55 protein-coding genes (2 of these 55 running past the window's edge) are annotated in these 56348 nt (G+C 68.0%); 20 read left to right on the forward strand and 35 right to left on the reverse strand.

Annotated features, from left to right (window positions below; all coding sequences use genetic code 11):
* A protein-coding gene (treY, locus tag ACT89H_RS14215) for a malto-oligosyltrehalose synthase (RefSeq protein WP_445109328.1) crosses the window boundary here: on the forward strand, positions 1-1552 show its 3' portion. Its footprint begins 857 nt before the window's first position; 1552 of the gene's 2409 nt are visible here — the last part of the coding sequence; its start codon lies beyond the left edge, outside the window; it ends in the stop codon at positions 1550-1552.
* Here the strand turns inward: treY and ACT89H_RS14220 are convergent.
* Both ACT89H_RS14220 and ACT89H_RS14225 read right to left on the reverse strand, forming a co-directional pair.
* Positions 1445-2743 (reverse strand): T6SS phospholipase effector Tle1-like catalytic domain-containing protein, encoded by a 1299-nt coding sequence (locus ACT89H_RS14220; RefSeq protein ID WP_445109060.1) that lies wholly within the window; start codon positions 2741-2743, stop codon positions 1445-1447. The two genes, treY and ACT89H_RS14220, sit on opposite strands and share 108 nt — an antisense overlap.
* A gap of 80 nt (positions 2744-2823) precedes the next feature.
* Positions 2824-3057, reverse strand: a complete 234-nt coding sequence (locus ACT89H_RS14225; RefSeq protein ID WP_445109061.1) for a hypothetical protein — start codon at positions 3055-3057, stop codon at positions 2824-2826.
* Between the two features lie 88 nt (positions 3058-3145).
* On the opposite strand from ACT89H_RS14225, the gene ACT89H_RS14230 reads away from it, so the two are divergent.
* Positions 3146-3580 (forward strand): nitroreductase family deazaflavin-dependent oxidoreductase, encoded by a 435-nt coding sequence (locus ACT89H_RS14230; RefSeq protein ID WP_445109062.1) that lies wholly within the window; start codon positions 3146-3148, stop codon positions 3578-3580.
* Positions 3581-3655: 75 nt separating this feature from the next.
* Positions 3656-5011 carry a threonine ammonia-lyase IlvA gene (gene ilvA, locus ACT89H_RS14235; protein WP_445109063.1) on the forward strand — a complete coding sequence of 452 codons (1356 nt, stop codon included), beginning with the start codon at positions 3656-3658 and terminating at the stop codon, positions 5009-5011.
* 15 nt (positions 5012-5026) lie between these two features.
* On the opposite strand, the gene ACT89H_RS14240 is transcribed toward ilvA, so the two are convergent.
* A complete protein-coding gene (locus tag ACT89H_RS14240; RefSeq protein ID WP_445109064.1) occupies positions 5027-6280 on the reverse strand; it encodes a serine hydrolase domain-containing protein in 1254 nt (417 codons plus the stop codon).
* Between the two features lie 111 nt (positions 6281-6391).
* A complete protein-coding gene (treZ, locus tag ACT89H_RS14245) occupies positions 6392-8131 on the reverse strand; it encodes a malto-oligosyltrehalose trehalohydrolase (protein ID WP_445109065.1) in 1740 nt (579 codons plus the stop codon).
* Between the two features lie 221 nt (positions 8132-8352).
* Here treZ and ACT89H_RS14250 point away from each other — a divergent pair, with 221 nt between their 5' ends.
* On the forward strand, positions 8353-8970 hold the full coding sequence (locus tag ACT89H_RS14250) for a class I SAM-dependent methyltransferase (protein WP_445109066.1): 618 nt from the start codon (positions 8353-8355) through the stop codon (positions 8968-8970).
* Positions 8971-8973: 3 nt separating this feature from the next.
* Here ACT89H_RS14250 and ACT89H_RS14255 read toward each other — a convergent pair whose 3' ends face one another.
* Positions 8974-9375 (reverse strand): PPC domain-containing protein, encoded by a 402-nt coding sequence (locus ACT89H_RS14255; RefSeq protein ID WP_445109067.1) that lies wholly within the window; start codon positions 9373-9375, stop codon positions 8974-8976.
* Here ACT89H_RS14255 and ACT89H_RS14260 point away from each other — a divergent pair.
* Positions 9374-9841: a hypothetical protein gene (locus ACT89H_RS14260; protein ID WP_445109068.1), complete on the forward strand. Its 468-nt coding sequence runs from the start codon at positions 9374-9376 to the stop codon at positions 9839-9841. The genes ACT89H_RS14255 and ACT89H_RS14260 overlap by 2 nt on opposite strands.
* Positions 9842-9924: 83 nt before the next feature.
* Here ACT89H_RS14260 and dnaE read toward each other — a convergent pair whose 3' ends face one another.
* Positions 9925-13473 (reverse strand): DNA polymerase III subunit alpha, encoded by a 3549-nt coding sequence (dnaE, locus tag ACT89H_RS14265; protein WP_445109069.1) that lies wholly within the window; start codon positions 13471-13473, stop codon positions 9925-9927.
* A gap of 111 nt (positions 13474-13584) precedes the next feature.
* On the opposite strand from dnaE, the gene ACT89H_RS14270 reads away from it, so the two are divergent.
* Positions 13585-13725 carry a hypothetical protein gene (locus ACT89H_RS14270; RefSeq protein ID WP_445109070.1) on the forward strand — a complete coding sequence of 47 codons (141 nt, stop codon included), beginning with the start codon at positions 13585-13587 and terminating at the stop codon, positions 13723-13725.
* A gap of 78 nt (positions 13726-13803) precedes the next feature.
* Positions 13804-14292 carry a QcrA and Rieske domain-containing protein gene (locus ACT89H_RS14275; protein ID WP_445109071.1) on the forward strand — a complete coding sequence of 163 codons (489 nt, stop codon included), beginning with the start codon at positions 13804-13806 and terminating at the stop codon, positions 14290-14292.
* Between the two features lie 15 nt (positions 14293-14307).
* Here ACT89H_RS14275 and ACT89H_RS14280 read toward each other — a convergent pair whose 3' ends face one another.
* From ACT89H_RS14280 to ACT89H_RS14290, 3 genes are all read right to left on the reverse strand, one after another.
* Entirely contained in the window at positions 14308-14775 is a 468-nt protein-coding gene (locus ACT89H_RS14280; RefSeq protein ID WP_445109072.1) for a VOC family protein, read from the reverse strand.
* An 83-nt stretch (positions 14776-14858) separates the two neighbouring features.
* The gene (locus ACT89H_RS14285) at positions 14859-15578 is read right to left on the reverse strand and encodes a hypothetical protein (protein ID WP_445109329.1); all 720 of its coding nucleotides are present in this window, start codon (positions 15576-15578) and stop codon (positions 14859-14861) included.
* Positions 15575-16465 carry a hypothetical protein gene (locus tag ACT89H_RS14290; protein WP_445109330.1) on the reverse strand — a complete coding sequence of 297 codons (891 nt, stop codon included), beginning with the start codon at positions 16463-16465 and terminating at the stop codon, positions 15575-15577. The genes ACT89H_RS14285 and ACT89H_RS14290 overlap by 4 nt, the downstream gene beginning before the upstream one ends.
* Before the next feature lie 211 nt (positions 16466-16676).
* Here ACT89H_RS14290 and lspA point away from each other — a divergent pair, with 211 nt between their 5' ends.
* The 3 genes from lspA to ACT89H_RS14305 are packed head-to-tail and all read left to right on the forward strand — an operon-like array spanning position 16677 to position 18851.
* Entirely contained in the window at positions 16677-17273 is a 597-nt protein-coding gene (lspA, locus tag ACT89H_RS14295) for a signal peptidase II (RefSeq protein ID WP_445109073.1), read from the forward strand.
* Positions 17270-18196: an RluA family pseudouridine synthase gene (locus ACT89H_RS14300; protein ID WP_445109074.1), complete on the forward strand. Its 927-nt coding sequence runs from the start codon at positions 17270-17272 to the stop codon at positions 18194-18196. Before lspA ends, ACT89H_RS14300 begins: the two co-directional genes overlap by 4 nt.
* Positions 18189-18851 carry a hypothetical protein gene (locus ACT89H_RS14305; RefSeq protein WP_445109075.1) on the forward strand — a complete coding sequence of 221 codons (663 nt, stop codon included), beginning with the start codon at positions 18189-18191 and terminating at the stop codon, positions 18849-18851. Before ACT89H_RS14300 ends, ACT89H_RS14305 begins: the two co-directional genes overlap by 8 nt.
* Positions 18852-18967: 116 nt before the next feature.
* On the opposite strand, the gene ACT89H_RS14310 is transcribed toward ACT89H_RS14305, so the two are convergent.
* The 4 genes from ACT89H_RS14310 to ACT89H_RS14325 form a co-directional block, all read right to left on the reverse strand.
* Positions 18968-19741 (reverse strand): SDR family NAD(P)-dependent oxidoreductase, encoded by a 774-nt coding sequence (locus ACT89H_RS14310; protein WP_445109076.1) that lies wholly within the window; start codon positions 19739-19741, stop codon positions 18968-18970.
* A complete protein-coding gene (gene hisD, locus ACT89H_RS14315; protein ID WP_445109077.1) occupies positions 19738-21102 on the reverse strand; it encodes a histidinol dehydrogenase in 1365 nt (454 codons plus the stop codon). Before hisD ends, ACT89H_RS14310 begins: the two co-directional genes overlap by 4 nt.
* Positions 21103-21196: 94 nt before the next feature.
* The gene (locus ACT89H_RS14320) at positions 21197-22120 is read right to left on the reverse strand and encodes a VOC family protein (RefSeq protein ID WP_445109078.1); all 924 of its coding nucleotides are present in this window, start codon (positions 22118-22120) and stop codon (positions 21197-21199) included.
* A 15-nt stretch (positions 22121-22135) separates the two neighbouring features.
* Positions 22136-22975 carry a fumarylacetoacetate hydrolase family protein gene (locus ACT89H_RS14325; protein ID WP_445109079.1) on the reverse strand — a complete coding sequence of 280 codons (840 nt, stop codon included), beginning with the start codon at positions 22973-22975 and terminating at the stop codon, positions 22136-22138.
* A gap of 132 nt (positions 22976-23107) precedes the next feature.
* On the opposite strand from ACT89H_RS14325, the gene ACT89H_RS14330 reads away from it, so the two are divergent.
* Entirely contained in the window at positions 23108-23833 is a 726-nt protein-coding gene (locus tag ACT89H_RS14330; protein ID WP_445109080.1) for a GntR family transcriptional regulator, read from the forward strand.
* Positions 23834-24022: 189 nt separating this feature from the next.
* On the opposite strand, the gene ACT89H_RS14335 is transcribed toward ACT89H_RS14330, so the two are convergent.
* The 3 genes from ACT89H_RS14335 to ACT89H_RS14345 form a co-directional block, all read right to left on the reverse strand.
* Positions 24023-24817, reverse strand: coding sequence for an alpha/beta fold hydrolase (locus ACT89H_RS14335; protein WP_445109081.1), 795 nt, complete (start codon positions 24815-24817; stop codon positions 24023-24025).
* Positions 24818-24975: 158 nt separating this feature from the next.
* The gene (locus ACT89H_RS14340) at positions 24976-25809 is read right to left on the reverse strand and encodes an SGNH/GDSL hydrolase family protein (RefSeq protein ID WP_445109082.1); all 834 of its coding nucleotides are present in this window, start codon (positions 25807-25809) and stop codon (positions 24976-24978) included.
* 44 nt (positions 25810-25853) lie between these two features.
* A complete protein-coding gene (locus ACT89H_RS14345; RefSeq protein ID WP_445109083.1) occupies positions 25854-26564 on the reverse strand; it encodes a GntR family transcriptional regulator in 711 nt (236 codons plus the stop codon).
* Positions 26565-26724: 160 nt separating this feature from the next.
* On the opposite strand from ACT89H_RS14345, the gene ACT89H_RS14350 reads away from it, so the two are divergent.
* From ACT89H_RS14350 to ACT89H_RS14370, 5 genes are read left to right on the forward strand one after another with little or no spacing between them, the layout of a single operon-like run.
* Complete coding sequence (locus ACT89H_RS14350) at positions 26725-27777, forward strand: ABC transporter permease (protein ID WP_445109084.1); 1053 nt, start codon at positions 26725-26727, stop codon at positions 27775-27777.
* A gap of 52 nt (positions 27778-27829) precedes the next feature.
* Complete coding sequence (locus ACT89H_RS14355; protein WP_445109085.1) at positions 27830-28846, forward strand: sugar ABC transporter substrate-binding protein; 1017 nt, start codon at positions 27830-27832, stop codon at positions 28844-28846.
* Positions 28847-28849: 3 nt separating this feature from the next.
* Positions 28850-30412: a sugar ABC transporter ATP-binding protein gene (locus ACT89H_RS14360; RefSeq protein ID WP_445109086.1), complete on the forward strand. Its 1563-nt coding sequence runs from the start codon at positions 28850-28852 to the stop codon at positions 30410-30412.
* Positions 30405-30722 carry a Dabb family protein gene (locus ACT89H_RS14365; protein ID WP_445109087.1) on the forward strand — a complete coding sequence of 106 codons (318 nt, stop codon included), beginning with the start codon at positions 30405-30407 and terminating at the stop codon, positions 30720-30722. The genes ACT89H_RS14360 and ACT89H_RS14365 overlap by 8 nt, the downstream gene beginning before the upstream one ends.
* Positions 30719-31582 carry a TIM barrel protein gene (locus tag ACT89H_RS14370; RefSeq protein WP_445109088.1) on the forward strand — a complete coding sequence of 288 codons (864 nt, stop codon included), beginning with the start codon at positions 30719-30721 and terminating at the stop codon, positions 31580-31582. The genes ACT89H_RS14365 and ACT89H_RS14370 overlap by 4 nt, the downstream gene beginning before the upstream one ends.
* Positions 31583-31590: 8 nt before the next feature.
* On the opposite strand, the gene ACT89H_RS14375 is transcribed toward ACT89H_RS14370, so the two are convergent.
* From ACT89H_RS14375 to ACT89H_RS14385, 3 genes are all read right to left on the reverse strand, one after another.
* Positions 31591-31755, reverse strand: a complete 165-nt coding sequence (locus tag ACT89H_RS14375; protein ID WP_445109089.1) for a hypothetical protein — start codon at positions 31753-31755, stop codon at positions 31591-31593.
* Between the two features lie 8 nt (positions 31756-31763).
* Positions 31764-31916 carry a hypothetical protein gene (locus tag ACT89H_RS14380; protein ID WP_445109090.1) on the reverse strand — a complete coding sequence of 51 codons (153 nt, stop codon included), beginning with the start codon at positions 31914-31916 and terminating at the stop codon, positions 31764-31766.
* Between the two features lie 81 nt (positions 31917-31997).
* Positions 31998-34421, reverse strand: coding sequence for an HAD-IC family P-type ATPase (locus tag ACT89H_RS14385; RefSeq protein ID WP_445109091.1), 2424 nt, complete (start codon positions 34419-34421; stop codon positions 31998-32000).
* Positions 34422-34454: 33 nt separating this feature from the next.
* Between ACT89H_RS14385 and rarD the strand changes: the two genes are divergently transcribed.
* The 3 genes from rarD (at position 34455) to ACT89H_RS14400 (ending at position 36253) form a co-directional block, all read left to right on the forward strand.
* Entirely contained in the window at positions 34455-35405 is a 951-nt protein-coding gene (rarD, locus tag ACT89H_RS14390; protein ID WP_445109331.1) for an EamA family transporter RarD, read from the forward strand.
* Positions 35339-35683 carry a type II toxin-antitoxin system VapC family toxin gene (locus ACT89H_RS14395; protein WP_445109332.1) on the forward strand — a complete coding sequence of 115 codons (345 nt, stop codon included), beginning with the start codon at positions 35339-35341 and terminating at the stop codon, positions 35681-35683. Before rarD ends, ACT89H_RS14395 begins: the two co-directional genes overlap by 67 nt.
* 75 nt (positions 35684-35758) lie before the next feature.
* Entirely contained in the window at positions 35759-36253 is a 495-nt protein-coding gene (locus tag ACT89H_RS14400) for a PaaI family thioesterase (protein ID WP_445109092.1), read from the forward strand.
* A gap of 74 nt (positions 36254-36327) precedes the next feature.
* Here ACT89H_RS14400 and ACT89H_RS14405 read toward each other — a convergent pair whose 3' ends face one another.
* Complete coding sequence (locus ACT89H_RS14405) at positions 36328-36873, reverse strand: WKL family lipoprotein (protein WP_445109093.1); 546 nt, start codon at positions 36871-36873, stop codon at positions 36328-36330.
* 148 nt (positions 36874-37021) lie between these two features.
* Entirely contained in the window at positions 37022-38353 is a 1332-nt protein-coding gene (locus ACT89H_RS14410) for a DNA polymerase IV (RefSeq protein WP_445109333.1), read from the reverse strand.
* 398 nt (positions 38354-38751) lie between these two features.
* Here ACT89H_RS14410 and ACT89H_RS14415 point away from each other — a divergent pair, with 398 nt between their 5' ends.
* Positions 38752-39639 carry a UTP--glucose-1-phosphate uridylyltransferase gene (locus tag ACT89H_RS14415; RefSeq protein WP_445109094.1) on the forward strand — a complete coding sequence of 296 codons (888 nt, stop codon included), beginning with the start codon at positions 38752-38754 and terminating at the stop codon, positions 39637-39639.
* A gap of 71 nt (positions 39640-39710) precedes the next feature.
* On the opposite strand, the gene ACT89H_RS14420 is transcribed toward ACT89H_RS14415, so the two are convergent.
* The 14 genes from ACT89H_RS14420 to murD form a co-directional block, all read right to left on the reverse strand.
* On the reverse strand, positions 39711-40238 hold the full coding sequence (locus ACT89H_RS14420; RefSeq protein WP_445109334.1) for a C40 family peptidase: 528 nt from the start codon (positions 40236-40238) through the stop codon (positions 39711-39713).
* Positions 40239-40684: 446 nt separating this feature from the next.
* Complete coding sequence (gene ileS, locus ACT89H_RS14425; protein WP_445109095.1) at positions 40685-43819, reverse strand: isoleucine--tRNA ligase; 3135 nt, start codon at positions 43817-43819, stop codon at positions 40685-40687.
* Between the two features lie 271 nt (positions 43820-44090).
* Positions 44091-44291 carry a hypothetical protein gene (locus tag ACT89H_RS14430; RefSeq protein WP_445109096.1) on the reverse strand — a complete coding sequence of 67 codons (201 nt, stop codon included), beginning with the start codon at positions 44289-44291 and terminating at the stop codon, positions 44091-44093.
* Between the two features lie 78 nt (positions 44292-44369).
* Complete coding sequence (gene wag31, locus ACT89H_RS14435) at positions 44370-45227, reverse strand: DivIVA-like cell division protein Wag31 (protein ID WP_445109097.1); 858 nt, start codon at positions 45225-45227, stop codon at positions 44370-44372.
* A gap of 69 nt (positions 45228-45296) precedes the next feature.
* Positions 45297-45599, reverse strand: a complete 303-nt coding sequence (locus tag ACT89H_RS14440; protein ID WP_039797136.1) for a YggT family protein — start codon at positions 45597-45599, stop codon at positions 45297-45299.
* 89 nt (positions 45600-45688) lie between these two features.
* Positions 45689-46465, reverse strand: a complete 777-nt coding sequence (locus ACT89H_RS14445; RefSeq protein ID WP_445109098.1) for a cell division protein SepF — start codon at positions 46463-46465, stop codon at positions 45689-45691.
* A 105-nt stretch (positions 46466-46570) separates the two neighbouring features.
* The gene (locus tag ACT89H_RS14450) at positions 46571-47332 is read right to left on the reverse strand and encodes a YggS family pyridoxal phosphate-dependent enzyme (RefSeq protein ID WP_445109099.1); all 762 of its coding nucleotides are present in this window, start codon (positions 47330-47332) and stop codon (positions 46571-46573) included.
* A 55-nt stretch (positions 47333-47387) separates the two neighbouring features.
* Positions 47388-48116, reverse strand: a complete 729-nt coding sequence (gene pgeF / locus ACT89H_RS14455; protein WP_445109100.1) for a peptidoglycan editing factor PgeF — start codon at positions 48114-48116, stop codon at positions 47388-47390.
* A gap of 612 nt (positions 48117-48728) precedes the next feature.
* Entirely contained in the window at positions 48729-49973 is a 1245-nt protein-coding gene (ftsZ, locus tag ACT89H_RS14460; RefSeq protein WP_445109101.1) for a cell division protein FtsZ, read from the reverse strand.
* Positions 49974-50326: 353 nt separating this feature from the next.
* Positions 50327-51049 carry a cell division protein FtsQ/DivIB gene (locus tag ACT89H_RS14465; RefSeq protein WP_445109102.1) on the reverse strand — a complete coding sequence of 241 codons (723 nt, stop codon included), beginning with the start codon at positions 51047-51049 and terminating at the stop codon, positions 50327-50329.
* Positions 51050-51055: 6 nt separating this feature from the next.
* The gene (gene murC, locus ACT89H_RS14470) at positions 51056-52579 is read right to left on the reverse strand and encodes a UDP-N-acetylmuramate--L-alanine ligase (RefSeq protein WP_445109103.1); all 1524 of its coding nucleotides are present in this window, start codon (positions 52577-52579) and stop codon (positions 51056-51058) included.
* Complete coding sequence (gene murG, locus ACT89H_RS14475; RefSeq protein ID WP_445109104.1) at positions 52576-53679, reverse strand: undecaprenyldiphospho-muramoylpentapeptide beta-N-acetylglucosaminyltransferase; 1104 nt, start codon at positions 53677-53679, stop codon at positions 52576-52578. The genes murC and murG overlap by 4 nt, the downstream gene beginning before the upstream one ends.
* Complete coding sequence (gene ftsW / locus ACT89H_RS14480; protein WP_445109105.1) at positions 53676-55163, reverse strand: putative lipid II flippase FtsW; 1488 nt, start codon at positions 55161-55163, stop codon at positions 53676-53678. The genes murG and ftsW overlap by 4 nt, the downstream gene beginning before the upstream one ends.
* A gap of 136 nt (positions 55164-55299) precedes the next feature.
* Positions 55300-56348, reverse strand: partial view of a UDP-N-acetylmuramoyl-L-alanine--D-glutamate ligase gene (gene murD, locus ACT89H_RS14485; protein WP_445109335.1) — the 3' portion only. 409 nt of this gene lie beyond the right edge of the window; only the last 1049 of its 1458 coding nucleotides appear in the window; its start codon lies beyond the right edge, outside the window; it ends in the stop codon at positions 55300-55302.

The raw sequence follows: 56348 nt of genomic DNA on the forward strand, positions 1-56348 counted from the left end.
CCTGGCCAACCGCGAGCCGCTGGACGCGACGCTGCCGATCGACGGCACCACCGGCTACGAGGCGCTGGCCGACTTCGGCGGCGTGCTGATCGATCCGCGCGGCGAACCCGCGCTCACCGAACTCTCGCGCCGGGTCGCCGGGCACGGCAGCGACCGGGCCTGGATCGGCGAGACCGAGCACCGGATCAAGCGCGCGGTCGCCGAGACCATTCTGACGCCGGAGGTGCGGCGGCTGGTGGCCGCGATCAAGCAGGACGCGAACGCCGAGAGTTTCGACACCATGGCGCTGACCAACGCCACCATCGAGGTGCTGGCGTTCATGCCGGTCTACCGGGCCGACTACGCGCCGCTGACCGGGATGACGGGCGCGGTGATCGCCGAGGTGGAGAAGCGCAACAGCGAACTCACCGCGCCGCTGGCGGTGCTGGTCGCGGCGCTGGCCGTCGACGGGGCCGCGGCGATGCGCTTCAGTCAGGTCTGCGGCGCGGTGACCGCGAAGGCGGTCGAGGACACCATGTTCTATCAGGCCGCGCGGCTGGTCTCGTTGCAGGAGGTCGGCGGCAACCCGGCGCGCTTCGGCCACTCGCTCAACGAGTTCCACCTGTCCAACAGTCAGCGCGCGCAACGCTGGCCCGCGACCCTGACGACCCTGTCCACGCACGACACCAAGCGCGGCGAGGACGTACGCGCCCGCATCGGCGTGCTGTCGCAGGCCGCCGAGACCTGGGCGCGCAACGTCGACTCCTGGCTGGAGACCACCCCGGCGCCGGACGGGGCGACGGCGCTGTTTCTGCTACAGAACATGTTCGGGGTGTGGCCCGCGGACGGGCGACCGGCCGCGTCGGTGCCCGGCCTGCGCGAACGCGTGCACGCTTTCGCCGAGAAAGCGATGCGGGAGGCCAACACCAAAACCTCCTGGGAGGAACCGGACGCCGAGTTCGAGGCCGCGGTGCACGCCTGGCTGGACGCGGTGATCGATGGACCGGTAGGCTCCGAACTCGGCGACCTGGTGCACGAGCTGGCCCCGCACGCCTGGTCGGACGCGTTGTCGCAGAAGCTTTTGCAGCTGTGCGGGCCGGGTATCCCGGACGTCTACCAGGGCTGCGAGCTGTGGGAGGATGCCCTCGTCGACCCGGACAACCGCAGGCCGGTGGACTTCGCCGCCCGCGCGGGCATGTTGCACTCGCTCACCGGCACGCCCGCGCTGGACACCACCGGCGCGGCGAAGATGTGGATCGTCGCCTACGCGCTGTGGTTGCGCCGCGAGCGTCCCGAGTGCTTCGTCGGCGGCACGTACCGGCCGCTGTTCGCCACCGGCGACCACGCGCCCAAGGTGGTGTCCTACGCCCGCGGCCGCGCGGGCGAGGCCCCGGAGGTCATCGTCGCCGCCACCCGCCACAGCGTGAGCCTGGCCGAGACCGGGTGGGGCGACACGTTCCTCGACCTACCCGCGGGCAGCTGGACCGACCGGCTGACCGGCCACGCCTTCCAGGGCCGGGCCAGGCTGGAGAAGATGTTCGCCAGGCTGCCCGTCGCGCTGCTGGTGCGCTGACAGCCCGGGCGCGGCGGCCCCCGCGCAAGCCTGCTCGAGCTGCTTGGCGAACACACCGCGGACCTGCTCGAACGTCGTCTCCGGGATTACACCGCCCAGTTCTTCGCGCCAGCGGCGCAAGTTGGCGGGATGGTAGTCCAGCGCGTCCCGAGCGCTGGCGGACAGCCGCACGCCCTGATCGGTGGGCATGGACAGCCGGCGCCAGGAATCCCAGTGGAACCGGCGACTGCGCGGATTGCGCAGCGTCCGTACCACGTTCAGGATGCGGTAGCCGATGCTCAGGGAATCGTGCAGCCGCATGTGGTCGCCGTTGACGTGCTCGCAGCGCTTCGACAGCGCGGCCAGCCGGTCCCGGTCGAAGGCCAGCCCGACCGACTCCGCCTCGCGGACCATCCACCGCAGCGTCATGTCGGACAGGCCGCATTCGGCGTAGCCGCCGCCGATGTCGCTGTGCACGCCGGGGAACCACACCTGCTTGACCCGCTCGAAGCCGCGCCGGTACTTCACCGTCGGTTCGACCGGCACCTCCCACACGCACGGTTCGAAGTTGCGCCGCCGTTCGTCGATGGCCAGCGCCTGGCGGGCGCAGTGCACGTGACGGGAGAGCTTGACGTCGTGGAAGCGATGCCGCAGCGAGGTGATGCCCGGTACCCCCAACGCGCCCACGGTGTCGAATACGCCGAGGAAATCGATCTTCGCTCTGCGGCAATACCTCCGGCGGAATTCCCGCCACTGCGCGGGCTCGGCCGGATCGGGGTTGTCCGGCGTCGGCGCGGGCGGTCGTTGCCGGTAGATGCGCAGGGCTTCCGGGTACTGGCCGTCGATCATCGCTTCGGGAGTCATGATCCCGATACGGTTGATCAAGCCGGCCAGGCTGCGGGCGGTGAAGGCGCCGCGGCTGAAGCCGAAGATGTAGATCTCGTCGCCCATCTCCCAGTTCAAAGCCAGATGCCAGTACGCGGACGACAAGTTCGCTTCGAGTCCGAGTCCGAAAGCGCCGCCCATCAGGCGATCGCTGAGGAACCCGCGGGCGCCCGGGCCGGAGACATACGTGACCCACTGCTGGATCGTCTCCCCCGTCGGTCCCGGTGCGTCGAACCGGATCGTCTGCGCGATTTTCACAATGTTGGAAACCGTGCTGCTCGACTCGGCCTTCCACGTGCCATCGCAACACACGATGAGTCGTTTCATGCGTTGATCCTCCCGCCGGCATCCCACCGAAACCCGCGTATTCGACTACTCGAATCATCGCCTGCGGCGGGGAAATGTCACTACGGGGTGTCTCCGGGCCGCTCGCCGAGACCGGCGACCGCCATGCCGATCAGCCACCGGGCCGCGCCGAGCGCCGCCGCGGCGAGTACCGCGATCTGCAGCGATCCGGTGATCACGGCCAGGACGAGGCAGGCCACCAAGCCGACGACCACCGCGTCGAGCTTGTACACCGGCCACGGGCTACCCGCGATGTCGATCGTGGTGCCGCGTGTCGAAGAGGGAACGACCGCCATCTCCTCAGGGTAGTCACAATCGGAATTTCGGTCCAGCGAACTTTTTGTGGACGGGAACACAGTGACTCGCGGCGGTGTTGCCGCAGACATGCCACTGACCGGCGAATACGAACCGAGCACATCCGACTGGGCCCGCGAGCAGGCCGAGAAGTACGAGAACTCCGGCGGGACCGAGGCCACGACCCTGCAAGGCGTGCCGATCATCCTGCTCACCACCAAGGGCGCGAAGACCGGCAAGCTGCGCAAGACGCCACTGATGCGGGTGGAGCACGACGGCGAGTACGCCGTGGTGGCCTCGCTGGGCGGCGCGCCCAAGCACCCCGTCTGGTACTACAACATCAAGGCCGAACCGCACGTCGAGCTGCGCGACGGCACCGTCAGCAAGGACTACACCGCGCGCGAGGTCTTCGACGAGGAGAAGGCGCGGTGGTGGGAGCGCGCCGTCGAGGTGTGGCCGGATTACGCGAACTACCAGACCAGGACCGATCGCCGGATTCCCGTCTTCGTCCTCACGCCCAGGTAGCTTCCTCGCAGGTAGTCAGCGTGTCACCGCCACCCGCCGCAGCTCGCCGCCGCGGCGGGTGGCAGCATATTCGGGGTGTCCGATCCGCTTGATCTCCTCGACGCACTGTCCGCTTCTCGTCCCGCGCTCACCGCGGACGAGATCGATGCTGCCGCCAAGCGAATTGCCGACGTCATCGATCCGACCCCGCTGCAGCGCAGTGAGCGACTGTCCAGGCTGACCGGGGCGAACGTCTATCTGAAGCGCGAAGACCTCAGCGCGGTCCGCTCCTACAAGCTGCGCGGCGCCTACAACCTCGTGGTCCAGCTGACCGAGGAGGAACGCGCCGTGGGTGTGGTCGCGGCCAGCGCGGGCAACCACGCGCAGGGCGTGGCGTTCGCCTGCCAGGCGATGGGGATCAAGGGCCGCATCTACGTGCCGACCACGACGCCGAAGCAGAAGCGTGATCGCATCCGGGTGCACGGCGGGGAATTCGTCGAGCTGATCGCGGTCGGCGAGACCTACGACGCCGCCGCCGCGGCCGCCGCCGCCGATGTGGAGCGCACCGGCGCGACCATGGTGCCGCCGTTCGACGACACCCGCACCGCGGCCGGTCAGGGCACCATCGCCGCGGAGATCCTGGAGCAACTCCCCACCACGCCCGACCTGGTGATCGTGCCCGTGGGCGGCGGCGGTTGCCTGGCGGGCATCGGCACCTATCTGCGCGCGCGCTCTCCGCGCACCGCCATCCTCGGCGTGGAGCCCGCGGGCGCGGCCTCGATGACCGCGGCGCTCGTGGCTGGTGGCCCGGTCACGCTGCCGGAGATCGATCCGTTCGTCGACGGCGCTGCGGTGCGCCGGGTGGGCGCCGTGCCGTACGCCGCGGTGTCCGGATTCGGCGGGCGGGTGGTCTCGCACGCCTCGCTGCCGTTGCTGACCACCACCGAATCCCCCAGGGGCGCAGGCGCTTTCCAGATGATGCAGGTCGACGAAGGCGCGATCTGCACGACCATGCTCGACCTGTATCAGAACGAGGGCATCATCGCCGAGCCGGCGGGCGCGCTCACCGCGACGGCGCTGGCGGAGATCACCGTCGACCCCGATTCGACGGTGGTCTGTCTGGTGTCCGGCGGCAACAACGACGTGTCCCGCTACGGCGAGATCATCGAACGCTCGCTGGTGCACCGCGGGCTCAAGCACTACTTCCTGGTGGACTTCCCGCAGGAGCCCGGCGCGCTGCGCCGTTTCCTCAACGAGGTGCTCGGCCCGGAAGACGACATCACGCTGTTCGAGTACGTCAAGCGCAACAACCGGGAGACGGGCGCGGCACTGGTCGGCATCGAACTCGGCGCGCCGGACGGGCTTGCCCCCCTGCTGGAACGGATGCACCACTCCCCGATCCAGTGCGAGCGCCTCGAGCCCGATTCACCGGCCTACCGCTACCTGACCTGAGCCGGAATCCGGCGCTCAGGCGGCCTTCGGCGTCTGCGCCGCCGGTATCCGGCGCCGGGAAGCGCGCAGGCAGTTCAGCATGAGCGGCAGCAGCCAGAACGCCGCGGTCTGGTCGTAGCTCAGTTGCGCGACGGACAGGCGGTTGTGCACGAAGCCGACCGACAGGCCCAGCCGGGGTTCGGCCCAGCCGAAGGAGCCCCCGAGGCCGATGTGCCCGAACCCGGCGTGAGCGCCCGGCATCGGCAGGGAGTGGTATCCCAGACGCCACATCATCGGCAGGTAGAACAGCGCGCGATCGGGTTGGTAGGTCTCGACGCGGCGCAGTGCCCTCATGGTGCGGCGGCCGAGGTACCTGCTGCGGTCGGCCGCGATGCCGTCGTTCGCGAGCACGCCGTACAGCTCGGCCAGCGCGGGCGCGGTGGACACCCCGTTGCCCGCACCGAGTTCCGTATCCAGAATCGGCGGGCTGACGCCCTCGAGAATGGCTTCCAGACCGGGCAGGAAAAGGCAGCGGGTGGCGGCGCCGAGCGCGCCGGGAATCCGGTGACTGCGGCCGAGAACCGCCGCACCCAACGGCTTTCCGAGCGCACTGAGCTGGGTGCCCGCCAGCGGGGCGTAGGTGATCGGGGCGCCGGCGGGCGGCCTGCCCAGATGCAGGCCGCCGATGCCGAGCGGCTCGGCGACCTCGGTGCGGATCAGTTCGCCCAGGCCGGTGCCGGTGATCGCGCGCGTCAAGCCGCCGACCAGCCAGCCGAAGGTGAGCGCGTGGTAGGTGGGCACGCCGAGCGACCGGTCGGGCTTGGCCGCGGCCAAGCGCTGTTCCATGAGCTCGTGGTCCAGCACGTCGGCCAGGCCGCCGGTGGCGATCGGAGCCAGCGCGGACAGTCCCGCCCGGTGGGTGAGCAGATGGCGAACGGTGATCTTGCGCTTGCCGTTGGCGCCGAACTCCGGCCAGTACTCCGCGACGGGGGCGGAATAGTCGAGCAACCCACGGTCGGCGAGGCGGTGCACGACGGTGGCGGCGATTCCCTTGGTGGCCGAGAAGATGATCGTGCCGGTGTCCCTGGTCCACGGAACGTCACCGGCGGAGCCGACCCAGATGTCCACCAGCGCCTCTCCGTGCCGGTGCAGCGTGAACGCCGCTCCCGCACCCCGGCGGTTGCCGTACGCCCGTGCGAAAGCGCGCACGAACGGTGCGAATTCGGCGGCAGCGCTGCCACCCATCCCCGGGGGAAGAACCGCGAGGTCCCCGGAAGCGACGTTGCTCATCTCTCCACGGTAATGGCATGGGACGATTCCGGCAAAGCGCCTGTCTCGGACAGTTGTACGGCCGTTACCGGACACCCCCGAAAGCCTGCCGCGAGCTGGGGTTCCACCCGCTCAGCGGGGGCCGAGAGGCGCGGTGTCCAGCAAGGTGAAACAGTGGCCGGGAACGGTTGTGGCGGAAGGCCCGATCGTCGGGGATTCCCAGGACAGCAGCGGGATGCCCGCGATCGGCACCGCGACCTGGTCCTCGCCGAGGTTGCACACCAGCGCCAGCGTGCCCCGGTGCACCACGATCCAGCGCGCGGCCTCGTCGTAGTCCACCGAAACATGGGTCAGCCAGGGGTCGCTGAGCTCCGCCCGCTCGCGGCGCAGTGCGAGCAGAGCGCGATAGCAGGACAGCAGCCGGGCATGCTCCGGCTCGTCCACTTCCGTCCAGTCGAGTTTGGAGCGCAGGAAGGTTTTCAGATCCTGCGGGTCCGGCACCTCGCCCGCCGGCCAGGCGTGCTCGGCGAACTCCTTCTTGCGCCCGGATGCGGTGGCGGCGGCGACTTCCGGGTCGGTGTGCGAAGTGAAGAACTGGAACGGCGTGTGGGCGCCCCACTCCTCTCCCATGAACAGCATGGGCGTGAACGGCCCGCACAACACCAGGGCGGCCTTGATCGCGAGCTGGCCGCCGGTCAGGTAGGCGCTCGGGCGGTCACCGAGCGCCCGGTTGCCGACCTGGTCGTGATCGCAGGTGTAGGCCAGCAGCGCGCTGCCTGGGAGCAGGCTGCGATCGATCGGGCGGCCGTGCGTGCGGCCCCGGAAACTGGAATACGTTGCGGCGTGGAAGAAGCCGTGCTTCAGCGTGCGGGCCAGGCAGCGCAGGGAACCGAAGTCGGCGTAGTAGCCCTGCCGTTCACCCGAGACGGCGGTGTGCACGGCATGGTGCAGGTCGTCATTCCACTGCGCGGTCAGGCCGTAGCCGCCGGCCGAGCGCGGGGTGATCAGCTTCGGGTCGTTGAGATCGCTCTCGGCGATCAGCGTCAGCGGTCTGCGCACGTGGGTGGCCAGCCGCTCGGTCGCGACGGCCAGTTCGGCCAGCAGATGCGTGGCCGTGTGGTCGACCAGGGCGTGCACCGCGTCCAGGCGCAGCGCGTCGATGTGGAAATCGCGCAGCCAGCGCACCGCGTTGCCGACGATGTACCGGCGCACGTGATCGGACTGCGGACCGTCGAGATTGAGGCTCTGTCCCCAGGTGTTGCGTCCCTCGGTCAGGTAGGGCGCGAAGCGCGGCAGGTAGTTGCCGGACGGTCCCAGATGGTTGTAGACGACGTCCAAGCAGACCGCGAGCCCGCGGGCGTGGCAGGCGTTCACGAACCGTTGCAGACCGTCGGGCCCGCCGTAGCTTTCCTGCACCGCGTACCAGAGCACGCCGTCGTAGCCCCAGTTGTGGGTGCCGTCGAAGGCGTTCACCGGCATCAGTTCGACCACCGTCACGCCCAGCCCGACGAGGTGGTCGAGCCGTTCGATCGCGGCGTCGAAGGTGCCGTCGGGGGTGAAGGTCCCGATGTGCAGTTCGTAGTAGACCGCCCCGGCGTGCGGCCGGCCGGTCCACCCCGCATCGGTCCACCCGGCCGGATCGAGGGTGTGCAGGGCCGAGCGGGCGTGCACGCCGTCGGGCTGGCGGGGCGAGCGCGGATCGGGCAGCACGGTCGGGTCGTCGTCGAGCAGGAAGCCGTACCTGGCGCCGTTCGCGGCGGGTACGTCGGTGCGCCACCAGCCGTTCGGCGACCGCGTCATCGAATGGACGACACCCTCCAGATCCAGTCGCACCGACTCCGGCCGCGGTGCCCACACCTCGAACACAGTCACCGGGCCAGCATCCCACGGGCACGTCCGGTCCGCCCGATACGGACACCGGCCTCGGGCGCAGCGGCGCGTGTGGTCCCGGCTTCCCGGCCGACCGGCCGGAGTCGCTTCACTCGGTCCGTGCGGCCACTGAGGCCGAATGGAGGGCAGGACCGAAGAGGCGCGGAAATCCATCGGGCCGTACAGCCCTGGCCGCGACGGGCGATGCCTGTCAGAGTGAAGGCGTGGGTGTCTACGCCGAGCATGTGCTGCCGCGGATCGTCGATCTGTCCTGCGGATTGCGGGAGTTGGCTCCGCTGCGCGAGCGGGTGTGCGCCGGACTGCACGGACAGGTCGTGGAACTCGGTTTCGGTTCGGGACTGAACGTGCCGTTCTACCCGGCGACGGTCGTGTCGGTGCGTGCGGTCGAGCCCGCCGATCTCGGCTGGCGGCTGGCGAGCGAACGCGTCGCCGCCGCCACCGTGCCGGTCGAGCGGGCCGGGCTCGACGGGCAGGCGCTGCCCTTCCCGGACGACGCCTTCGACTGCGCGCTGTCGACCTGGACGATGTGCACCATCCCCGACATCGCCGCCGCGCTCGCCGAGGTGCGCCGGGTGCTCGTCCCGGGCGGAACCCTGCATTTCATCGAACACGGGCTGGCGCCGGACGAGAAGGTGCGGGTGTGGCAGAACCGGATGAACCCGGTCCAGAAACGACTGTTCGGTGGCTGCCACCTGAACCGCGACATACGCGGCCTGGTGGCAGACGCCGGTTTCGACATCCGCGACGCCGAGTCGTTCTACAGCGCGAATGGTCCCCGATTCCTGGTGGCCCAGACGCTCGGCGTCGCGGTGTCGCCCTGACGATCAGACGATGCGCACCGACAGGGTGTAGGTCGCGTTGCCGCGGCTCGGCGCCACCGAGATGGTGTAGTAGCCGCTCTTCGGCAGCGTGATCCGGCTCCAGGTCTCCTCCGCGCACAAGACGCGTCCGTCCGGGCCGCTGGTGGTGAACCGCGCATTGTCCTCGATCGAGGTGAGCTCGAGGGTCAAGGTCTGCCCCGCCCGCGCCTCGAACGCGAAGGTGTCGGCGTCGCCGCGGACGACCGCTCCGTCGATCGACGTGTGATCGCTTCCTGGCGCGAACTTGATCTCGTAGACCGAGCCCGCGTTCGCCGCGCCGGCCCCGACCGTCGCGACGGCGAACGCGGGGACGAACAGCGTGACGCCGAGTACGAGCAGACGCAGGGTGCGCAGGATGGCTTGCATGGTGATCCTCGTTTTCTGGAGTGAACGACTTACCCCAGAACTATCCGCGATCCCGCCTATCGGATGCTTAACAGCCGCTTGGACCTCGATCATCATCGGGTTATCGGCCGACACCGTGAGCGGACAGCAACTGGGTTGGGGCGGCCTGGCCTTCAGCGCGGGCCTCGGTCCGAGTTCTGGGCGGATGGCCGACTTCATCGGACCGTCCGCTTTCGCCATTCGAATGCTGTTCGTGTGCAGCAACATAGCCGCATGGCCCAGCAACATGGAAGCCTCTCCGTCGCACAAGTCCGAATCCTGCGGGTGTTCAGCTACGGAGGGATGGCCGCGGCCGGGTGCCACTCGCGACATCACCGAGGAAGGAGACAAAGGTTTGCGTGACAAGAGGAGTAGCGGCGTCGTGGTCGCGCCGCCGAGTATCTGCGGCTCTGCCGATGTCGAGTTGGCGCACCGGCTCATGCGGTGACACCGTGCGCACCAGCCATCACCGAACACGGCGAAGGCGGTGACCATCCGCCAGGACATGGCCGCTGTTGCCTCCCGCGCCGATCAGCCGGCCAGGCAGCCCGGGCCGAGCAGCGCCTTGAGGTCGCCCATCAGTGCCGACGATGGTGAGACGCGCAGGCGTTCATCGAGTTTCAGCAGCGTGGTCTTGTCCCGGGCGCCGACGTGCCGGATATGGACATCCGACGTGCCGGGGTGCCTGGACAAGACCCGCTTGAGTTCGCCGATCTTGTCCGGGGTGCACATGCGGGTGGTGACGGTGACCGCGAGCGGCTTGGCCACGCCGACCGCGGACAGGTCGGGTACGGCGAGATCGTTGGCGATCAGCGAGATCCGGTCGTCGCGGACCGAGACACGCGCCTTGACCAGCACCACGGCGTCCTCGACGACATCCATGCCGTACACCGAGTACGCCTGCGGGAAGAACAGCACCTCGATACCACCGGTGAGGTCTTCCAGCTGCGCCGAGGCCCAGGCCAGGCCGTTCTTGTTGATGCGCCGGTTCACCGAGGCCAGGATGCCGCCGACGGTGACCTGGGTGCCGTCCTTGATATCGCCGTCCAGGATGGCGGGGATCTGCGTGTCGGCCTGCGCGGCGAGCACGTGCTCGACGCCGTTGAGCGGATGCCCGGACACGTACAGGCCGAGCATCTCCCGCTCCAGCGCGAGCCGGTGCTTGGTCTCCCACTCGTCGTCGGGCACCTTGACGTTGAACACCGAGGTCACCGACTCGTCCGCGTCCATGCCGCCGAACAGGTCGAATTGACCCATCGCCTCGGCCTTCTTGGTGGCCATCACGGCATCGATGGCGTCGGAGTGGATCAGCATCAGGCCCTTGCGCGGGTGCCCGAGGGAGTCGAAAGCGCCTGCCTTGATGAGTGATTCGGTGACCTTCTTGCTGGCGGCGATCGCGTCGATCTTGTTCAGGTAGTCGGAGAAGTCGGTGAACTTCGACTTCTCCTTGCGCGCCTGGATGATCGAGGCGACGACGTTCGCGCCGACGTTGCGCACCGCGCCGAGCCCGAAGCGGATGTCCTTGCCGACCGAGGCGAAGTTCTGCTCGGACTCGTTGACATCCGGCGGGAGCACGGTGATGCCGAGGCGGCGGCAGTCGGACAGGTAGACCGCGGCCTTGTCCTTGTCGTCACCGACGGAGGTGAGCAGGCCCGCCATGTACTCGGCCGGATAGTTGGCCTTGAGGTATGCGGTCCAATAGGAAATCAGGCCGTAGGCGGCCGCGTGCGATTTGTTGAACGCGTAACCGGCGAACGGAAGGATCGTGTCCCACAGCGCCTTGATCGCGGCCTTGGAGTAGCCGTTGGCCTGCATGCCCTCCTCGAAGCCCTCGAACTCCGCGGCCAGCACCTCGGCCTTCTTCTTACCCATCGCGCGACGCAAGATATCGGCTCGGCCGAGCGAGTACCCGGCCACCTTCTGCGCTACGTGCATGATCTGCTCTTGATAGACGATCAGACCGTAGGTCTCACCGAGGATGTCCTTCAACGGCTCGGCCAGCTCCGGATGGATCGGCTTGACCTCTTGCCGGTTGTTCTTTCGATCGGCGTAGTCGTTGTGTGCGTTCATCCCCATCGGGCCGGGCCGGTACAGCGCACCGACGGCGACGATGTCCTCGAACGCGGTTGGCTGCATGCGGCGCAGCAGATCGCGCATGGGACCACCGTCGAGCTGGAAGACACCGAGAGTGTCACCGCGGGAAAGCAATTCATAGGTCGCGCGGTCATCGAGCGGCAAGGTGTCCATGTCCAGCTCGATGCCGCGATTGGCCTTGATGTTCTCCAGCGCGTCACCGATGACGGTGAGGTTGCGCAGACCGAGGAAGTCCATCTTCAGCAGGCCGATGGCCTCGCAGGACGGATAATCCCAGCCGGTGATCAGGGCGCCGTCCTGTGGCCGCTTCCACAGCGGGATCGCGTCCACCAGCGGATCACAGGACATGATCACCGCGCAGGCGTGCACACCCGCGTTGCGGATCAGGCCCTCGAGACCACGCGCGGTCTCGTAGATCTTGGCGATATCCGGATTGTTGTTGATGAGTTCGCGGACCTCGGCGGCTTCCTTGTACCGCTCGTGGTCCGGGTCGGTGATGCCGGAAACCGAGATGTCCTTGGCCATGATCGGCGGCGGCAGCGCCTTCGTGATCTGGTCGGCGATGGCGAAACCGGGCTGGCCGAACAGAACTCGCGCCGAGTCCTTGATGGCCGCCTTGGTCTTGATGGTGCCGAAGGTGATGACCTGGGCGACCCGATCGGTGCCCCACTTCTCGCTCGCGTAGCGCACCATTTCACCGCGGCGGCGATCGTCGAAGTCGATATCGATATCGGGCATCGAGACGCGCTCGGGATTGAGGAACCGCTCGAAGAGCAGACCGTGCGGGAGCGGGTCGATATTGGTGATGCCGAGCGCGTAGGCGACCAGGGAACCTGCCGCGGACCCGCGGCCGGGACCGACTCGGATGCCGACCTCGCGAGCGTGGTTGATCAGGTCGCCGACCACCAGGAAGTAGGCGGGGAATCCCATCTCCAGGATGACGCCGATCTCGTAGGCGGCGCGGTCGAGGTATTCCCTGGGTACGCCGTCGGGGAATCGGCGCCGCAGCCCGAGGTCGACCTCCCTGCGTAGCCAGCTGGCCTGGTCGTGGCCGTCGGGCACCGGGAATACCGGCATGCGGTCCTTGAAGTCCCACACCGCGTCGTAGGACTGGACCCGCTCGCCGATCAGTACCGTGTTGTCGCACGCGCTGGGCACCTCCGCATCCCAGAGCGCGCGCATCTCCTCGGCGGACTTCAGGTAGTAGCCGTCACCGTCGAACTTGAACCGGGTGGGGTCCGACAGCGTCTTGCCGGTCTGCACGCACAGCAGAGCCTCGTGATTGGTGGACTGATCCTTGGTGACGTAGTGGCAGTCGTTCGTGGCCAGCGGCGGGATGCCCAGCTGCTTGCCGATGTTCAGCAGTCCCTCCCGGACCCGGCGCTCGATGGACAAGCCGTGGTCCATGACCTCGAGGAAGAAGTTGTCCTTGCCGAAGATCTCCTGCCACTTGGCCGCGGCCTCGAGCGCCTCGCGGTCGTGGCCGAGACGAAGGCGGGTCTGCACCTCGCCGGAGGGGCAGCCGGTGGTCGCGATGATGCCCTCGGCGTACTCGGCGATGATCTCCGCGTCCATCCGGGCCCACTTGCCGAGCTGGCCTTCGATGGAGGCCAGCGAGGAGAGCTTGAACAGGTTACGCAGGCCGGTCGCGTTCTCGGCGACCATGGTCATGTGCGTGTAGGCGCCGGAGCCGGAGACGTCGTCACCCTTCTGGCTCGGATCGCCCCACTGCACCCGCTTGGTGTCGAACCGGGAGCCGGGCGCGATGTAGGCCTCGATGCCGATGATCGGCTTGATGTCGTGCTTCTTGGCCGAGTTGTAGAACTCCGAGGCGCCGTACATGTTGCCGTGGTCGGTCATCCCGACCGCGTTCATCCCCAGCCGTTTCGCCTCCGTGAACAGTGGCGAGATCTTCGCCGCCCCATCGAGCATGGAGTACTCGGTGTGGTTGTGCAGATGGACGAACGATCTGGACGAGGCAGCCAAGACGGTCCTTCCTCCCAAGGTCTCGACGGGGGTTGGCTGGACCGATTCTAGGCGGGCCCACCGACTGCTTGTGACCGGCGCGCTCACGTCCCTCGGGCGTCCGGCGTGTCGGTGGCGAAGATCACCGGCGCGTCCTGGCGACTCGCCGCGGCGGACCCGGCCACGAAACAGATGAGGGAGTCCGGGTCCGCCGCCGGGACAGTGGTCGCCGCCGCGACACGCCCGTCCGGCACCGCTCGGATCGCCGATTGAACCGCCGGATCACCTTCCCCGTGGACAAGGCGAAAGCGGAACCGGCACAAAGCCGGCCGCGTCTTCGAGGGAGATCCGATGAAGCGACTCGAGCCCGGGCCCACCCTGGCCGACGAACAGCTCCGCACCCGGCGCAGTGTGGTCATCGCCGGTGCGGGCATCGCCACCGTGGCGGCGGTCAGCGCCTGCACCACCTATGGCAAGGACGACGCCGCACCGAAGCCGGCCGTCACACCCGCCGCCGCACCCGCCGCGCCGGAGGACCGGCCCGCCGAGGTGGACCACCCCACGAACGCGCTCGCCAAGACGGCCGACATCCCCGTCGGCGGCGGTGTGATCGTGGGCGACACCGTGGTGACCCAGCCCAGCGCGGGCACCTTCGTCGGCCTCTCCTCGGTGTGCACGCACGCCGGGTGCAAGGTCGCGACGGTGTCCGGCGGCACCATCAACTGTGCCTGCCACGGCAGCAAATTCGCACTGGACGGCTCGGTGGCCCACGGCCCGGCGAGCAAGCCGCTCGCACCGAAAAGCATCCGGGTCACCGGTGACTCGGTGGTGGCCGGGTGAGCTGATCAGCCGAGGTCACGAGCCGCCGAAACGCTCGGCCATCCGGCGGTCCATCTCGTCGGGCGGCACATCCTCCACGTGGGTGGCCACCGTCCACCGGTGCCCCCACGGGTCCTCGAAGGCGCCACTGCGATCGCCGTAGAACTGATCGGTCATCGGCGTGAGTTCCCTGGCGCCGGCGGCCAGCGCGGCGGTGAAGGCGGCGTCGGCGTCCGCGACGTACACGTACAGGTTGACGGGGGTGCCGCCGACCGTCTTCGGGTCGAGGAAATCCATATCGGGCGCCGAATCGCCGAGCATGACGACGGAATCGCCGAACATCAGTTCACAATGCGCGATCCTGCCGTCCGGACCGGGCATTCGCATGCGCTCGGTCGCCCCGAAAATGTTCTTGTAGAAATCGATCGCCGCCGCGGCGCCGTCGACCGCCAGCCCGGGCGACACCACCGGATATCCATCGGGAACGGGTTTGACATCAGACATGGGAAACCTCCGGTCGAGGCGTTGTGTCGGACCATGCCGAGCCTATTCCGGCGACCGGCGCGATTCGGCTGGATCGCCGGAAATCAGGGTCCGGCGACGCCCCGCAGCCTGCGCACCTGGGCCGCGGTCAGCGCGCTGAGCACACCGGGGTCGACCGATTCCGGCGCGGTCACCGCGACCTGCACCAACGTGCTTCCCACCTGGACGATCGCGGCGGACGAGCCGAGGGTCAGGTCGTCGCTGGTGGTGCGCACCTGGAAGGGGGCGCAGGCATCGCCCGCCCGCGGCTGGACGAGCCCGCCGATGCGGTAGTCGATCGGGATGTCGGAGCCGTCGGCGCCGACATAGTGCGCGCATCGGCGCAGAATTTCCTGCGCCTCGGAAAAAGCGGCCGCGACCGCGTCCGGCGGATAACTGGCTGCGTCGATATCGATGCTGGAGAAATTCGGCCCGGCGTATTGCGTGGACGCCCGCGCGAGCGCGCCGGAACGTTGCGCACCGAGCGGCGCGAGCACTTTCACGCATTCGGCCGGATTCGTCGGCGAGGCGCCGGTAGCGCCTCCGCCGGTGTCCGCGGGCGGCGCCGACGCGGTGAACCCGGCGGGCAGGTCGGTGTCGGCGAGCAGCAGTCCGCGCAGACGAGCGGAATCGGTCTCGGGGGCGGTGGTCACCGGGGCCGCGGCCACCACTGGTCCCAGCGCGGGAAGCTCGGGCGGTCCGGGCCGGGCGCGATCCCCCGAGCCGCATCCGGTGGCGACGAGGAGCGGCGCGAGCGCGGCCAACAGTCCGCACGCACGGATCATTCGGCCCACGACACCTGGGTATCGATCGTCTGCTGCAGTGTGCTGTCAGTGTGCGGATCGCGGTAGGCCTGGTGTCCGCCGACGGTGATCGACCCGGCGACCGGCAGCGGCAAGCCGAGATCCACCGTGATGGTGCCCGCGCCCCGCATGGCGTAGTCGTCGATGTCCAGGGTGCCCGCGTTGTTCGGCAGGTTCCACACCGGCGACTTCGGCTTCTGCGTGACGCGCAGTTCGATGGTGAGCCGGTCGCCGTCGCGTTTGCTCAGGGTCGCGGTGGTCACCTGGTCCAACAGGACACCGCTGTTGACCTCTTGCCGCACCGTCCAGACCGCGCCCTCGCCGACGGGCTCGTCGGGAAACGCGATCGACCGATAGACGGCCTGGTAGAACGCCTGCTCGAGGGCGGCGCGAGCGGTGTTGGACGCGTCCGGCGCCGGCTCCAGGCGCAGCGCGGTGATCGCGCCGAGATCACTGAGGTCGAAACCGGCGTGCGAGCCGCCGATCTTGGTGAGCGCTTTGGCCAGGGTGGGATCCGGCGAGGTCACCGTGCCCAGGGTGAGATCGATGCCCTCCACGGTGGTCTCCGCCGTCATGGGAATGGTCATGGCCGGGGTGGAGAAATCGGGCTTGGGCTGCCCATCGATCTCCTGCTGGATGTGATGGGCGGTGTACAGCGTGACCCGCTGCACGGTGCCCGCCGGGTACTCCGGCCGCAGCAGCGATCGGGGCTCCGCACCCGCCGATTCGACCGTGGTCACCGCGGCCGGAATCGGCACCGTCACTTCTTTACCGATGCCGAGCGGCTCCGTTGCGTCGGCGTCACCGCTCGACTCCGCGCTGTCGCCGCAACCGACGCCCAAAGCCGAGAGCCCGACCGCGAGCACCATGAGCAGCGCACCCGAGCGCGTGCTCCGGGCGAGGCCGGCGCTGCGTGGTAGGCGGGGGGAAGACAACACCGTCACGAGCAACAGGGTACGACCGATTCCTGAGTGTCAGCTGGGACATTCGAGTGCGAGCCGATCGGCGTGGCCCGCGGGACACCACAAGCGCGGGTCCGGGCAATCGGACGCGCGCACCGGGCTCGATTCCGCTCGAGAGATGATGGTCGGTGTGAGTGACGACCGGCCGCCCGAGGAAACCCCTGCGAACACCGCTGATCCGACGACCGAGTCGGCTCCGCCGCAGCGCCTGTGGACGCTGCTCGTCCTCGCCGCGGTCGTGTTCGGCCTGGATCTGCTCACCAAGACCATCGCGGTCGCGAAACTGACGCCGGGCGACCCGGTGCCGATCATCGGTGACTTCGCGCGCCTGAGCCTGGTGCGCAACCCGGGGGCGGCGTTCTCCATGGCCACCGGCATGACCTGGTTGCTGACCCTGGTCGCGGCCGCCGTCGTCATCGGCGTGGTACGCATCGGCCGCACCCTGCGCTCGTCGGGGTGGGCGATCGGACTCGGCATGGTGCTCGGCGGTGCGGTCGGCAATCTGGTGGACCGGCTGTTCCGCGCGCCCGGCCCGCTGCAAGGGCACGTGGTCGATTTCGTCGCGATCGGCTGGTGGCCGGTGTTCAACGTCGCGGACTCGGCCATCGTGTGCGGCGCGATCCTGCTGGTCGTGCTCACCGTGTTCGGCTTCGAACCGAACGGCACCCGGCTCGGCCGCGGCAAGACCGGCGCGAGCGAGAGCAGCGCGGCATGAGGGAGACCAGGACCATGCCCGTCCCCGACGGGCTCGACGGCATGCGCGTCGACGCGGGCCTGGCCCGGCTGCTCGGCCTGTCCCGCACCGCGGTGGCCGCCCTCGCCGAGGAGGGCTCGGTGCAGCTCGACGGCACCGCCGCGGGCAAATCCGACCGACTCACCGCGGGCGCCTGGCTGGAGGTGATCTTCCCCGAGCCGAAGCGCGAGCTGACCATCGAGGCCGAGCCGGTGGAGGGCATGAAGATCCTCTACGCCGACGACGACATCGTCGCCGTCGACAAGCCGGTCGGCGTGGCCGCGCACACCGGTGTCGGCTGGAGCGGGCCGACGGTCGTCGGCGGGCTCGCCGCCGCCGGATACCGCATCTCCACCTCGGGCGCTCACGAGCGGCAGGGCATCGTGCACCGCCTCGACGTCGGCACTTCCGGCGTGATGGTGGTCGCACAGTCCGAGCACGCGTACACGGTACTCAAGCGCGCGTTCAAGCAGCGCACCGTCGACAAGCGGTATCACGCCCTGGTGCAGGGGCACCCGGACCCCAGCAGCGGCACCATCGACGCCCCGATCGGCCGAGCCCGCAGCAACGACTGGAAGTTCGCCGTCACCGCCGACGGGCGTCCGAGCGTCACCCACTACGACACCGTCGAGGCGTTCCATTCGGCCAGCCTGCTCGATATCCACTTGGAGACCGGCCGCACCCATCAGATCCGGGTGCATTTCTCCGCGATCCGCCACCCGTGCTGCGGCGACCTCACCTATGGCGCCGACCCGCGCCTGGCCGAGCGGCTCGGGCTGCAACGGCAGTGGCTGCACGCCCGGTCGCTGGGATTCCAGCACCCCGCCGACGGCCGCTACCTGGAGATCACCAGCGAGTACCCGGACGATCTGACACACGCGTTGGACGTCCTGCGTGATGCCTGACCACGGAGTACCGTGGCGCCGCGTCATTCTCGGCGTGGCGGCGGCCACGCTGGCCGCGCTGATCTACGCGCTCGGCGTGCTGCATCCGCCGTATCGCACCGCGGTGTCCACCGATCGGCTCGGGCCCGACCAGGGCGAGCAGGTGGCGGAGTACCTTGCCCGGTCCCGTGACTCACTGAACACGGGCGGCGACGAACCACGCTGGGCGCTGGTGTCGTTCACCGACCCCTTGGTGCCCGGCGACATTCCCGGGCACAGCGGCGGATTGCGTATCGCGCAGGTGCTCTACCGGGTGTCCGCGCCGGGTGTGCAGACTCCGCTGGTGGCCGTTCCCGTACCCGAAGGCGTTGCGGCGGCGGTGGATTCGGCGCCGGACGCGGCCTGGCTGCTTCCCCGGCCCGTCGACGACCGCTCCGCCCGCGTGATCGCGTTCTCGGCCGCACGACTGCGCGGCGGCTGTGGCTGCGTCGTCGGGCTCGTCGTCCGGGGCTCCCCGGCGCAACTGCGAAACCTGGCCGCGCAGAACGGTATCCGCGCGGTCCAGGCGCTTCCAGCCGATGCGGTGGCGGGCAGCTTCGCGGTGGTCCCGCTGCTGCCCGACTACCGCGACGTCGTCGCGCCCGGCCCCGACGACGGACCGGTTCCGCCGCCGTGAACGGTGGCAGCTGGTCCGGCAGGGTGACGACGCCGTCGAGATAGCGGCGGCACCGTCCGAACGACAGCACACGGTCGCCGTCAGTTCACAGGACGATCGAATATCCGCTGTTCCGGTCAGGCGGGGGCAATCATCCCGGCCGACAAGTCGATATCGGCGCCGCACAGGCCCGATATGGTCAGGATGGAGGCCACCGCGGCACCGACTTCTTCTTCGGTGAGCATGCGACCTTGCGCCGCACGGCTTGTGAATCTCGCTTCCGCTTCAGCGGGTGTTATGCCTGTTTCCGCGGCTTCACGCGCGAAGTTGGTCGTCATGCGAGGTCCTGCGACCGGTCCCGGTGACACGCTGTTGACGGTGACGCCGTGAGGTGCGGCTTCAAATGCCAGGGTGCGGGTGAGCCCGAGGACAGCCATCTTGCTTGCTGTGTAAGGGGTCCGGCGGGCCAGCGGACGCTTGCCGCTGACAGAGGCGATATTGACTATGTCGCCGAATCCGGCGCCGATCATGCTGGGCAGCAGGGCCCGGCAGACCAGGTAGATGCTTCGAACATTGGCAGCGAAGACGCTGTCCCATTCGTCTGGCTCGATGTCGACGAGGGACCGAACCGGCCCTGCCACTCCGGCGTTGTTGACCAGAATTGATACCAGTTCTCCGTCGAGCCGCTGAGACAGCTGTTCGACCGCATCCGGGCTGGCCACGTCGCAGAGCTCCACCCGAGCCCTTACCTCGTGGCCGATAGCCATGTCGGCGGTGGCTCGCAGCCGGTCGCAGTTGCGGCCGACCAGGATCAGGTTCGAACCGGCCTCGGCCAGTGCGAGTGCAATCGCGCGACCGAGGCCGTTGCCCGCGCCGGTGACGAGGGCAGTTCGGCCGGACAGGGGTGTCATGACAGCCCTACCTGTATCGCGCGGGCCCAGTCCGGTGTCGTGCGCCGCACGATCGCAGCGCGCACGTCTCCGGCGCGGGCGTGTCCTTCGAAGCGTTCGACTCGCGCGGCACGGCCGCAGACTTCACCGAGTTGTGCGCTCGACAGCGGATCGGTGATCTCTTGATAGGTAACCGTCTTGAGGTACTTCCCGACCCAGAGCCCGCCGGTGTAGCGGGCCGCGCCGCGTGTCGGCAGGACATGATTGGTGCCGATAACCTTGTCTCCGAACGCGACTGTGGTCTGCTCGCCGAGGAACAGGGCGCCGTAGTTGCGCAACTGGTCCAACGCCTCACGTGGGTTGCGGGTGAGAATCTCCACGTGCTCGCTGGCGTAGGTATCTGCCAGTGTGTAGGCGTCGGTCATTGTGTCGACGACGTGGATTTCGCCGTGGTCGCGCCACGCTGACTCCGCGAAGTCCCGTGTCGGCATGTCCGGCAGCAGTGCGTGAATGTAGTCGAGAGTGCGGTGTGCCAGCGTGTCGGAGGTTGTGATCAGCACGGCGGGTGAATCGGGGCCATGTTCGGCCTGGCTGAGCAGGTCGACGGCGACAGTGAACGGGTCGGCGTTGTCATCGGCGATGATCAGAATTTCGGTGGGGCCGGCGAACAGGTCGATGCCGACCTCGCCGAACAGTTGCCGCTTTGCTTCAGCGACATAGGCGTTACCCGGTCCGACCAGGAGATCTACGGGAGCGATTTGTTCTGTGCCGATGGCAAGTGCCGCGACGGCCTGGACACCGCCGAGTAGATAGATTTCGTCGGCTCCTGCCAGGTGCATCGCGGCGATGGTGGCCGACGGGATCTCACCGCGGATCGGTGGTGTGGCGGCAGCCACACGTGGCACGCCCGCGACCTTGGCGGTCACGATCGTCATGTGCGCGGAGGCCAGCAGGGGATAGCGACCGCCGGGAATGTAGGCGCCGACGGATTCGATCGGAATGTGGCGCTGGCCGAGTGTGACGCCGGGCAGTGTCTCGATTTCGAATTCGCGCATCGACTGCAGTTGATGTTCGGCAAATGCTCGTACCTGGTTTTGAACGAAGTCGATATCGGCGATGACCTGTTCGGGCACAGTAGCGACGATCTCGTCGACACGGCCGGGTGTCAGGCGAAATGCCGCAGGCGACCAGCTATCGAACTGGGTGGAGTACTCGCGGACGGCGTCGTCACCTGCGGCGCGAACGGCGTCGATGATCGTGCGAACCGTGGCCGCGACTGCGGGGTCGGTGGTGTGAGTGGTCGCTGGTGTTGCAGGGTGCTTAACGGTGTTCACCACTGTTCTCCGTATGGTAGCGGCGGGAAGGAATTGGGGGCGGATCATGTGGGTGGCCGTAGCTAGGAGGCGAGGCATCACGCTGGTGGCGAGGATCGTGACGCAGGCCCAGAAGTTGCGGCATGCACATCCGTGACCGGGTTCAGCCCGGTCCGTGAGCGCCCGTCATCAGGCTCGCGAGGTCTTCTGGCTGCAGGAAGGACGGCGGGGGCGGCGGCCCCCAGTTGAATAGGCCCCTGGCGCCTTCGAAGGTCTCCGGAGTCCACAGCTGATCGTCGATGATGCAATCGAGGTCGCTGTAGTACTCGCTGAAGTTCCCGGCCGGATCCTTCAAATACCAGAAGAAATTCGATCCGATGTGGTGGCGGCCCAGCCCCCATACGTGCCGTTCAGGATGGCCCTCCAGCATGGCCGTCGCGCCGCGGCCGACTTCATCGACATCATCGACCTCCCATGCGGTGTGGTGCAGAAAGTTGACGGGTGCGTGCTGAATGAGCAGGTTGTGATGGTCGGCCGAGCAGCGTAAGAACGACGCCATATGCGGAACCCGGTCACTGATCTTGAATCCGATCCCCTCGACAAAGAAGCGGGTGCTGGCGGCTTGGTCGGTGGATCCGACGACGACGTGGCCGAGTTTCCGAGGCCGAACGCGGTTGGTGCGCAGCACACCGGGCGCCCGAAGCTCGCGGCGCTCGACCCGGCCAGGCCCGTTGTACACCGGTGCGGGTGTTGCTGGTGATGTCAGCCGTGGACTCACCCGCACTGTCGCCTCGATTCCGGTCGCGGGATCGAGGGCGACCACGCGGTCATGAAGCTTTGTGAACGGATTGTGCAGGCGCTCCAGTTGCCGGGCAGTGCGCTCGAGGTCGTCGACGTCGTCGGCGGCTATGGTCAGGCTGAGCAGCCGGCGGGATGGGCACGCGACGATCCGCAGTTGTTCACCGCCGTCGGCAGTCGCCAGCAGGTTCGGACTTACTGTCCGCAGACCGAAGTCGCTGTAGTACTCGACAGTTTCGGCCACATCGGGTACGCCGACTGTGATTGATTCCAATCTATGCAATGCCATCTTGCGTACTCCTGGTCAAGCGGCGACGAAGGTGTGTCGCAGCTGTCCGATCCCGTCGATCGCGCTGGTCAGCTCGTCACCTGGGGACAGGAATCGCGGTGGGCGGCGTCCAGCACCTACGCCCGCGGGAGTTCCGGTGAAGATCAGATCGCCAGGATGCAGCGTCACCACCGCCGACAATCGTGCGATCAACTCCGGCACCGGGAAAATCATGTCCGACGTTCGGCCCTTCTGGACCTCTTCACCGTTCAGGGTGGCCGTCAATGACAGGTCGTCCGGATCGGCGACCTCGTCCGGTGTCACCAGGCACGGTCCAATCGGCCCGAATCCGGGGAAGGATTTGCCCAAGCTGAATTGTGGCGCCGGACCACTGTGCTGCAGTTGACGTTCGGATAGATCTTGTCCCACAGTCAGGCCCGCCACGTACGCCCACGCCCGATCTTCGGAGACTCGATGAGCGGTCCGCCCGATCACCACGACCAATTCGACTTCCCAATCCACTGAGCCCTCGGGAAGAACGATTCGACCGGTCGGGCCTGTGATGCAGCTCCGAAACTTCGTGAACGTGGGAGGCTGAGAGGGCAGGTCGAAACCCGACTCCAGTGCGTGGGCGCGATAGTTGAGGCCGATGGCGAAGACCTGACCAGGCGCCGGAACCGGCGGCCCCAGCGTCTCTTCGCCTACTGGCGCCTCGGACCCGCTGAAACGTTCACGGCCCCAATCCGCGAACTCGTCCCATCGCTCGAACACCCCCTGCGGATCGGCGAGAAACCGGCCACCGCTGGAGTGCTCTACGTCGATCCACGTCGAGTCGCCCCTGATCGCCAGCCGTCCGTTGATATTCGCTACACGCATAGACCGCGCTTCCTCTTCGTCACCAGTCGGCACCGACTCACCGATGCACACTCGGTTGTACGCATCACATTTCGTAAAGTCAACATATTTTCGAAAATCTCAGCTATCTTCGCTGTTTGGTACACTGTGAGAATGAGCAGGTCGCGACCGAAGACCACCCGCACCGACGCCGTCTACGAACAGATCAGAGCGGATATCCTGGCCGGACGCCTTTCCCCCGGGACCCGACTGAAGTTCGCACCCCTCTGCGAGCAGCACAGGGCCAGCGCCGGAGTGGTGCGCGAAGCCCTTAGCCGCCTGACAGAGCATGGACTGGTGTGCGCTGAACCGCAGATCGGCTTTCGGGTCATCCCGATCTCCGTCCCAGACCTCCAGGACCTCACCGAAGTCCGTGGCGACATCGAATGCTTGGCGCTGCGTTACTCGATCGAACGCGGAGATATCGCCTGGGAATCGCGGCTCATCGGAGCCCACCACGCCCTGCAACGCACGCCACGGTTGCTAGCCGACGACCCCAGCAGGCTCAACGACGAATGGGTCGCGTTGCATGCAACGTTCCACGCGGTGCTCTTGGAGGCATGCGGGAGCCCTCGACTCACCTCTATCGCCTTGTCACTTCGGGAAGCGGCCGAACTGTATCGCCGCTGGTCGGTGCCGCTGGGTGAGACGCATGACAGTCGTGACGTTGCAGCCGAGCACCGGGAGATCTTCGAGGCCGCGATCGCACGCGACCCCGACCGCGCTATCGACGCGCTGTCCAAACATATTCGATTCACCACAGAACTCGTACTAGCCGGCCAAGCCGAGCTCGCAGTGCACAATGGTCAGCCGGCTTCGAGCGATACAGCAACAGCGTGATACCGCACCTACGCGATGGACTCGACCAGCCTGGGCCACGATCTGTGATCACATCGCCGGAGGTCTTTGTGTCCTCACCCCTGGGCCACGGCAGCAGCAAACCGCTGTCTCGCGACGATCGCTTCCGGACGTGGGGGCGGTCTGTCGGCGACTCGCCGACGTCGCCAACAGACCAGCCCAGGGTGGGACTCAGGCGCGGCTGTCGTGGAGGAAGTCGAGGATAAGGGCACTCCACTGCTCGGGCTGCTCGACGAAGGGCAGGTGCCCGGTTGGGATCTCGGCGTAGCGCGCGCCGGGGATGGCGTTGGCGAGCTGTCGGTGGTGGTGTGGGGTCACGAGCTGGTCAAGCGTGGTGGAGATGACGAGGGTAGGCACCGTCAGCGCGGTGAGATCAGCTCGTACGTCGACATGATCGATGAGCAGGTCGAGGTGTTCCGGAGTTCCGGGCGGGATCGTAGCCGCAGTGGTCTTGATGGCTGCGTCGAGGTCGTCCTGGCCGACGGCGTCCAAGGCGGGCGCGCTCAGGCCGATCAGGGACAGAAAGCCGGCCAGATGCTCCAGATCGTTCGCGAGGAGCAGGTCGCGCCACATCCGGGCCGCCAGCAGGAACCGCGGGTTGGGGTGGGCGAAGCCCGCTGTGAGGACCAGCGCGGAGACGCGATCGGGGTGACGGGTGGCAGCGCGGATGGCGACCGGGCTGCCCAGCGAGTACCCGGCGATGGCGAAGGTTTCCACACCTTCCGCCACGGCGGTGGCAACCAACTCATCGGCCAGGCCGTCCAGGGAAAGCGGAGCTTCTGCGCGCGGGGTGCGGCCGGTGCCGGGGTAGTCGGGTCCCACGACGGTGTACTGCGCGGCCAGGGCATCCATGATGGCGCCGTAGTTGGCGTCGATACCGCCGCCGGCGCCATGGGCGAGCAACAGTCCGGGACCGGTGCCGCGCACAACGCGCCCGAGTGTGGAGCTGGGCAGGGCAGTGGACATAGGGGGGGTTCTCCTTCGGTATCTCTTGTTTGTGGGGTCACGATTCGGGACCCCTGTGTCGCAGGAACCTGTTTCCCTACCGGGCCCACTGCGAGCGCCTGGCATAGGACATACGAGCCTCTGCGGCGCCGTCTGCGCGTGTTCGTCGAAGAGGCCCGCTATCGGACCAGGTGGGCGATCAGGGCTTTCACGATGGCTTGGTGGCCCTCGAGGTTGGGGTGCAAGCCATCGTCGAGCATGAGGGAGGGCAGTGCGGGGTCGCCGAATGTCTCGGTGAGATCGACCGGGTTCGCCACGACCTCCCGCATCGCGTCTCGAACGAATACGAAGTTTTGCGGGTGCCACTGCATGAGTTGATCGGTCCACATCGCACAGTTCGACGCGGCCTGCGCGTCGATGGTGGGCGGGAGTATCCAGGTTACGGCGGCGCCGAGCGATTGAATGGTTTCCACGAGTAGCGCGGTGTTGCGTCGGGTGGTGTCGGGTGATACCAGCGGTGCCCCCGCCGTGAAGTCGAACGCTTTGGCGTCGTTGGTGCCCACCTGGACGATGACGTGAGTCGGTCGAGCCGCGATGACGTCGGCGAATCGTTCGAGGAGGTGAGTCGTGGTGTCCGCGGATCGACCGAGGTTGACGAAGGTGGGCCGCTGGGCTGGGTCGGCTTGCTCGAATGCTTCGGCGAGGATGCGGGCCCAGGAATGCAGGTCAGCGGTTATCGAGTCACCGAACGCGACTACGGTGTCGCCGCGGCCGATGGGCAACGAAGCGAAAGAGGCAGCGAACTCGGTGTCAGCGAGCAGTTCGCCGGCCGCCGCGCGCACTCGTAAGGCGATCTCTGCGCGAACCTCCGCCGTGGTTGTCGGGTCGACGCCGTAGAGCGATTCGGCCAAGCAGTGGTCGGCTATCGACGGTCCGCCGGGCAGACGTAGTGCCGCATCGACGTGGGTGAACTGGATGGCGAACTCGGGCGAACCGGATTTCGGGTCGGTCATGAATGCGGACTCCTCGGCGGTGCCTGGGTCGAGTGGTGGTCAGGTCACAGTGGCGCGGCGAGGGTCGAGGCGCCCATCGCGATGCGGAGTTTGATCGGATCGTGTTCTGGCGCCGCCAATGAGATAACGCTCAGGGCCACCCGGCCGTAGTGCCGGGCGATGGCGATCGCGGCGGCGTTGCCGTCTCGCGCCAACGCCGCCTCCAACAGTGCGTCGTGGTCGCTGCGGCCCTGCTCCCACGAGAGCGGCAGCTGCGGGAGAGTGGATACGTAGCGGTAGCGCTCGGAGTGTTCGGACAGATGGCCGATCTGGGTCAACGCCCGAGGGCCGGCCTGGGCGAGCAAGAGTTGATGGAAGGCGTGGTGCGGCGGACTCCACTTGTCGTAGTCTTTCAAATCTTCGGCTTCCGACATCTGCCTGGACAGTTGCACCAGTTCCTCCAGGTCGGCTGCGCTCAGTCGCGGGACACTGACCCGGGCGGCATAGCCTTCGAGGATGATCCGCATCGCGTAGAGCTCCTCGAGGTCCGCGACGCCGAACTCGGCCACACGGAAGCGCTTGTTGTGCTCGGGGACCACCAGCCCATGCTGCTCGAGAAGGCGAAACGCCTCGCGCAGCGGTGTACGGCTGATCCCCATCGTGTTCGCGATCTGCAGCTGCGACAGCGGCTGCCCCGGCGTGTAGACGCCGCGGATGATGTCGCGTTTCAGCATCTCGTACACCTGGCCGACAGTTTGCTGATCGCGGGCTGCCATATTCCCCTCCATTTCATCAGACTGTGTACAAGATACACCCTCTAATGCGTCTTAAATGCAAGTTAGTGCCCGGTATCTCTGGGCAATGATCGAAAAGTGTGCACAAGAGTGTTGACGGTCTCAATCTGATGGTGCATGGTGAGTGCACCGTCACGACGGCGTGACAGGTGAGATCGAGGAGGTCGGCGATGGGGCAGACCAGCGTCGCAATCGGGAAAATATCGCGCGTAACCCGTGTGCCCGGACTCGCGGCCGCAGTGCTGAACAAGGCCGGAAGTCAGCGTTCGTGGGGCATGACGGCGGCGCTGGTGGCGCTCTGTGTGGCGGGGACGTTGTTGACGGACCGTTTCTTCAGTGTCAGCAACGGATTGAACGTCCTGCAGCAGGTGTCGATCGTCGGGATCATGGCTGTCGGAATGACGTTCGTGCTTTTGGCGGTGACATCGACCTGAGTGTCGGCTCTATCTACGCATTGGCCAGTGTCGTCTCCGCGCAACTGCTTGTCAGCGGTCACAGCATGGCAGTCGCCGCCGTGGCCGGACTCGCGGTGGGTGCCGGCGCGGGCGTGGTCAACGGCTTGGCCGTCGTTCGGTTCGGTATACCCTCGTTCATCGTCACGCTCGGCACGCTGAGCGTCTTTCGGGGGATCAGCCTGCTGCTGACATCGGGCAGCTCGATCTCCCTGGACCGAACTCGGGTCAACGTCGCCCAGTTCGCCACCATTGGTAACTACAAGGTGTTCGGACAGATTCCGCTGCAGGCCGTCATCTTCGTCCTGGTGGCGATCGGGTTCGGGTTGCTGCTGAGCCGGACGAGGTTCGGTTTCCACGTCTACGCGGTCGGCGGCAGCCAGACCGCGAGCGAGCTGTGCGGGATCAATGTCGATCTCGTCCGCGTGCTCAACTTCGCGATTTCCGGAGTACTCGCCGCCGCCGGCGGGCTCGTGGGATTGTCATTCCTTCTCTATGTCCAGGGCGTGTCCGGAAATGGCTTGGAGCTGACGGTCATCACCGCGGTGATTGTCGGCGGTGCTGCCCTCTTCGGCGGCAGCGGAAGCGTGCGAGGAACTGTCATCGGTGTACTGACCATCGGTGTACTCAACGATGTTCTGGTCCTTCGGGGGATCTCCTCGTTCTGGCAGACCACCGTCTCGGGTCTGGTGATCATCGCCGCGGTGGCTTTCGACGTCACCGTACGCAAGCGCCTCCACTGACGACCTGCCCCTTCTGCCGACTTCCTGCCCCGGAAAGGTTCCGTGACACACGATGCGCAAGTCTGTGTTCTTCCTGGCCCTGATCACTACGTTGGTCGCGGGGTGCGCGACCGATCAACCGGCGGACCACGCCGCTATGGCGGAGTCCAGCCCCGAGGCGAACTTCGCCGCCTTCCAACTCGCGCCGCGGATCAAATCCAAGATTGCCGCACATGAGACGCTGAACATTTACGTCAGTGCCCCGAATACCGCGCTCGCATTCGCTCGCCCGCAGCGAAAGGGAGCCGCGAAGGCGGCAGCGGCGTTGGGGGTCGACGTCGTCTTCACCGGTCCCAGCGGGGGTGATGCCGGGGACCAGATCAACCAGCTCCAAACCCTGATCGGTCAGGGGCTCGTCGACGGCATCGCGTTGTCGTCGGCGTCCAGCAATGCCCTGAAGCCGGTGATCTCCCAGGCATATAACGCCGGCGTCCCGCTCGTCAGCTACAGCACAGATAACCCGGGGTCGCAGGAGCTTGCCTTCGTGGGCACCGATGTCGCCGATGGCGGCCGCCTGGAAGGCACGGAGTTGACGAAGCTGCTCGCCGGAAAGACCGGCACCATCGTCACCACCTCGGTGGCGCCGGAGGCCGCCTGGTCCGGAGTCCGCTACGACGCCTTGAAGTCCGCGCTCGGGCCCGGCTTGCAAGTGCTCACCCCAGTGAACACCGGGCAGGAGCCTGCGCAGATGTTCACCGCCGTGCAGAACGCCATGGCGGCCCATCCCGACGCTGTGGCCATCGCTTCGCTGGACTGCTGCAGTTTCACCGCCGCGGCGAAGTGGGTCGATCAATTCGCCGCCGGGCACAAGCCGCTCGTCGTCGGTTTCGACGCTGTGCAGCAGACACTCGACTACGTCAAGAAAGGGGTCGTCTCCTTCGCGATCAGCCAGCAGCCGGCCACCCTGGTGTACGAGGCAGTCGAGCTTCTGGTCAAGTACCTGGTCGACGGAACACCGTTGCACACGCAGATCCTGCCGCTGGTCCTGGTGACCAAGGCCAACGCCGACAGCATCACCCCCGAGGGCTGAGCCGTGAACGACATCGCGATCACCCTGCGAGACGTGCGCAAGCGCTACGACCGGACCGAAGTCCTGCACGGAATCGGCCTGGAGGTCCCGGCGGGGATGGTGACCGGCCTGGTCGGGGAGAACGGCGCGGGCAAGAGCACCTTGCTCGGCATCCTGTCCGGGCGAATCCGCCCGGACTCCGGCACTGTCAGCGTCGAGGGCACCCCGGTACGCCACTTCGATCCCCGCACCATGCTCCACCACCATGGCGTCGGACTTGTGCCCCAGGAACTGGATTTGTGCTGGGACCGCTCGGTCACCCACAACGTCTTCCTCGGGCTCGAGGGACACATGGTGGTCAACTCGAGCAGACTCCATGAACAGACCGCAGCCCTGCTCGACCGGGTCGGGCTGCGAGTCGATCCGCGCCTTCCTGTGCGGAAGCTGGCTCCGTCCCAGCAACAGATGGTCCTGATCGCGCGTGCTCTCGCTCGTGAGTGCCGGATCATCCTGCTCGACGAACCGACGGCGATTCTGACCCCTTCGGAAGCCGACATCCTGCACGAGTTGATCGCGCAGCTCACTGCACGGGGTCACACGATCATGTATGTCTCCCACCACCTTGCCGACGTAACCGCCCGATGCGCCCGGATCGTCGTGATGCGCAACGGCTGCATCGTCGCAGAACACGACTCGGGTGTAAGCCAGGCGGAGCTGGTCGGTGAAATGGCAGGCACTCCGGTCGCTCCTACCGCAGCGAGCGACGCCAGACGCGGACGTGACCGTTCGTTCGAGCCGGGCCTGCAGCTCGAGCACTGGAGCGCACCCGGTCTCGGGCCGACCACCCTCGCTGTGGGGCGAGGCGAGATCGTCGGCTTGGCCGGGCTACCGGACTCTGGTCGCCAGACGCTGCTCGACTCGCTGGTCGACGGGCGAAAGGCAACCGGGCGAGCCGCCCTGTTCGGTCGTCAGCTGAAGCGGGGGTCCGCGCGCACTGCGTTGGTGAACGGCATCGCCTACCTGCCGGCCGAGCGGCGGTCATCCGGGGCGTTTCTCGACCTCAGCGTGGCCGACAACCTCGTCGTGTCAACGCACCGGCGGTGGAGCGCACTGTGGCAGTCCGCGCGATCGCGGCGCCGGCAGGCATCCGAATCGTATCGGCGGGCAGGTGTCACCGGCGGTCTGACGCAACCGATGCGGGCGTTGTCCGGTGGCAATCAGCAGAAGGTGATCCTCGCCCGCTGCGTGAATCGCGGTCCGCGTCTGCTCCTTCTCAGCGAGCCCACACGAGGTGTCGACATCGAGGCCAAGCATGCGATCCACGACCGCATCCGAGCTCTCGCGGAGGAGGGCATACCTGTGTTGATCTCGTCCGCGGACGTGCCGGAGCTACTCGCGGTCTGTGACCGCGTCGTAGTGCTGCGCCGAGGTTCGATCACCGCTGACCTTTGTCACCCGCAGGCCGACGAAACAACGGTGATGGCCTACGCGCTCACCGAAGATCTCGCCCTCTTCGGACGGCCGACGATCACCGATGAACAGCCAACCATCGACCCATCGAAACCGAGAGTTCGCAATCATGTCTGAACTGCTTCACCTGGTGTTGTTCCGGCCGCACGATGCGGTGTCCGCTGCTGCGCTCGATACGGCCATGGCGGACCTGCGGGCTTTCGCGGCTGGGGTCGAGGGCGTCCTGGACGTCCGCGCCGGGGCCGATGTGAGCATCGAAGGGCTCAGCAGCGGGTACACCCACGCCGCGGTGGTCACCTTCGCCGACGAAGGGGTTCGCGACCGATATCTGGCCGCCCCGGGGCATGTGGCCCTAGGTGAGCGGCTCGGGCGGTTGCTCGATGGCATCGCAGTCGTCGACCTCGCGGCAGGAGTGTCGATTCGATGACTGAGTTCGTCATGTGGGAAGCCAGCGTGCGGACCTACCGGTACCTCGATCAGTTGCATGCCACAGCGACGGCGGGCTTCGGCGGGCTCGGACTCACGCCGGCGGCCTTGCGCGCCGCAGCGGAGCAGATGGGCAGTCCGGCAAAAGCTCTTGCGGCCGCACGTAATCACGGCATCGAACTGCACCTGGACACCGTGACCGGCTGGGCCCCGATTCGGGTACCGGCCGGTGCCGACGCGAACCTGCGCGCCCGCTTCGATTACACCCTCGACGAATGCTTGGAGCTCGTCGATCTGTTCGAGCTGCGCAGCATGCTCGCAGTGGCCGTGTTCGAGATCGGCGAGGTCGAACACGAGGTGATGGTGCGCGGGTTCCGGGAGCTGTGCTCGGGCGCCGAGGCCCGCGGCGTTCCCGTGTACCTGGAGTTCATGCCGTTCTGGGGTGTTCCCGATATCGTGACCGCCGAACGGGTGCTAGCGGAGGCTCAGTGCGCCAACGCCGGGCTGATGCTGGACACCTGGCATTTCCAGCGCGGCAACCCGGACTACGAAGTCCTCGAACGGGTCGCTGCCACCATGCCGGTCAGCGTGCAGGTGGCCGATGGTCCGTCCGAACCGATCGGCGACGACTTGATCGCCGAAACGACTCATCACCGGGAGGCGCCGGGCAAAGGGAGCTTCCCGCTGCTCGACATCTGCTCGGCGATCGCCCGCACCGGCGGAGCCGATCTGCTGGGGCCAGAAGTGTTCTCCGATGTGCTCGACACATTGACACCCACAGCTGCCGGCCAGTTGCTCGGCTCCACCACCCGGCAGCTGATAGCCGACTTGCGCACGTCGCATGACCGACACTGCCTGTAATGAGCGGGTTACGAATCATTGGCGCGTTCGGCCATCTCCCACAAGCGCCGCGCGGTATCCACATCACCAGTCCGGTCGTAGGCATCGGCCATCCACTCCAACGCCCCCATGTCCAGCCGATCCAATCGACCCAGAAGCGGCGCGAAAATCTCGTCGAGCTCTCGAGGTTCCACGTAGGCCCCTAAACAGATTCGGTCTCGGCGAGGTTGTTCTCCTCGGCCGGCTGTTGCGGCAACACATCCGGCAGCCACGACGGGAACGGCATCACCGCGGCCGGGTCGCCCGAGAACGGTGCGCTGGCGAACGCGTCGATCTGGTGCAGCAGAACCTCCATAACCTCCAGAAGGTACTCCAAGTCTGAATGACCGCTTCGCACAAGGCTTCTCGTGGCGCGGCGAGTCAGACGTCCAGTCGCTCAGGCCGCTGCGCCGGGCGAGCTGGGCAGCAGTTGCCGCTTCTCGCCGCGCAGCGCCGCGCTCACCCACCAGGCCGCCTCGACGAGCACGATCCCGACCGCGCCGCAGACCACCGCCGCGCCGGTGAGCGCGGGGTCGGAGGGGTCGAGTTTGAAGAACTCGCGGGTGAACGGAACGGTGAACAGGAACACGTACGCCGCCACTGACACCGCGATCAGCACCACCTTCCACCACACGTACGGCCGCGCGACGATGGCGAGCACCCACACCGCGATCATGATCAAGGTGATGAGCGCCGTGGTGCCCGCCTGGACCTTCTGCTGCTCGGTGGCGTGCGGCCCGGCGTAGGCGATCAGGTAGGAGACGAACGTGGCCGCGCCGATCACCACACCCGAGGGGATCGCCAACCGCATGACGCGCCCGACGAAACCCGTACGGGCACGCTCGTTGTTGGGCGCGAGCGAAAGGATGAACGCCGGAATACCGATGGTGAACCAGGCCGCGATCGTGACGTGGCGGGGCAGGAACGGGTAGCCGATGGGCTCGTAATGGAAGATCTGCGAGCCGATCCCGGCCATGCCGACCAGGAAGGCGAGCAGCACGGAATAGACGGTCTTGGTGAGGAACAGATTCGAGACCCGCTCGATGTTGCCGATCACCCGGCGACCCTCACCGACCACGTACGGCAGCGTGGCGAACTTGTTGTCCAGCAGCACGATCTGCGCCACCGCCCTGGTCGCCGGGCTGCCCGAGCCCATCGCAACGCCGATGTCCGAATCCTTCAAGGCGAGTACGTCGTTCACCCCATCGCCGGTCATCGCCACCGTGTGCCCCCGCGACTGCAACGCCGACACCATGGCGCGCTTCTGATCCGGACGCACCCGGCCGAAGGTGGTGTTGTGATCCAGTACACCGGCCAATTCGTCGCGGTCGTCCGGCAATTCCCGCGCGTCGATCGGGTGGTCACCGCCGGGCAGAGCGAGCGAGGCGGCCACCGCGCCCACCGATACGGCGTTGTCGCCGGAGATGACCTTGATCGAAACGTTCTGGTCGGCGAAGTAGTCGAGTGTGTCGCGAGCGTCCGGCCGGACCTTCTGCTCCAGGACGACCAATGCGGCGGGCCGCACGGCCCCAGGGGCGTCCGCCGCGTCCACCGGCCGGTCGCCGCGCGCCAGCAACAGCACGCGCAGACCGGAGGCGCCGAGTTCCTCGGCGACCCGTGCGTCCGCGGAGTGCGGGTCGAGCAGCACGTCCGGTGCGCCGAGCAGCCAGTCGCCGTGTTCGCCGTAGGAGCAGCCGCTCCACTTCTTGGCCGAGGAGAACGGCGCGACGGCGGTGCGCTGCCAGCCGGGACCGTCCGGCAAGGCCTCGGCGATCGCCTGCACGCTCGCGTTCGGGCGTGGATCGTCGGCGGCCAGCGCGGCCAGCGCGGTGCGCACCTCGGTGTCGTCGAAGGTGTCCAGTGTCTTCAGGTCCGACAACCGCATGCCGTTCTCGGTCAGCGTGCCGGTCTTGTCCGCGCAGACCACGTCGACGCGGGCCAGCCCCTCGATCGCGGGCAACTCCTGGACCAGGCACTGGCGCCGGCCCAACCGCACCACGCCGACCGCGAACGCGATCGAGGTCATCAGCACCAGCCCCTCCGGCACCATCGGCACCAGCGCGGCCACCATGCCGGTGACCGCCGGTCGCCACGACTCGTCGCTGGAGACCAGTTGGTTGTAGATGCTCAGCAGGCCCGCGGGAATCAGCAGGTAGGTGATGAACTTCAGGATCTTGTCGATACCGCTGCGCAGTTCGGAGTGCACCAGGGTGAACTTGCTCGCCTCCTCGGCCAGCCGCGCCGCGTAGGCGTCCCGGCCGACCTTGGTGGCGCGATAGGCGCCCGACCCGGACACCACGTAGCTGCCCGACATCACCGTGGCGCCGACCGCCTTGTCGATCGGATCCGCTTCGCCGGTGAGCAGCGACTCGTCCACCTCGAGCTGCGCGGATTCCTCGACCGTGCCGTCCACCACGATCTGGTCGCCGGGACCGAGCTCGATCAGGTCGTCGAGTACCACCTCGCGCGGCGCGATCTCTAAGGCCCTGCCGTCCCTTCGGACGGTCGGCTTGGCCTGGCTGACGATGGCCAGCTCGTCCAGGGTGCGTTTGGCGCGGATCTCCTGGATGATGCCGACCGCGCTGTTGGCGACGATCAGCAGGCCGAACATGCCGTCGATGATCGATCCGGTGGCCAGCACCAGCACGAACAGAACGCCGAGAATGGCATTGATCCTGGTGAAGACGTTCGCGCGCACGATGTCGCGAACCGAACGGCTCGCGCGATCCGGAACGTCGTTGGTCAGTCCGTCGCGGCGACGTTGCTCGACCTCGGTAGCGGTCAATCCGGTCGCGCCCGATGCCTGCACGGTAATCGACATGACCGCAAGGCTACGGGACAACTACGTTCGTACATCGTGCGGCGAAGCAGGTCCATCCCCGGTGTAGCGTTCGGAACGAGCGCGTACTTCCTGTGGGGACTGTTCCCCGCGTTCTTCGGGTTGCTGGCGTTCGCCGGTCCGGGCGAGGTGGTGGCGCAGCGGATCGTCTGGACGCTGGTGGTCGTGCTGGCCGTGCTCGCCGTGACCGGCCGGATCCGCGAGCTGCGCGGCATCAGCGGCCGCGTCTGGCGCCTGGCGGCCGTCGCCTCCGTCGCGATCGCGCTGAACTGGGGCGTGTACGTCTACGGCGTCAACTCCGGGCACATCGTCGAGTGCGCGCTCGGCTACTTCATCAATCCGCTCGTCACGGTCGCGTTCGGCGTGGTGATCTTCCGGGAACGGCTGGCTGTGGCCCAGTGGGCCGCGCTGGGGCTCGGCGTGACCGCGGTGGCCGTGCTCACCGTCGACTACGGCCGACCACCGATCATCGCCTTGACGCTGGCCTGTTCCTTCGCCACCTACGGCCTGGTGAAGAAGGTGATTCCGTTGGACGCGCTGCGCGGCATCGCCGCCGAGGGCATCGTCGGCGCGCCCTTCGCGCTGGCCTTCGTGATCGCTCTCACGATCACCGGGCACAGCGAATTCGCCACCGGCCCAGGACATAGCGCATTGATGATGGCCACCGGACCGGTCACGCTTCTTCCGCTGCTGCTGTTCGCCGTCGCCGCCCAGCGGGTCGCGCTGTCCACCATGGGACTGCTGCAATACCTCACGCCCGCCTTGCAGATGACCTGGGGCGTCGCCGTCGCGCACGAGCCGATGCCCGCCTCCCGGTGGGCCGGTTTCGCTCTGATCTGGGCGGCGCTGGCGATCTTCACCGCCCACGCGCTCCTGCGGGCCCGGGACGCGCGGCGAGTATCGCGCGATGTCACCCTCCGGCACGGTTCGATGGGTACGAATGGGGCGTCTCGGCTGTCACGCTAGGCGAACTACGCCTTGGAGTGCTGCGAGCTTCGAGTCCTGACGTGTCGGCACGCAGGCTGGCGACCTACCAGCTCGCACAACGGTTTCAGCCACTCGAGGTGGATGAGACCGTCACGGAGCATTGGGCGCTGCTGGTCGCACGCCTCCGGGCCACCGGACGCAAGGTACCGATCAACGATTGCTGGATCGCGGCGACTGCACTGGCGCATGACATTCCGATCGTCACCCAAGATGGCGAGTACGAAGCGATGCCCGGCCTGACGGTGCGGAAGCTGTAGCATTCGTCGGAATTGGTCGTGAAGGTGTCGGATCCGACACTTCTGTGTGCTCCGGCTTCTCCGTAGCGTCGATGCATGACCGCGCCCAGACCCCTTCGCTCCCCCAGGCCGACGGCCGAGACGACTGCCGACCCGCTCGGCATGACCGGACAGGAAATCCTCCAGGGCACGCTCGACGGACGATTCCCGGGCGCGCCGTTGCTGCGCACACTCGGTTTCCGGCTGGCCGAGTTCGGCGCGGGGACCGTGGTCTTCGAGGGCGAGCCACGTGATCAGCTGTTCGACCCGGCGGGCGGGATGTACGGCGGCTTCGTGGCGACACTGCTCGAATCGGCCCTCGGCGCGGCCGTGCTGACGCGATTGGCGGGCGGGACGCGCAGCACGTCGGTCAAGATCGGTATCGACATTCACCGGGCCGTGCGCGGCGACACGGGAACGCTACGCTGCGAGGGCACCGCGCTCCACGTCGGCCCCACCACGGCCAGCGCGGAGGCCCGTCTGATCGGCGCCGAAGACGGCGACCTGTACGCGCACGCCACCTCGATGTACGCGGTTCTGCGCATGGTCTGAGCGGCGCACCGGCGCCGAACACGACGACGGGCCGGTCGTCGGGAAGACCCCGCGACCGACCCGGTCGAGTGCGATCAGCTGCAGGCCGAGGACTGCTGGCCGAGGTTGGTCAGCATGGTGCAGGCCCAGGTCTTCTGGATCTTCCACTTGCCGTTGTCGGCGACGAACGGCACGTCGACGATGTTCTCCTGGCCGTTGAGGATGAACTTGGCCTTCGCGTTCACACTGTCGCCGAACGAGGTGACGTCGGTGACCTCGATCTTCACATCGGCGCCCGACGCGGCCTGGGACAGGCGGTCCGGGAGCGTCGGATCGGCCTCGGCGCCCTGGACGTATTCCAGCTTCTCGGTGGAGGGCACCGACGGATCCAGCGCACGGGCGAGGGCGGTGTTCAGCTCCGTCGGAGTCGGGACCGCCGGCAGGTTCGCGCTCGCGCTCCCGGTCGCCTTGGCACTGGTCGACGTCTTTGCGACGGGCTTGCTGTCCTTGTCGTCGCCACCGCAGGCGGTCAGGCCAAGCGCGGCGACGATAGCCAGTCCGGCGATCGCGATGCGTCCAGTCTTACGAAGCTTCAACTGCTCGTCCTTTGCGTTCGAGAGGTCCGTGTCGTGTTCCACCATGGCAGCCGCCCCCGAACCGGCGGCGCTGCACGAGGTCCCAGGCTACCGGCCCCGGGTGGCGTCACCCGGATCCACATCGGACCGGCGATGGCCGTCGGCAGCGAACGTACGCGCCGGGCCGTACGATGTCGAGCCGCGAGGCACGCCGTCAGAGCAGGCTGTCCAGCGGATCGGCCCGGGTCAGGGCGGCATCGGCGGCGGCGAAGGTGCGCGCGGGCCCCGGTCCGCTGGAACGGGTTTCGAAGCGCACGGTCACCACGCCGAGCCCGGCGCCCTGCACCCAGCCGTGGCCGTGCTCGGGGTGCGACACGTCCATGCCGGGACGCCAGACCGTGACCGGCGAGACCGGCGCGGTGTGCGCGGCATCGCCGTGGTCGGCCGCGGGCGCCGGTTCGGATCCCGTTTCCGCCGTGTCGATCTCGGCGGCCGGACCGCGATCCAGTTCGGGGAACAGCGACTCCTGACGCACGGTCGACAGGCCGCCGTACCCGACTCCGACGAGGCGGATCGGCCCCAGCTCCCGGGGGTCGAGCGCCGAACGCTGCGCGGCGGCGGCGAGGGTGGCCAGGTCCTCGGTGGCGTAGGGCAACGTGAACGAGCGGGTGACGATACTCATATCGGACTTCTTCAGTTTGAGCACCACCGTGCGCGCGGCACGCCCGTCACCGGTCAGGCGCCGGTGCGCCGCGGCGGCCATGTCCTCGATGGCCGGACGCAGCTGCTCGAGGCTGACGATGTCGGTTTCGTAGGTGGTCTCGGCGCTGATCTGCTTCGCCTCGGTGCGTTCGGCGACCGGACGGTCATCGATGCCGCGCGCCAGCCGGTGCAGCGCGGCGCCGACGCTGCCGCCGAGAATCGACATCGCCTCCGATTCCGGCAGCGCGGCGAAGGCGCCCACGGTCTCGATCCCCAGCGAGCGCAATCGACTCTCCGCGACCGGGCCGATTCCCCACAGCTTGCGCACGGGCAGACCCGCCAGCAGACGCGGCTGCTCGACCGGCGAGATCACTCGCACGCCATCGGGTTTGGCCAAGCCGGAGGCGATCTTGGCCAATTGTTTTCCGGTGCCCGCGCCCACCGAAGCGGTCAAGCCGGTCCGTTCGCGCACCACCGCGCGCAATTCCGCACAGAACGCGTGCACCTCGGCGACCGTCGCGCCGGCCAGCTCGGCGGGCTCGCCGAACGCCTCGTCGTACGACAGTGTCTCCAGCACCGGGATGCGGCTGCGCAGCGCGTCGAAGACCTGCCCGCTGACCACGCCGTAGACGGCCCCGCGCGGCGGCACCACCACCGCCGTGACGCCGACCAACCGGCGCGCCTGATGCATCGGCATCGCCGACCGGGCGCCGAACGCACGTGCCTCGTAGCTGGCTCCGGCGACGACGCCGCGCCCGCCGGTCCCGCCGACCAGCACCGGCCTGCCGCGCAACGTCGGCCGGGTCAGCTGTTCGACCGAGGCGAAGAACGCGTCCATGTCCATGTGCAGAACCCAGCGCCGGGCCGCGCTGTCCGCGTCGGCGAGTACCGGTGGTGGCAGGCGCACCGAGCCTTCGCCGCGTGTTGTCCCGAGCCCGGTCGACGGCGCGACCGCGCGCTCGACGCTCGGCTTCTCGGTACGCACGGGTGCAATGTACGCCCGTCTACCGACAGTTCGGGGCCGGCGGTGACGCTGTCGGGTGGCTGTGCGCCGGCTGCCGGTTGCCCGCGGATGCCGGCGCTGCCGCTGTCTCGCCTCCCGGCGCCCATCCGGTCCCGCGAGACGGCTTTGATCTGCCGTTTCCCGCGCCGCGGCCGGGCACCGGACAGTCTGGAAACAGACCGCCGACGTGCCGTGGGGACAGAGCCTGACCCACGGTCCGATATGTGATGATCGGACCCATGAATATCCGCAAGGCCGTCATCCCGGCCGCTGGTATCGGCTCCCGGCTGCTTCCGCTGACCAAGGCCATCCCGAAGGAGATGCTGCCGGTCGGCGACAAGCCGGTGATCGAGCACACGGTCCGCGAGCTGGTCGCTTCGGGCATCACCGACATCACCATCGTGGTCAGCGGCGGAAAATCACTCATCCAGGACCACTTCCGACCCAATCCCGCGCTGGTGGCCCAGCTGCGCGCGGACGGCAAGACCGCCTTCGCCGACGCCGTCGAGGAGGTGGGCGAGCTGTCCCGGCTCGGCCACATCACCTACCTCGACCAGCACGGGCCGTACGGCAACGGCACCCCGGTGCTCAACGCCGCCCGTAATCTCGGCGACGAGCCCATGCTGGTGCTCTGGCCGGACGACGTGTTCGTCGCCGAGGTGCCACGGGCGCAGCAGCTCATCGATGCCTATGAGGCCACCGGAGCTCCCGTCCTCGCGCTGATGCCGATGGATCCCGCCGAGTCGCAGCGCTACGGCGTGCCGGTGGTCGCCGACGACCACGGCAACGGCCTGCTGCGTATCACCGGCCTGCGGGAGAAGCCGAAGCCGAAGGACGCGCCGTCGTCCTTCGCCGCGATCGGCGGCTACGTCGTCACCCCCGGCATCATCGACGAGCTGCGCAGGCAGACCGAAGCGTGGTACGAACACCGCACGGGTGAGGTGTATCTCACCGACGCGATCAACGTGCACGCGGCGAACAATCCGGTCTTCGGCCAGGTGATCCGCGGCCGGTGGTACGACACCGGCAACCCGGCCGACTACCTGGTCGCGCAATTCGCCTCGGCGCTGGCGCATCAGCAGTACGGGCCGTTGCTGCGCACCCTCGCCGAGGGCCTCGGCGACTGACCGCACACCACAGCGACCGGCCCCGACCCGTATTCGCGGATCGGGGCCGGTGCATCGCGGAGTAGCCGCGCTCAGAATCGGCGGATGGCGTAGATGTCGAAATCGTCGAGCGGACTGAAGCCGACCGGCACTCCCTGACCGTACGCGTTGAGCACCTGGCCATTTCCGGCGTAGAGACCGACGTGCGAGCCGTCACTGTTCAACACGACGACGTCTCCGACGGACAGCGCGGCCCGCGGGACGGGCGCGCCCACCTTCGCCTGTTGCCAGGTGGTCCGCGGAAGCCTCACTCCGACCTGGCGGTACGCCCACTGCACGAGGCCCGAGCAGTCCCAACTGTCGGGACCGGTCCCACCCCATTCATAGGGCTTGCCGATCTGCGTCATCGCCGCGGCCAGCGCGCCGAGGCCGAACACACTGGGCACCGGCAGGTCGGCCGAGCCGCTGGCGCTGCCCGACGACGAACTGCCACTGCCCGCCGAACCGAACGACGCGCTGCCCGGCCCGCCGCTGAAGCTGCCGGTGTCCGCCCAGGCGGGTCCGGCGAGCAGGAGGGTCGCGATGATCGAGAGCAAGAATCCGAGTGCGATGCGGTGCAACGATTTTCTCGGCACGTACTCGCCCCTTCCATGGGCGCAGTTGACTGGCCACCGATCGGCAGCCTGGCTAACACATGGCATCGGCAGCGGCCCCTGATGCGGAGCTGCGGCCACCCGCGCCGGACACATTCCCAGCACGGCCGAATTCCAAGTACGACACGCGAAGAAAGGAAACTGCCACCCCGGAGCTCAGGTGGGTAACGGCAGCGACATCGCAGATTGTGCCCGGGATATCGCCGAATTGTCGGGAATCAGCAAATTCTCAGCATATGATCTAAATCACTGTTTAAGTCGGACGCCGCGTGTCGCAGTACACCTGCCATCGAGTTGCCGTCCGATCGCGGACGCTGCCGCCGTGCGACCGGGACACCGGCACGAAGACCGCTCGGAACAGCAACCGGGGCGGGACCTTTCGGTCCCGCCCCGGCTAGCTGGATCTCCGGCGCTCAGGCCTTGGCGATCTTCGCGCGCACGCCGCCGACCAGATCGGCAGCCTCCGGACCGGCCTCGCCGAAGGTCAGCGTGGTGGCCAGGATCTCCCCCGCGATCAGATCACGATGGGTCTCGGCCCATGCGGCCCGCTCCACCGGAACCTCCAGGACCACGGTGATACGGTCGGAGACATCCAACCCGGCGGACTTCCTGGTCTCCTGCAAATCGCGGATCAGGTCCCGCGCCCAGCCCTCGGCCTCCAACTCCTCGGTGACCACCGAGTTCAGCACCACCAGACCCGCGTTCCCGGGCAGCGCCGCGGTCGACTCGGGCTCGGCCGCGACCAGACGCTGGGTGTACTCCTCCGGCAGCAGGGCGATCCCGGCCGCCCGAACCGTGCCGTCGGCGTCCTCGGACCACGCACCGGCTTTGACCGCCTTGATCACCGCCTGCACGTCCTTGCCCAGTCGCGGACCCGCGGCGCGGGCGTTGACCACCAGCTCGAACCGGCCGTGCGCGTCCACGTCGGTGGTCAGATCGACCTTCTTGACGTTGACCTCGTCGGCGACGATGTCGGCGAAGGGCGCCAGCCGCTCGGCGTCGGCCGCGGCGATGGTGACCTCGGCCAGTGGCAGCCGCACCCGCAGGTTCTGCGCCTTGCGCAGGCTCAGCACCGTCGAGCACACCACGCGAACCTCGTCCATGGCGGCGACCAGCTCCGAATCGTCGGGCAGCTCACCCTCCTTCGGCCAGTCGGCCAGGTGCACCGAGTCGCCGCCGGTCAGCCCGCGCCAGATGACCTCGGTGAGCAACGGCAGCAACGGCGCGGCCAGCCGGGTGACCACCTCCAGCACCGTGTGCAGGGTGTCCACCGCGTCGCGGTCCTCGCTCCAGAACCGCGCGCGGGACCGCCGCACGTACCAGTTGGTGAGCGCGTCGGCGAACGAGCGCAATTCCTCGCAGGCGCCGGCGATGTCGTAGGTCTCCAGCGCGTCGGTGATGACGTCCCTGGTTCGCGCCAGCTTCGCCAGGATGTAGCGATCGAGCACGTGCTGGGAATCCGTACGCCACACTCCGGGCTTCGAGGCGTACAGCTGCAAGAACGTCCACGCGTTCCACAGCGGCCGCAGCGCGTGACTCACGCCCTCGCGGATGCCGCGCTCGGTGACGATGAGGTTGCCGCCGCGCAGGATCGGCGAACTCATCAGGAACCAGCGCATCGCGTCCGAGCCGTCCCGGTCGAACACCTCGTTGACGTCCGGGTAGTTGCCCTTGGACTTGCTCATCTTCAGGCCGTCGTCGCCGAGCACGATGCCGTGCGCGGCAACGGTCTTGAACGCCGGGCTGTCGAACAGAGCCGTGGCCAGCACGTGCAGCGTGTAGAACCAGCCGCGAGTCTGTCCGTTGTACTCGACGATGAAATCACCCGGGAAGTGGCTGTCGAACCACTCCTTGTTCTCGAACGGGTAGTGCACCTGGGCATACGGCATCGAGCCGGACTCGAACCAGCAGTCCAGCACCTCCGGCACCCGGCGCATGGTCGATCTACCGGTCGGGTCGTCGGGATTCGGCCGGGTGAGCTCGTCGATCATCGGACGGTGCAGATCGGCCGGGCGCACACCGAAGTCGCGCTCCAGCTCGTCCAGCGAACCGTAGACGTCGACGCGCGGGTAGGCCGGATCGTCGGACACCCACACCGGGATCGGGCTGCCCCAGTAGCGGTTGCGGCTGACGTTCCAGTCGCGCGCGCCTTCCAGCCACTTGCCGAACTGGCCGTCGCGGATGTGCTCGGGCACCCAGGTGATCTGCTTGTTCAGTTCCACCATACGATCGCGGAACTTGGTGACCGCGACGAACCAGGAGGGCACGGCCATGTAGATCAGCGGCTGCCCGGAGCGCCAGCTGTGCGGGTAGGAGTGCTCGATCGTCTCGTGCCGCAACAGCTTTCCCGCGGCCTTGAGGTCCTTGATGATCACCGGGTTGGCGTCGAACACCATCAGGCCCTCGTACGGCGGGACCATGGAGGTGAACTTGCCGCCCGGATCCAGCGGCTGCACCAGCTCGATGCCGTGGGCGGAGGCGACGTCCATGTCCTCCTCACCGAAGGCGGGCGCCAGATGCACGATGCCCGTTCCGGAGTCGGTGGTCACGTAGTCGGCGGTGAGCACCCGGTGTGCGTTGGGATGACCGAGGAAGAAGTCGAACGGCGGCGCGTAGGACAGATCCGCCAGCGCGGCGCCCTCGAACTCGGCGAGCAGCTCCGGCTCCGCGCCGAACTCCCGCGCGTAGTGCGAAACCCGTTCGGCCGCGAGCACATAGCGTTTGCCGTCGGCCGCGCGCAGGTGCACGTAACGGACGTCGGGGTGCACCGCGATCGCCAGGTTGGACGGCAGCGTCCACGGCGTGGTGGTCCAGATCAGCGCGTTGGCGCCGTCGAGTTCGTGCAGCGGATGCTCCGCGGGCACCCGCAACGCCATATCGACGGTGACCGCCGGATCCTGGCGCATCTTGTAGGCGTCGTCGAGGCGGGTTTCCTGATTCGACAGCGGTGTCTGCTCGTACCAACTGTAGGGCAGCACCCGGAAGCCCTGATAGATCAGTCCTCTGTCGTACAGCGATTTGAACGCCCACATCACCGACTCCATGAAGTCGGTGTCCAGCGTCTTGTAGTCGTTGTCGAAGTCGACCCAGCGGGCCTGGCGCGTCACGTAGTCGCGCCATTCGCCGGTGTAGCGCAGCACCGATGTTTTGCAGGCCGCGTTGAATTCCGCGAGCCCCATCGCGTCGATCTGTGATTTGTCCGTGATACCGAGCTGCTTTTCGGCTTCGATTTCCGCGGGCAATCCGTGGCAGTCCCAGCCGAATCGCCGGTCTACCCGCTTGCCGCGCATCGTCTGGAAACGCGGGACGAGGTCTTTGACGTATCCGGTGAGCAAATGTCCGTAATGCGGCAGACCGTTGGCAAAGGGCGGCCCGTCATAGAAGACGAATTCGGCTGCACCTGAACGGTTTTCGATACTCGCGCGGAAGGTGTCGGCGGCCGCCCACGCGTCGAGCACGCGGCGCTCCATCTCGGGGAACGTCGCCCCACCGCCGACGCTCAGGTCGACGCGCGGGTACGCGCTGTTGCTGGAAGTGTGGTCCGCCATGGCGGATACGTCTCCTCGTGCCGAGTCGTTGGCACGGGGACGATGACGGCGCCCGGTGCGCCGAAACCGCGGTACCACCCCGCTTGCCCGGCAGGACGAACACCGGACCTCTCATTCGCGAGCTGTGACGGGCTCACCCGTTCGGTTCTACTGAGCGCCCGGCCCGCAGGCCGTGTCGCCGTTCTTCCGAAGGCTCCCCGGTGATGGCCGGATCGACGCCGTTTTCATGTTTGATTCTAGCCGGAGCGGTCAACTCACTTTATGAGGCAGGTCAGCGTTTGGCATGACGACCAGGAGGCGGCGGGGAATCACCATCCGGACTCCGCATGGACAGAGCACTCACCAACAGGAGCATCGCGCCGATGACGCACACCGCGATGCAGCCCCACGCCCAGATCACTGATCCGGTGGTGAGCGCGGCCACGAGCAAGGCGAAGCCGATCGCGGCAAGAACGAGTGTCAAGACGAGCATGGTGACCCCCAAGGCATGCCGGGCGGCTCGACAGTTCCTCTAACGGTAGGCGAACTGCTGCGCTGGGGCGCGGCTGCGCTACTTACCGCCCTTGGCGAACGACGCCGGCGCGAGGTTGTTCGCCGTGTTGGTATCCACGAACGCTTCGCCGCCGTCGACCGGCACGGCCGAGCCACGGTTCTCCAGCTCCTCGAGCTGCGACTCCAGGTACGACTTCAACCGCACCCGGTACTCCCGCTCGAACGTCTTGAGCTGCTCGATCCGGCTCTCCAGCACACTGCGCTGCTGCGTGATGGTCGCCATGATCTCGGCGTGCTGGCGTTCCGCCTCCGCCCGCAACGTGTCGGCCTTCTCCTTGGCCTGGCGCAGCTGGCTGTCCGAGCGGCTCTGCGCGTCCGACAGCATCGCGTCCGACTTCTGCCGGGCGTCGGCGATCATGGCCTCGGACCGCGTCCTGGCGTCCCCGACCAGTCGCTCGGAATTCGCCCGGGCATTCGACAGCAAGCTCTCCGCCTCGGCCTTGGCGTCGCTGGTCAGCCGATCCGCCATCTCCTGGGCGAGGCTGAGCACCTTGGCGGCCTGCAGGTTCGCGTCCGCGCTCGGCGTTTCCTTGGCCACCGGGGCGGCGGGCATCGGAGCCGGCGGCGCGACCGGAACCGGGGGCTTGATCGGCTCCGGCGGCGGCGGCGGGGCCTGCGGAATGGGCGGTTTCGGTGCGTTCACCCCGGCCGGGCCGCGGTTCTTCTTGGCGTCGGCCAATTCCGCGTCGAGTTCGGCGACCCGCTGACGCAGATCGGCGTTCTCCTCGATCAGACGAGAGAGCTCCTGTTCCACCAGATCCAGGAACGCGTCGACTTCGTCCTCGTTGTAGCCGCGCTTCCCGATCGGCGGTTTGCTGAACGCGACGTTGTGCACATCGGCTGGGGTCAGCGGCATGGAAGGATCCCTTCACGCGTCTTTTGGAGATCTAGCAGATCTAGCAAGCTGTCTTCACGGCCCATTCTGTCACACCGGAGCTACCGGCTGCCCGAGCCTGCCCACTATCGACATCAGGATGAAGACGATGAAAAGCAGGACCATAATCGACAGATCCAGGCGAATTCCGCCCAGTGACACCGGAGGTATCAAGCGCCTGAGCAGTTTCACCGGGGGGTCGGTGATCGTGAAGATCACCTCCAGGACGACGACCACGACACCAGTAGGACGCCAGTCTCGGGCAAAGCTACGGATGAACTCGACGATCACCCGGCTGATCAGCAACAGCCAGAAGATGAACAGTACGAAGTACAGCACCGCGAACAAGGCCACGAGTTCACTCTGCCGTAAAAATCGCCTCGCGCAAAATGACCGCGCCGCACAACCTGCGCCCGGTCTGCTCCACCCCCCAGATCACGAGCTTATTTCTGGTTGTAGAAGCCGGTTTCCGCGATGCGTCTGCGTTCTTCCGCTGATACGTCGACATCGGCCGGTGAGAGCAGGAACACCTTTGTCGCCACCTTGTCGAACGACCCGCGCAGCGCGAAGGCCAGGCCCGCGGCGAAGTCGACCAGCCGCTTGGCGTCGGCGTTGCTCAGATCGACCAGATCCATGATCACCGGATTGCCCTCGCGGAACCGTTCGCCGATGATCCGAGCCTCGCTGTAGTCGCGCGGGCGCAGCGTCGTGATCTTGGACAAGGGGCCTCCGTCCTCGAAGATCCCGGGCCGCCGCACCGGGGCGGGCTCGGGACGCACGCGCTCCTCCAACCTGCGCTCCTCGGCGTCGGGGTCGACGGCGAGCGCACCATGGGTCGCACCGCGCAGCGGAGGCGCGCTCCCGCCCGCACGGAACCGTCCCGACGGCGCGGAGTCGATCCGGGTGGGACGCCGGGGCGGGTCGTAGCGGTCGTCGCCGTAGGGCTCGTCGGTGTAGTCGTCGCGCCGCGACACCGGGTAACCCGCCTTGTAGGGCGACTTGTACGCGGGCTCGGGGTAGTCGAGGTCATCGAAACGGCTTGCGCCGTACCGGTCGTCGGCATAGCGATCGACGTAGCCGTCGGAGTAGTCACGGGGCCGGGGCCGGCGCGCGCCGCGCTCGTCCGCCCCTCGGGGAGCGCGATCGTCGACGTAGTCGTCTTCGTAATCCTCGAGCGGAACCATGCCGAAGTACGCCTTGAACTTGTGCAGCGTGCTCATTGGTCGACCTTCCTTCGGCCCCGGTGGCGGCCGGGTGTTGAAGTCTTGCTCAGCCCTCTTCAGATCCCAGCATATGTGTCGAATGTGACTGATGAGGTTTCTTTGCTAGCCCGAGGTTATCGGTCGCATACCCATCAAGGCGGTACCGACACGCACAACCGTCGAACCGTGTTCGATCGCGGATTCCAGATCCCCGGACATTCCCGCGGAAAGTTCGGTCGCGTCCGGATGATCGGTGATCAACAACGTGCGCAACATCGCAAGTCGCGCAAATGCGGCATCGGACTCCGCGCCCAAGGGTGGAATGGCCATCAGACCCGACAAACGTAATCCGGGAGCGTCCGCAATCCGCTGCGCGAGCGCGGGCAGATCTCCAGCGGCGACACCGCCTCGCGCGGGGTCGTCGTCCAGGCTCACCTGGAGCAATACGCGAAGCGGTTCGGTGCGCTCCCCCGCATCCAGCGCGGCGACGGCACCCGCGTCAAGTGCGGTTGCCAGCCGTTCGCTGTCGACCGAGTGGACGGTGTGCGCCCAGCGGGCGACACTGCGCGCCTTGTTCCGCTGCAACCGTCCGATCATGTGCCAGCGGATGCCGGAGAGGTCTTCCTCACGCAACGCCGCCACCTTCGCGGCCGCCTCCTGCTCCCGCGACTCGCCGAACTCGCGCCGCCCGAGCCGGTGCAGGATCGCCACGTCCGAAGCGGGGAAGAATTTCGTCACCGGCAGCAGCCGTACCGAATCCGGCGCCCGGCCCGCCGCTCGACACGCCGCGTCGATGCGGGCGAGCAGACCCGCCAGGTTGTCCGACAGCTCGGCGGTCCTGGCGGTGAGCGCGGCGTCCAGCGTGGTCTCCGCTTCGGCGCTCATGCGCGCACCTCCCCGGTGCACGGCGCCATGACCGCGGGTGCGGCAGTTCGCGCGCTCACGCGGCGGCCTCCATCCAGATCACCCCGCCGATCCGGCCGGTGGGCGCGCCACGGCGATGACTGAACAGGGTGTGGTCCTCGATGGTGCAACGCGGGTCGACCGCGATCGCGCCGACACCCGCCTCGGTGAGCTGCCGGGAGATGCCCGCGCGCAGATCCAGGCCCGGGGTACCGCGGACCGTGGTGGTCGCGCTGCCGGGCAGATGCGCTTCGACGTCGGCGCGCATCGCGGCGGGCACTTCGTACCGACGGCCGGAGGCGGCGGGCCCGAGCAACGCGCCGACCCGGTCCAGGCGGGCGCCGACCGAGACCATCGCGTCGAGCACGCGCGGCACGATGCCGATGCGAGCGCCGATCCGCCCCGCGTGCACCGCGGCGATTACACCCGCCTCGTCGTCGGACAGCAGGATGGGCACGCAGTCGGCGGTGAGCACGACCAGCGCGAGGCCCGGCACGGTGGTCACGAGCGCGTCGGTGGCGGGAACCGCTTCCGCGCGCGGGCCGTCGACGATCTCCACGTTGCGGCCGTGGATCTGTTCCATCCAGACCAGGCGCTCCGGCGGCAGGCCGATGCCCTCGGCCAGCCGGTCGCGGTTGCGCCGCACGACCGCCGGATCGTCACCGACGTGGTCGCCCAGATTGAACGAGTCGTAGGGTGGCGCCGAGAAGCCTCCGGACCTGGTCGTGGTGACCCGTCGGACAGTGATGGTCGGCGCGATAGTCATGGCGACGAGCGTAGTGGCGCTCGGTGAAGGGCGGCGAAATGCCCAGGTAGAAAGAAGATCTTGGCCCTGGGCGGGATCAGTTGCGTCGCATCGGGCGCCTCGGCGCCCGATCCCGCCCGGCCGCCCCCCGCGCCGGGGTTTCCCCGAGATTCTGTGCGCAGTCGCACTCCGGGACACCGCCTCGGCGGGTCCCTTCGACCCGTCCCGGCACGGGCCGGGATCGCTCCTTCCAGTTCGGTCCCGGCCTGCGCGGAACCGATTCCAGCGCCTGATGAGTGCGGTCGGACGTAGTCCGTCCTCAGCACCGCGCACGGCGGGAGCGAAGCCGGAGGTACGCCTAAAAGGCGCAGCCGGACGTAGTCCATCGTCAGCCTTGCGCATGGCCGCAGCGAAGGCGGAGGTACGCCTGAAAGGCGCAACCAGACGTAGGTCCGCCCTCAACCCCGCGCACGGCCGCAGCGAAGGCGGAGGTACGCAAAACGGCCGCAGCCGGACATAGTCCGTCCTCAATCCGCGCACGGCCGCAGCCATGGCGAAGGTACGCAAAACGGGCGCAGCCGGACATAGTCCGTCCTCAACCCGCGCATGGCCGGAGCGAATGTGAAGGTACGCCTAACTCCTCCGCATGAAGATCGGCACGTCCACGTCGTCGTCATCGTCGCCGGCGTCCGGCGGCGTGATGGGCGATCGCGTGCCGCTGGTTGCGGACGGCTCGCCGAGTGGGCGCGGCCGTTCGGTGTCCCGGTAGCTCAAGCTACCGCGGCCCGCCGTGCCCGGGACGGAGGTGCTGGGCGTGCTGTCGCTGCCGCGCGCGGCGATCTCGCTGGTTCGGCTCTGCCCGATCTCGCCGGAGCGCGCCGTGCCGATGGTGGTGCGGCCGGGAGTCTCGAAGGTGCGCCGGACCGCGGGGCCGCCACCGTCGAAGCCCGCCGCGATCACGGTGACCCGCACCTCGTCGCCGAGCGAGTCGTCGATCACGGTGCCGAAGATGATGTTGGCCTCGATGTGCGCGGCCTCCTGCACCAGCGAGGCCGCCTCGTTGATCTCGAACAACCCGAGATCGGACCCGCCCGCGATCGACAGCAGCACGCCGTGCGCGCCGTCCATGGAGGCTTCCAGCAGCGGCGAATTGATCGCCGCCTCGGCCGCTTTCACCGAGCGGCCCTCGCCGCGCGCCGAACCGATACCCATCAGCGCGCTGCCCGCGCCGGACATCACGCTCTTGACATCGGCGAAGTCGACGTTGATCAGGCCCGGGGTAGTGATCAGGTCGGTGATGCCCTGCACACCGTTGAGCAGCACCTCGTCGGCGGAGCGGAACGCGTCCATCAGGCTCACCGCGGCGTCGCCGAGCTGCAGCAGCCGGTCGTTCGGGATGACGATCAGCGTGTCGCACGACTCGCGCAGCAGATTGATCCCGACCTCGGCCTGATTCCCGCGCCGCTTGCCCTCGAAGGAGAACGGGCGGGTGACCACGCCGATGGTCAGCGCGCCGAGCTTGCGCGCGATCTGCGCGACGACCGGTGCGCCACCGGTACCGGTGCCGCCGCCCTCGCCCGCGGTCACGAAGACCATGTCGGCGCCCTTGAGCACCTCTTCGATCTCGTCCTTGTGGTCCTCGGCGGCCTTACGGCCGACCTCGGGGTCCGCGCCTGCTCCGAGACCTCGGGTCAGCTCGCGGCCGACGTCGAGCTTGACGTCGGCATCGCTCATCAGCAGCGCCTGCGCGTCGGTGTTGACCGCGATGAACTCGACACCTTTGAGTCCCTGCTCGATCATCCGGTTGACGGCATTCACACCGCCGCCGCCGATACCGACGACCTTGATCACCGCAAGGTAGTTGTGCGGGGGCGTCATGGGCTCTCGCCTTCCTTCGATCTAAAGCCTGTCGTTTCCGGATGCTCGGCACACCGCCTTTTCGGCCCGGTCCGGAGGTCGGATCGCTGCGAGGAGCGAACCGCGGCTCGGGCAAACCCTAAAGCTCAACCATAGGGTTAGCGTTATGTCAAGTATCCGACTGGTGCGGAACGCTATTCGCAGCCGACGCGATACGCGCGCAGGCGCGCCGAAACGAGAGCCAGAATCTTGCGTGATCCCGCTCGTCTCGCCGCTCCACACGTCGTATGGTGAACGGTTGCCCCCCGGCTCCCTTCTCGGCGGCGGAACCGCTCCCGGATCGCCGAAAATTACCTGGGCGCAATGGGTGTGGATCACTTTACCGTGACCAGATTGGGACTCGACACATCGAACACCGTTCCGGGGCGCGTCAACAACGGCAATACGACCGCCGCCTTTCGCTCGGCGTCGTCGCTCCCGCCCCAGAGTACCGTGCGGCCGTCCTTCAGATTCAGCGAAATATCCGAAATGGATCGTGCCGCAACCTCGCTCACCTGGACCGCCAGCGCAGGCGGCACGATGGCGATCACCGAGACCGCCGCCCTGGTCACGGGATCGGCGCCGCCCGGATGATCGGTGATCAACTTCGGCACGCCGATCGGCACGGCCTCGACCGCGAATTCCACGCCCTCAGCGTCCAGCAGATGCGCGCCGTCGGGGCTGTCGTAGAACAACACCGCGGCGCGCTCGACGACCGTCACCCGGATCGTGGACGGAAATACCCGTTGCACCCGTGCCGAACGCACCTTCGGAATGCTCGCCACCCGCCGGGCCACAGCATTGGTGTCGATCCGGAAGATCGAGCGGCCGGAAGGAATTTCGAGCACATCCCGCACCTGTTGTTCGGGCACCGCCACCGCACCCTCGATCCGCACGGTGCGCACCGAGAGCACCGGGGTGAACCAGGCGAGCGCACAGAGCACGGCGAGGACGCACACGCTCAGCAATGCCCACAAGCGAATTCGGCGCCAGTCGAGCTCGCCGAACCGATCACCCGCGCGGCGCCCGGCCGCGCGCGCCGACCCGACCCCGCGCACGCCGGGTCACCGTCCGTGCTGGGGACGCGCCCGTAATCCGTCGAGAATCTGACTGCCCAGCATCGTCACGTCACCCGCGCCCATGGTGATCACCACGTCGCCCGGCAACGCCAGCCCCGCGACCTGACGCCCGACCCGGGACATGTCCGGCTGGTAGTGCACCGGCTTCGTCACCGACTGCGCGACCAGCGCCCCGTTCACTCCTGGCAGCGGCTTCTCCCGCGCGCCGTAGACATCGAGCACGACGACCTCGTCGGCCAGGCTCAACGCGGCGCCGAAGTCCTGGGCGAAGGTCGCGGTCCGGCTGTAGAGGTGCGGCTGGAACACCACGATGACCCGGCCCTGCCTGGACCGCGCGCCGTCGCGAGCCTCCTGCTGGACCAATTCGGCGGCGGCGCCGAGTACGGCGCGCACCTCGGTCGGGTGATGGGCGTAGTCGTCGAACACCCGCACGCCGTTCTCCCGCCCGGCGAACTGGAACCGGCGGTGCACACCGCCGAACCCTTCCAGGCCCTGAACGATCTCACCCGCGTCGGCACCGGCGGCCCGGGCGGCGAGCAGGGCTCCGAGCGCGTTGAGCGCCATGTGCCTGCCCGGCACCGACAGGCGCAGCGTACGCGGCGCGGCCTCATCGGTGAGCTGGAATTGCGCGATGCCGCCGACATCCCGCGGCTCCCAACTGTGCAGCCGGGCGCCCACCGGGACCGGCGCGTCCGCGAGGTCGCCGGAGCCGTAGCCGAGGACCTGGACGTTCCGCTCGGCCAACCGCGCGCCGACCCGCTCCGCCAGCGCCAGCGAGCCAGGATCGTCCAGGCACACCACCAGCAGGCCGCCCGCGGCGAGCCGGTCGGCGAAGTCGTCGAAGACCTGCACGTAGGCCTCATCGGAGCCGAAGAAGTCCAGGTGATCGGACTCGATGTTGGTGACCACGGCGACGTCCGGGTCGTATTGCAGCAGCGAACCGTCGCTCTCGTCGGCTTCCGCGACGAAGATGTCGCCGGTGCCGTGGTGGGCGTTGGTGCCCGCCTCGTTCAGCTCGCCGCCCACCGCGAACGACGGATCCAACCCGCAGTGCTGCAACGACACGATCAGCATCGAAGTGGTGGAGGTCTTGCCGTGCGTACCGGACACCAGCAGCGTGCGATGCCCCTGCATCAGCGAGGCCAGCACCGTGGGGCGCAGCAGCACGGGAATGTCGCGCCGGTTGGCTTCGACCAGTTCCGGGTTGGTCTTCGGAATGGCGGCGTACGTGGTGACCACCACGGTCGGGCCGCCGGGTAGCAGGTCCAAGGCGGTGGCGTCGTGCCCGATCCGCACCTTGGCACCGCGAGCGCGCAGCGCCAGCACGCCCCGGCTCTCCTTGGCGTCCGACCCCGATACGGCGCCGCCGCGGGCGAGCAGGATCCGCGCGATGCCGGACATCCCGGCCCCGCCGATGCCGACCATGTGCACGCGCTCCAGCCCCGGGGGCAGCGGGGTCCGTTCGGCGCCGGTGTCCGGAACCACCCGGTCCGCGGTCGTGTCGCTCATCGGCGCGCCACCTCCAGCGCGATCCGCGCCACCTCGTCGGCGGCGTCGCGGTGCCCGGCGCCTGCGGCGGCCCGGCCCATCTCGATCAGCCGTGCGGAGTCCATGAGCAGCGGAATCACCTCATCGATCAGGTACTTCGGCGTCAACTCGGAATCGGGGACAATTCTGCCACCGCCCTGGCGTACCACGGGCCGAGCGTTGAGCTCCTGTTCCCCGTTGCCGTGCGGCAGCGGCACGTAGAAGGCGGGCAGCCCGACCGCCGAGACCTCCGCGACGGTCATCGCGCCCGATCGGCAGACCACCGCGTCGGCGGCGGCGTAGGCGAGGTCCATCCGGGACAGATACGGCACCGCGACGTAGCGAGCGCCGTCCGCGGCGGAGCCGTCCACCTCGAGGGTGTTCTTGGGTCCGTGCGCGTGCAGCACCGAGATGCCCGCGGCGGCCAGCTGGGGCGCGGCGCCCGACACCGCCTCGTTCAGCGTCCGCGCGCCTTGCGATCCGCCGAAAACCAGCAGCACCGGTCCTTCGGGCGGAAGGCCGAAGTGTCCCCGCGCTTCGGCCCGCAGTGCAGCGCGGTCGAGTCCGGTGATCGATGCGCGCACCGGAATGCCCACCACCCGCGCGTTCGCCAGACCCGAGTCCGGCACCGCCGCGAGCACTCGCGCGGCGCGGCGGGCGCCGATCTTGTTCGCGATACCGGCCTTGGCGTTCGCCTCGTGCACCACCACCGGCACCGGGCGTCTGCGGCGCAGCACGCCCGCGCCTGCGGCGAGATACGCCGGAAGCGCCACGTAGCCACCGAAACCGATGATCACGTCGGCCGCGACCGCATCGATGACCGCTCGGGTGGCCGCGACCGAGGCGCGCACCCGACCGGGCAACCGCAGCAGATCGGCGGTGGGCTTGCGCGGCAAGGGGACGGGCGGGATGAGCTCGAGCGGATAGCCGCGTTCGGGAACCAGGCGGGTCTCCAGGCCGCGTTCGGTGCCCAGCGCCGTCACCCGGATCGAATCGTCGAGCCGCCGCAACGCGTCGGCCACCGCGAGTGCCGGTTCGATGTGGCCCGCCGTGCCGCCGCCCGCGACGATTACCGAGATCACCTGGATCTTCCCCGTTCTCTTGCGTGATTGACCGGATAGCTGGGTTCCCAAGCCCTGGTGGCACGCGCCGAGCTGGTGCCGCGGCTTTCCGGCGAGCGGCGGCGCGGCGGTTCGGTACGCCCCCGCCTGCCCGACGGCAGCGCCGACGGTCCGCGCTCGGACGGCCGTGGTGCCCGGCCACGGCGGGCACTCGCCCGAGCCGGTGCGTACACCTCGGGTTTGGGCAACCGCAACAGCCTACTGACCCGTCCGTCCTGCCCGGCGTGCAGCGCCGCGACGGCCTCCGGCTCGTGTCTGGCCGCGTTGGCGATCAGCCCGAACATCAGCAGGGTGATCGCGAGCGACGAGCCGCCCGCGGACACCAGCGGCAGCTGCAACCCGGTGACCGGCAGCAGACCGACGACATACCCGATGTTGATCATGGCCTGCCCGGCGATCCAGGTTGTCGCCGACGCGGTCAGCAGCCGCAGGAACGGATCCGCCGACCGGCCGGCGATGCGCAGCCCCGTGTAGACGAACAACGCGAACAGCCCCAGCACCAGCGCGCAGCCGAGGAAGCCCAGCTCTTCCCCGATGATCGCGAAGATGAAGTCGTTGTGCGCATTCGGCAGATAGCTCCACTTGGCCCGGCTCTGTCCCAGGCCTCTGCCCCAGATCCCCCCGTCGGCAAGGGAATACAGCGCCTGTCGCGCTTGATAGTTGTCACCCTGCGGATCGGAACCCGGGTTGAAGAACGACCGGACCCGATTCGAGCGATAACCCGCGGACATGGCGAGCACGCCCGCGGCGACGACACCGGACACCGCGATCGTCACGAACAGCCGTACCGGAAGTCCGCCGAACCACAGCAGTGCGCCCAGGATGATGCCCACCGCGACCGTGGTGCTGAGATTCGGCTGGACCACGATCAACAGACAGACCAGCACACCCGCGGGCACGAGCGGAACCAGCAGGTCCCGCAGAGTCGAACCGATCGCCCGCCGGGACACCAGCAAGTGCGCGCCCCAGACGATGAGGGTCACTTTCACGACCTCGGACGGCTGCACCGAAACAGGACCGAGCACCAGCCAGCGACGTGCGCCCTGCACGCTGCTACCGATACCCGGAATCAGCACGAGCACGAGCGCCAGTACCGATATCGCGAACAGTGGGAACGACGCCTGTCGCAACAGGCGCAGCGGAACGCGCAGAGCCAGATAGAACAGGACCGCGCCGATCGCCGCGAACAGCGTCTGCTGGATGAACAGCGAGTACGCCGACCCGCCCTCGGCATACTCCACGACGCCGGAGGCGGACAAGACCATGACCAGTCCGAGGGCGGTCAGCAGCGTGGCGATCGTGACGACGAGATGGAAGGACGCGAGCGGCCGTGCCAGCCACGAACCGGGACCCGTGCCCACGCCGCGGTTACGCCGCGCCCCGGCTTCCCGTGCGCCCGAAGTCTTGGCCGCCTTGCCGGTCCAGCGCCTGCCGTTGCCCGACATCACGAGACACCCGCGGTCGGCGCCGGTAGGACCCCGGGGACAGCGGACGAGCGGGCGCCGAGGCAACCAGCTGGTCCGCGAAAGCGACTCGACCGACCGGGGCGGGTACCCATACCCCGCCCGCCCCGGTCGGCGGTCATCGCAAACCCCCGATATCGGTGGTTCCGAGATCACCGTCTTCCAGAGCGTGCACCGCCGCGGCGAAGCTGCGGCCCCGGTGCGTGTAATCGGCGAACATGTCCAGCGACGCGGCGGCGGGAGCAAGCAGCACGGTGTCGCCGCGGCGGGCGAACCCGGCGGCCGCTCGTACGGCCCGCGCCATGACAGCGTCGGCCGCGGCGGCCCTCGACGCTTCGTCACCCATCTGTGCATCGTCTCCCGCGACCAGCTCGACGACGGGGACCTCGGGCGCGTGTCGCGCCAACGCGGCCGCGAGCACCGGCGCGTCGAGGCCGATCAGCACCGCCGCGACCAGATGGTCGGCGACCTCCTCGACGAGGTCCTCGACGTGCGCGCCCTTGAGCTGGCCGCCCGCCACCCAGACCACCTGCGGATGCGCCAGGATCGACGAGCGCGCGGCGTGCGGATTGGTGGCCTTGGAGTCGTCGACGAACTCGACGCCGGCCAGCTCGCGCACGAACGCCGCGCGGTGCGGGCCGACCTTGTGCTCGATCAAGCCTTCCCGGACGAACTGCGGCGCGACATCGATCGCCCTGGTCAGCGCGGAGGCAGCGAGCGCGTCGGCGACGCCTGCGGGGCCGGGCGGGCTGATGTCGCCGACCTCGGCGAGGATCGCGGCCTTGGTGAAGGCGCGGTCGAGCAGCTTGCCGTCCACCACGCCGAGTTCGCCGTCGGCGGGCACGCCCACCCGGAAACCGACGGTCCGGCGCGCCTTGGACTTGCGGGCCAGCGAGGCCGCGACCGGATCGTCCAGGCCCACCACGCCGACCCGGCCGACCAGCGCTCTCGCCTTGGCCGCCGCGTAAGCGTCCAAGCCGCCGTGCCAATCCAGGTGATCCTCGGCCACGTTGAGCACGACGCCCGCCTCCGGGCGCACCGACGGCGCCCAGTGCAGCTGGAACGACGACAGCTCCACCGCCAGCACCTGCGGACCGGGGTTGCGGCGCAACGCGTCCAGGATGGGCAGGCCGATATTGCCGCACGCGACGCTGGCGATGCCCGCCG

It is taken from the genome of Nocardia aegles, assembly GCF_052545135.1.

What these genes read in the sequence shown, in the direction of transcription:
- ACT89H_RS14220 (WP_445109060.1), bottom strand. Translation starts at nt 2,743, where the DNA reads ATGAAACGACTCATCGTGTGTTGCGATGGCACGTGGAAGGCCGAGTCG.
- ACT89H_RS14225 (WP_445109061.1), bottom strand. Translation starts at nt 3,057, where the DNA reads ATGGCGGTCGTTCCCTCTTCGACACGCGGCACCACGATCGACATCGCG.
- ACT89H_RS14230 (WP_445109062.1), top strand. Translation starts at nt 3,146, where the DNA reads ATGCCACTGACCGGCGAATACGAACCGAGCACATCCGACTGGGCCCGC.
- ACT89H_RS14240 (WP_445109064.1), bottom strand. Translation starts at nt 6,280, where the DNA reads ATGAGCAACGTCGCTTCCGGGGACCTCGCGGTTCTTCCCCCGGGGATG.
- ACT89H_RS14260 (WP_445109068.1), top strand. Translation starts at nt 9,374, where the DNA reads ATGGTGATCCTCGTTTTCTGGAGTGAACGACTTACCCCAGAACTATCC.
- ACT89H_RS14255 (WP_445109067.1), bottom strand. Translation starts at nt 9,375, where the DNA reads ATGCAAGCCATCCTGCGCACCCTGCGTCTGCTCGTACTCGGCGTCACG.
- ACT89H_RS14275 (WP_445109071.1), top strand. Translation starts at nt 13,804, where the DNA reads ATGAAGCGACTCGAGCCCGGGCCCACCCTGGCCGACGAACAGCTCCGC.
- ACT89H_RS14280 (WP_445109072.1), bottom strand. Translation starts at nt 14,775, where the DNA reads ATGTCTGATGTCAAACCCGTTCCCGATGGATATCCGGTGGTGTCGCCC.
- ACT89H_RS14285 (WP_445109329.1), bottom strand. Translation starts at nt 15,578, where the DNA reads ATGATCCGTGCGTGCGGACTGTTGGCCGCGCTCGCGCCGCTCCTCGTC.
- ACT89H_RS14290 (WP_445109330.1), bottom strand. Translation starts at nt 16,465, where the DNA reads ATGGTGCTCGCGGTCGGGCTCTCGGCTTTGGGCGTCGGTTGCGGCGAC.
- lspA (WP_445109073.1), top strand. Translation starts at nt 16,677, where the DNA reads ATGATGGTCGGTGTGAGTGACGACCGGCCGCCCGAGGAAACCCCTGCG.
- ACT89H_RS14300 (WP_445109074.1), top strand. Translation starts at nt 17,270, where the DNA reads ATGAGGGAGACCAGGACCATGCCCGTCCCCGACGGGCTCGACGGCATG.
- ACT89H_RS14305 (WP_445109075.1), top strand. Translation starts at nt 18,189, where the DNA reads ATGCCTGACCACGGAGTACCGTGGCGCCGCGTCATTCTCGGCGTGGCG.
- ACT89H_RS14310 (WP_445109076.1), bottom strand. Translation starts at nt 19,741, where the DNA reads ATGACACCCCTGTCCGGCCGAACTGCCCTCGTCACCGGCGCGGGCAAC.
- hisD (WP_445109077.1), bottom strand. Translation starts at nt 21,102, where the DNA reads ATGATCCGCCCCCAATTCCTTCCCGCCGCTACCATACGGAGAACAGTG.
- ACT89H_RS14320 (WP_445109078.1), bottom strand. Translation starts at nt 22,120, where the DNA reads ATGGCATTGCATAGATTGGAATCAATCACAGTCGGCGTACCCGATGTG.
- ACT89H_RS14325 (WP_445109079.1), bottom strand. Translation starts at nt 22,975, where the DNA reads ATGCGTGTAGCGAATATCAACGGACGGCTGGCGATCAGGGGCGACTCG.
- ACT89H_RS14330 (WP_445109080.1), top strand. Translation starts at nt 23,108, where the DNA reads ATGAGCAGGTCGCGACCGAAGACCACCCGCACCGACGCCGTCTACGAA.
- ACT89H_RS14335 (WP_445109081.1), bottom strand. Translation starts at nt 24,817, where the DNA reads ATGTCCACTGCCCTGCCCAGCTCCACACTCGGGCGCGTTGTGCGCGGC.
- ACT89H_RS14340 (WP_445109082.1), bottom strand. Translation starts at nt 25,809, where the DNA reads ATGACCGACCCGAAATCCGGTTCGCCCGAGTTCGCCATCCAGTTCACC.
- ACT89H_RS14345 (WP_445109083.1), bottom strand. Translation starts at nt 26,564, where the DNA reads ATGGCAGCCCGCGATCAGCAAACTGTCGGCCAGGTGTACGAGATGCTG.
- ACT89H_RS14355 (WP_445109085.1), top strand. Translation starts at nt 27,830, where the DNA reads ATGCGCAAGTCTGTGTTCTTCCTGGCCCTGATCACTACGTTGGTCGCG.
- ACT89H_RS14365 (WP_445109087.1), top strand. Translation starts at nt 30,405, where the DNA reads ATGTCTGAACTGCTTCACCTGGTGTTGTTCCGGCCGCACGATGCGGTG.
- ACT89H_RS14370 (WP_445109088.1), top strand. Translation starts at nt 30,719, where the DNA reads ATGACTGAGTTCGTCATGTGGGAAGCCAGCGTGCGGACCTACCGGTAC.
- ACT89H_RS14380 (WP_445109090.1), bottom strand. Translation starts at nt 31,916, where the DNA reads ATGGAGGTTCTGCTGCACCAGATCGACGCGTTCGCCAGCGCACCGTTC.
- ACT89H_RS14385 (WP_445109091.1), bottom strand. Translation starts at nt 34,421, where the DNA reads ATGTCGATTACCGTGCAGGCATCGGGCGCGACCGGATTGACCGCTACC.
- ACT89H_RS14400 (WP_445109092.1), top strand. Translation starts at nt 35,759, where the DNA reads ATGACCGCGCCCAGACCCCTTCGCTCCCCCAGGCCGACGGCCGAGACG.
- ACT89H_RS14405 (WP_445109093.1), bottom strand. Translation starts at nt 36,873, where the DNA reads ATGGTGGAACACGACACGGACCTCTCGAACGCAAAGGACGAGCAGTTG.
- ACT89H_RS14410 (WP_445109333.1), bottom strand. Translation starts at nt 38,353, where the DNA reads ATGGACATGGACGCGTTCTTCGCCTCGGTCGAACAGCTGACCCGGCCG.
- ACT89H_RS14415 (WP_445109094.1), top strand. Translation starts at nt 38,752, where the DNA reads ATGAATATCCGCAAGGCCGTCATCCCGGCCGCTGGTATCGGCTCCCGG.
- ileS (WP_445109095.1), bottom strand. Translation starts at nt 43,819, where the DNA reads ATGGCGGACCACACTTCCAGCAACAGCGCGTACCCGCGCGTCGACCTG.
- ACT89H_RS14430 (WP_445109096.1), bottom strand. Translation starts at nt 44,291, where the DNA reads ATGCTCGTCTTGACACTCGTTCTTGCCGCGATCGGCTTCGCCTTGCTC.
- wag31 (WP_445109097.1), bottom strand. Translation starts at nt 45,227, where the DNA reads ATGCCGCTGACCCCAGCCGATGTGCACAACGTCGCGTTCAGCAAACCG.
- ACT89H_RS14445 (WP_445109098.1), bottom strand. Translation starts at nt 46,465, where the DNA reads ATGAGCACGCTGCACAAGTTCAAGGCGTACTTCGGCATGGTTCCGCTC.
- ACT89H_RS14450 (WP_445109099.1), bottom strand. Translation starts at nt 47,332, where the DNA reads ATGAGCGCCGAAGCGGAGACCACGCTGGACGCCGCGCTCACCGCCAGG.
- pgeF (WP_445109100.1), bottom strand. Translation starts at nt 48,116, where the DNA reads ATGACTATCGCGCCGACCATCACTGTCCGACGGGTCACCACGACCAGG.
- ftsZ (WP_445109101.1), bottom strand. Translation starts at nt 49,973, where the DNA reads ATGACGCCCCCGCACAACTACCTTGCGGTGATCAAGGTCGTCGGTATC.
- murC (WP_445109103.1), bottom strand. Translation starts at nt 52,579, where the DNA reads ATGAGCGACACGACCGCGGACCGGGTGGTTCCGGACACCGGCGCCGAA.
- ftsW (WP_445109105.1), bottom strand. Translation starts at nt 55,163, where the DNA reads ATGTCGGGCAACGGCAGGCGCTGGACCGGCAAGGCGGCCAAGACTTCG.